Here is a 55424-nt window from a genome sequence, read left to right as displayed (position 1 = left end):
GATCGGGTCGCGGCCCTGGTCGGCCAGGTGCTCGACGATGATGAAGGTGAACAACGCCAGGCGCTGGGCGGTTTTGTTGACCTGCGCGGCAGCCACGGCCGAGTCCGGTACGAAGTAGTAGAAACCCCGGGTGTCGCACACCAGCTCAAAGCCCAGGGCCTTGAACAGCGTGCGGTACTGGTCCTGGAAGTTCGACAGTTGGGCGTACAGCTCCGGGTCGCGGCGGCTGACGTGGTAACCCTTGAACAGCTCGCGAAAGATCGGCGCCAGTTGGGACAGTTCGGATAGATCAAGATGCATGAGGGGTGCTCGCAGAATTCCCGGCCGTATCAATACTGGCTGGAAGCAGGGCGAATGAGCGCAGGCTGACCTGGTGCTCGTGAGTGTGGTAATCCCGTCGTTCCAGACGTTCGCGCTTGAAGCGTTTCTCCCGCGACAGGCGTGAGAACCAGTACAGCAACTCGTCGGTTGCGCCGTCCGGTTCCTGCTCCAGCAGCCAGGTCATCAGGTCGGGCATCGGCAGCGCGTCTTCACAGCGCTCGAGCATTTCCTTGACCGTGCGCGGTGCGCGAGGGGCTTCGCCCTTGTGGGATTTGTGCGCCTTGGGGAAACGCGCCGGCTTCGGTTCGAAGTTGGCCAAGGCGTACACGTAGGCTTCAACCTGGCTGGCACTGCCCAGAAAGGTGCTTTGCGGCCGGGTGAACATCGGCATCGCCGCTTGCGGCACCGCGTCCAGGCCCTTACGACGAATCGCCGACAAGGCCAGTGCCGCGCCACGGGTCACGGCGTTGTGCCGGCGCGCTTCTTCCCGCAACGGCAGCAGCAGTTCCCGGGCGTGACGCAAGGTCAGTTGAGCGCTGGTCTGCATTTCGAGGATGCGCGCATGGGTGCGCAGCAGCATGTCGTCGTCCACCAGGTGGCCGAGGCGCTGTTGTTCGGTGAGCATGCGCAACAGCACGTTCTCGACCTTGCGCACGCCTTGTTCGAAGGCGCCGTCGGCATTCACCAACTGAATCATCGGTTCGACGTATTCGTCCCAGGTCGCCAGGACTTCGGCGTATCGCTGGCGCAACGGGATCTGCCGGTCGCTGGTCTTGGCGCGGTCGGCTACGGCCGCGAGGGCCTGTTCGTCGTTGGCGAGTTTTTTCAGCACGTCCCGCACGCGCATGTCCAGCAGGCGCAGTTGGCGCGCCAGGTCATGGCCGTCACGGATGTCGAAGGCGTCCTGGATATAACCCGCCAGGCGCTCAAGGTGGCGCAGGTAGGCTTCGATCTCCAGGCACAGGCCGAGCCGGTGCTCCTTGCGAAGATACGCCAGGAAGTCGTGGATCTGTGCGTTGAGCTCGAAGCGGTTCGGGCTCTTGGCGACAGGCACCAGGATATCCAGGCGAATCCACACGTCCAGCAGGCTGGTGATGTCCTGTGGCGTGCTGTCCAGTTGTTGGGCAGCCAGTTGGGCGCGCAGTTCGCTGAGGCTCAGGGTGCCTTGGTCGAAGTGTTCGCACAGTGGCTCAAGCAGGGCCCAGTGTTCGGCGAGGGCGCGCAAGACGCGCTTGGGTTCGATCATCGGAATGGCCGGCTGGTTAGCGATTAAAAGCAGCGATTGTACTGCATCGGGGGTGGGATTTATCCACAGCCGGTCGTGAGGCGCTCACCGGAACGATCAACTGCGGGCGATCTTCGTCGAAGGGCGGTAGAATCCCCGTTCTTTAGTTATCCACAAGTGGCCGACCTTTGCTTATCGAGTCCCGACGTCGCGCTTACTTGACCGCCATGCAGGTGGTCAACTGGCTGCCGCGCACTGAATTACCGTTCGCCGCCCCCTCGCGGCCCGAGTTGCTGGAGGCCCCGGAACCGTTCGAGGCTTTCGAGCCTTCGGGTGAGGAGGCGGCTGCGCCGGTGCCGCTGGTCAAGCCCGTGGCAGAAACCCCGGTGGTCCGGCCAAAGGTCGAAGTGCCGCGCCCGTCGCCGGTGGCCAAGCCGGTTGTCGCCGAAGAGGCGCCTGCCGTGGTCAAGGCTCCAGTCGTGCCGCCGCCGCGCTTTGCCCTGCAACTGCTGCGGGCCGGGCGATGCCTGCTGCTGGTGGAGTTGCCCACCGGCGAGCGCTTCCAGACCCGCGACCCGGCCTATCTGCTGCTCAAGGACATGTTGCGCGCCGCCGGCCTGCCCGACAGCCCGCAAATCGTCGGCGAACCGGTGCGCTGGCCGCTGCTGGCCCGGGGCACCATGGACCAGGGGCCGGAAGCCGCGCGGGATTTTGTGCAAGGTTTTGTCTCGGCGCGCCTGGAAGACGAACCCTGCGTGTGCCTGTGGCTGATCGGGCTGCCCGCCGTGCGTTTTGCCGGTGAAGCGAATGCCGAGGCCTGGTACCGCGAACTGCAGGTCGAAGGCCTGGGCTCTGTCTGGGCCCTGCCGGGCCTGGAACTATTAATGGAAGAGCCACAGCGTAAGGCTGATGTCTGGCAAGCCATGCGCCGGCTGATGGCGCGCTGGAAAAGTACCGATGAGTGAAGCTTTATCTTTCCGCCCGATGACCGAGGCGGACCTCGACGCTGTACTGAAGATCGAATACGCAGCGTTCAGCCACCCCTGGACCCGCGGGATTTTTCTCGACGGGCTGGGCAAATACCAGATCTGGCTGATGTTCGAAGGCGAGCAGCAGGTGGGCCACGGGGTGGTGCAGATCATCCTCGATGAAGCGCATTTGCTGAACATCACCGTCAAGCCGGAAAACCAGGGCCGTGGCCTGGGTTTGAGCCTGCTGGAGCACCTGATGTCCCGGGCCTACGAGGCCAAGGCGCGGGAATGTTTCCTGGAAGTGCGCGACAGCAATACCGGCGCGTTCCGGCTGTATGAGCGTTACGGTTTCAACGAAATTGGCCGTCGGCGGGATTATTACCCCGCCGTCGGTGGTCGTGAAGATGCGGTCGTGATGGCCTGCACCCTGGTCGACTAAACGCAGTGCCCAATGTGGGAGCGGGCTTGCCCGCGAAGGCGGTGGTCCAGTCGCCAGATGTAATGACTGACACACCGTATTCGCGAGCAAGCCCGCTCCCATATTCAGTTCGGCAGCGTGTCAGCGGTTGCCGTCTACTGGATCGATATCGGCCAGTTCGGCCTCATCCAGGCCATTGCCGCCGCCTATCTCGTTTTCATCGACGATGCTCAGGTCCCAATCGGCCTGTCCATCTTCACCTTCTTCCCGCGCATCCCGCGCACCATCTTCGCGGATCAGGGTTTCCGGGCTCATATCATCATCGGTTGATTCGTGATCAGCGGTGGACGCCCCGGTCATTCCGGCTTCGCGCACCCGCTCGTCGGGCATCAGATGCTCGCGTTCGCGAGGTGGAATCTCGTCGCCGATCTCCGCCGTCGGCTCTTCCTCGTCAAAATCCAGTTCCCGCATGGAGCCCATGCGGTCTTCGTTGTCATCAATCGGCTCCGGTTGGGTGGCGCCGAATGGACGTCGTGAATCAGTCATGGCGATTCCTCATACTGTGGGGCTTATAGTGTGTGGACAGGCATGGCTCCCCAAGATTCAAGAAATTACCGGCCGGCTATCTTTAATTATCGGCGTGACCCGGATGGGCGGTCGTCTGTCAAAGCTGCGCATCATTCCTGAGGCTTTCCCTGATGAACGAACTACAAGACCTGCTTGATAACAACGAACGCTGGGCAGATGCGATCAAACAGGAAGATCCCGAATTCTTCGCCAAGCTTGCCCGCCAGCAAACCCCGGAATACCTGTGGATCGGCTGTTCCGATGCCCGCGTACCGGCCAACGAGATCGTCGGCATGCTGCCGGGCGACCTGTTTGTGCACCGCAACGTGGCTAACGTGGTGCTGCACACCGACCTCAATTGCCTGTCGGTGATCCAGTACGCGGTCGACGTGCTCAAGGTCAAACACATCCTGGTGACCGGCCACTATGGTTGCGGCGGTGTACGCGCCTCGATGCAGGACAACCAGTTGGGCCTGATCGACGGCTGGCTGCGCACGATCCGTGACCTGTACTACGAAAACCGCGATGTGCTGGCCCAGTTGCCCACGGAAGAGGAACGCGTCGACCGCCTGTGCGAGTTGAACGTGATCCAGCAAGTGGCCAACGTCGGCCATACCAGCATTGTGCAAAACGCCTGGCACCGTGGGCAGAGCCTGTCGGTTCACGGCTGTATCTACGGAATCAAGGATGGCCGCTGGAAAAGCCTGAACACCACCATCAGTGGCTTCGAGCAGTTGCCGCCGCAATACCGCCTGCGCCCGTTGGGAGCGGTCTAAGGGCTTTTGCGTTTGCGCCACTGCTCCATGAACTGTTGACCTTCGGCATTCAACGGTTCCTTCATGCCGGTGATCCAGCCCCGACAGTTGAGCTCGCCACACTGGCAGCGAAACTGTCGGAACAGTACGTCCTCGGTGTGGGCGTAATCCATGGTCAACAGGGTGCCAGCGGGCACTGGCTGAACGGACCAGAGTTCCAGGTACGTCATGTCGAGAAATACGTTCGGGTTGCACGAGTGCGAAAGCAAGCCGCAGAACCACGGGTCGTACAAGTGGATACGCGAGGACATCTGCACCGTATGCAGGCGCCGCTCGCTCAGCGCGTAGCCGGACACCTTGGCGATGCGCAGGCGGCTATCAAAGGCGACGCGCGTCCTGATCCCTTCGCCCGAACCCTCCCGGGTACGCACCACTTCATAGTCGCAAGCGCGGGGGTAGCCGTGTTCGGTGAGTACGGTCGCGAAGGGGTAAAGACAGTCACTCACGGCGGGTTTAGCCTGATCCATGGCTTGAGTTTTCATAACTCTCCAGGAGGGGGCTGCATCGACCTGCCGGTGGTGTCTGGGCTGCCAGTCTTGCAGCGGATGGGCGCGGCTCAAGACTCGCTGAAGTGAGCGCCAATTTCTACTGTCAAATCTGACAGTAGAAATTGGCTATTTTTTCTGTAGGAAAACGCCCCCCCATGCAGCTTGTGTCAAAGCGCCGGTGCATCAACCGCCGGTGTTGGCACTGCGCTTTTCAATTGCCTTAGCTGAGTCTTGATTGCGGGCTGGGCGCACTTGGCGTTCGCTTGTTCGGGCGTCAGTTCGCGGATCGAGGTGTAGAACAGTTCGCAGGTCTGCTCCTTGCGTGTTACCTGCCAGGTGTTCATGCAGCCTTTGAGCTGCACATTCGGATCGCTGGCGGGCTTCTGGCCCATCGAGGCCTGCCAGCACGCGGCGCTCAAGTCCTGGCCCATCACCTTCAAGCCGGCCTCGTCGGCCTTTTGCTCGTCACCGTCATACGTGTCGGGGTTGGCGGCATACCAGATGTAACTCGGGTGGTTGGCCCCCAGCACGGCGACCTGGCTGCCATCGGCCGGACTGATCTGCGCCAGGCCCAACACACCGACGGTTTGCCCGTATTGCTGCTTGATCCAGCTGCGCACTGGCGCCCCAAAAGCCACCATCGGCAATGCGCCGCCCGCGTGCAGGCTCAGCTCCTTGACCATGCGTGTCTGGTAGTCGGTGAAGTAACCGTACACACCTTCCAGGTCCTTGCCCGCCGTGGCGGGGGCGGCGATCGGTGCGATATCGATGATGGTCTGGTATTCCGGCGTCTGGGTCGCCGGGATGCCGTTGGCCGTGAGCAAGGTCGCCCAGCGGTCGGTGGTGGCCGACTCCAGGTAGTCCTGGAAGTGGGTCAGGGAGTAATCCGGCGGGAAGTGCAGCAGCTCGATGCTCTTGCGGTTTTCCAGGGCCATGCCCAGCGGCAGGAACAGGTACCAGTTGAACTGCCACTTGCCATCGCCATTGAGCTTGCTGGCGCCCTGGTAAGCCAGGTCGGCGGTGTCGAGCAAGGTGGTCAGCGGCTGGCCGTAACCGTCCGGCACGCCGCTGAAGGTGGCAAGCACCTGGTCATGCTCGGTTTTTACACTGACCTTGCCCCGGCTGTAACCGTCTCGTTGCAGGCTTTGGTTCAGGTAGTGCTCGACGGTCTGCTCCAGCGTCCAGGGACGAAAGCAGATGACGCTGCAATTGTTCGGGTACGCGAACAACTGGGTGACCCGTTGCGGGGTACCCAGCGGTACGGTGATGTCAGCGTGTACGACCGCACTCAAGGTCAGTGCGGCCAGGGTGAAGGACAACCTGGAGAGTTTAAACATGGATGATTCCCTGTCAGCGAAAGCCCGTCTGCGCGGGGTGAATGCCCACCCTCACACAGTAGCGGTTGACCGGGGAAAGCGCGTAGAAAAACTGCGCGCTTGTCGCTTTTGAGCAAGTGCGTCTACACCTTGAAGTGCAACGCATTGGTCAGGTCACCCATGGGTTTCTGGCCACGGGCGACCATCGACTCGTCCCGCAGCTTGATGCCGTCGAGTTTCTCCAGTTGGAACACCCGGGTGATCAGGCGCAGGATCGACGCCGTGTCATACACCGTATGGTCCACCGTGCCCTTGCGTGCGAATGGAGAAATGACCAGCGCCGGAATACGTGTGCCCGGGCCCCAGCGGTCGCCTTTTGGCGGTGCCACGTGGTCCCACCAGCCGCCGTTCTCGTCGACCGTGATGATCACCACCATGTTTTTCCACTGCGGGCTTTCCTGCAGCATCTTCAACGTACGGGTGATATGCCGGTCGCCCGAAGCCACGTCGGCGTAACCGGCGTGCATGTTCAGGTTGCCCTGGGGCTTGTAGAAACTCACCGCCGGCAGCGTGCCGGCCTGGGCATCGGCCATGAAGTGGTTGGTGCTCGGGTCGTCGCCCAGGCCGCCATCGCGCAGGCGCTTCTTGCGCTCTACCGGGTTTTCCGGGCCTTGCTGCTTGAAGTAGTTGAACGGCTGGTGGTGGTACTGAAAGCTAGGGATCTTCGGAATCGCTGCCGAATCCTTGTGCTCATCAATCGTTGCCTGCCAGGCGCCGCCGTACCAGGCCCAGTCGACGTTCTTCTTCGACAGCTTGTCGCCGATATGCTCGTGAGACTGTGGGACCAATACGCTGGGCAGGTCCGGCTTGGCGTAGTCCGGGCGTTCCGGGTCGCGGATCCAGGTGGGCCAGTAGGGCGGGGCCATGGTGTTTACTGCGTAGCCGTCCGGGGTCAGTGCGCTCGGGCCGAATTGCGGCGGGCCGGTCATGGCGCTGGCCGGGGATTTGTCCAGCGGCTTGAGGCGCGTGTCGGTCGGGTCGTCGCTCTGCAACGTGGCGATCTGCGACTTGGCCACCGAGTTGGCGGCATCCGGGTAGAACGGCACCTGGGCGCTGATCAGGTATTGGTGGTTGAGGTACGAACCGCCAAAGGCGCCCTGGAAGAAGTTGTCGCACAGCACAAATTCCTTGGCCACGTCCCACAGGCGCAGGGAATAGCGCGTTTGCGGGTAATAGCCAAAGGTCAGTGCGCCCGAGTCGGCCCAGGCGACAAAACGGTCGTTCTTGCCGCCGTTGATCTGCATCTGGTTTTGATAGAACACGTGCCACAGGTCACGGGTGATCAAGGCCAGCGGCAGGTCTTCACCGTCCGGGCCTTTCAACGCGAAGGGGGCGTTGGGCAAGTGTTGCTGATATTGGGTGGCGCTGGGGTAGATCACCCCGTCGATGGTCTGCGGGCCCAATTGGGTCACGCCGCCCCACACCTCAGGCAAGGTATCCAGCAGGCTGCCGTCGCGGTCGTGTTGCTGGTAGTCGGCGGGCTTGAGCGCGGAGAGCGGGCTCTCCACGCCGGGGAAATCGGCAAACAGATTGTTGAAGCTGCGGTTCTCGCCGTAGATCACCACCACGGTTTTCACGTTGTCGTGCAGGGCCTTGTCCAGTTCTGCAGGCGTCAGTTCGCGGTCGACCGGCGGGCTTGGCTGGTCGGTTGTGCCGCCGCAGGCGCTCAGGGTGGCTCCGGCCCCGAGTACAGCGACCCCACCCAAAAAGCGCCGACGGCTGGAGTCGGGGAGGGTGTCGGAGGCATTTTGGGAGGCATTCTGGTCTTCTGTTTCGTCAGTCATCCGAGGCTTCTCACTGCTGTTTTTGGTTTATTTTATTTCTGGATGTTTCATTGAAATGGCGTGAAATATGGCAAAGCTTAAACGCTTCAGTCTATAAGGCGAGGCCTTAGGGCGTAAGGGAACTGTTTGTGACTGACGGGTTTTGTAACGCGACCGCGCTGCGACGCACTGATTTTCCCCTTGATCGGCGAGGTGCCGATCAAGGGGCAAGAGGCGTTGCCGGGCCTGGGTGAGAAGCTTAAGCAGGCAATATGACAGAAGCGTTTACGGCATCACCGGCGGCAAATATTTAAGCGTCGTGCCCAACGCCCACAGCAGGAACAACACCAGCGGCGTATGCACCAGCAACTGCACAAACGAAAAGCCGATCAAGTCCCGCGCCTTCAGCCCCAGCACGCCCAGCAGCGGCAGCATATAGAACGGGTTGATCAGGTTCGGCAGCGCTTCGGCGGCGTTGTAGATCTGCACCGCCCAGCCCAGGTGATATTCCAGGTCATTGGCAACCTGCATCACGTACGGCGCCTCGATGATCCACTTGCCGCCACCCGACGGTATAAAGAAGCCCAGCACCGCCGAGTACACGCCCATCAACAGCGCGTAGGTGTCGTGGGACGCGATCGAGGTGAAGAAGGTCGAGATATGGTGCGCCAGGGTCGCGCCGTCACTGCCTTTGACCACGGTCATCAACGCCGCAATCGAGCCATACAGCGGGAACTGGATCAGCACCCCGGTGGTGGTCGGCACCGCACGGGCCACCGCATCGAGGAAGCTGCGCGGGCGCCAGTGCAGCAACGCACCGACCATCAGGAACAGGAAGTTATAGGTGTTGAGCCCGGAGATCGCGCTGATCGCCGGCTTGGTCGAAAACTCGTGGAACAGCCACCCGGCTGCCAGCAACGCCAGCAGGATGGTCAGCAACGGGCTGTGTTCCAGCCACTCGCCCGGGCGCGTCGGCGGTTGCGGCTTGGGCAGGTTGAAGGCCGGATCGACCCCGCAAGCCTTGGCGTCACGGGCGGAGTTCGGCCCGGGCGCGGTGGCGTAGGCGATGATCAGCGAGACCACGATCAGTGCCAGCAACAGCACCCCGGATTGCCACAGGAAGATGGTGTCGGTGAACGGGATCATCCCGGTGATCGACAGGATCGACGGCGGCAAACTGGCCGGGTTGGCCTGCAACTGCGCCGCCGACGACGACAGCCCCAGCGCCCAAACGGCACCCAGGCCGAGGTACGCCGCCGCACCGGCCGCGCGATAGTCCATGCGCAAATCCGTACGACGGGCCAGTGCCCGCACCAGCAAACCGCCAAACACCAACGACAGGCCCCAGTTGAGCAACGAGGCGACCATCGAAATCAGCGCCACCCACGCCACGGCAGAGCGGCCGTTCTTCGGGATGCGCGCCAGGCGGTCGATCAGTTTCACGGCGGGTGGGGAGCTGGCGACCACATAACCGCCAATCACCACAAAAGCCATTTGCATGGTGAACGGGATCAAGCTCCAGAAACCGTCACCAAACGCCTTGGCGGCCTCGGTCGGGGCGGCGCCCATGCCCAGGGTCGCCACGGCGACAATGATCACGGCGAGGGCGGCAAACACCCAGGAGTCCGGGAACCAGCGCTCGGCGAAGTTTGAACAACGCAGGGCAAATCGGGCGTAGCGGCTGTCTTCGATAGCATCGGCCACGTTCAGTACCTCTATTTGTATTTATTATGGGGGGCGGCAGTTTTGCTGCATGTTCCTCTACGGCTATTCATTTGGGAATGTAGTTATCTTCATTGATCAATGAGTAAAGCAAATATATCCAGCGTGATTGCCATCACTCGGCCCAGCTCATAACCTGCATTCCATTTTGTTTGCCTGCCGAGCTTTTCCATGACTGCCACCTCTTATCCACAGGCACAGCGTTTCTCCCGCTCCGACTACAAAACCCTGGGCCTGGCCGCTCTGGGCGGGGCCCTGGAAATCTACGACTTCATCATCTTCGTATTTTTCGCGCTGACCCTCAGCCAGCTGTTTTTCCCGCCGGAAATGCCCGAGTGGCTGCGCCTGCTGCAAAGCTTCGGTATCTTCGTCACCGGCTACCTCGCACGCCCGCTGGGCGGGATCCTGATGGCGCACTTCGCCGATCACCTGGGACGCAAGCGGGTGTTCAGCCTGAGCATTCTGATGATGGCGCTGCCATGTCTGCTGATCGGGATCATGCCCACCTACGCACAAATCGGTTATTTCGCGCCCTTGATCCTGTTGGCGCTGCGCATCCTCCAGGGCGCGGCGGTGGGCGGAGAAGTGCCCAGTGCCTGGGTATTTGTCGCCGAGCACGCCCCGGACAACCACCGTGGTTATGCCCTGGGCTTCCTGCAAGCCGGGCTGACGTTCGGCTACCTGCTCGGCGCGCTGACCGCGACCCTGCTGGCGCAGGTTTTCACCCCGACCGAAATCCTCGACTACGCCTGGCGCTTCCCGTTCCTGCTGGGCGGCGTATTCGGCGTGATCGGCGTCTGGCTGCGGCGCTGGCTCAGTGAAACCCCGGTATTCCTGCAGATGCAGGCCCGCCGCCAAGCTGGCGCCGAACTGCCCCTGCGCACCGTCTTGCGGGAGCACCGCAGCGCGCTGCTGCCGGCGATGATCCTCACCTGCGTACTCACCTCGGCGGTCGTCGTGCTGGTGGTCATCACCCCGACCATGATGCAGAAAACCTTCGGCATGAGCCCCAGCCACACCTTCGCCCTGAGCGCGCTGGGCATCGTGTTCCTGAACATCGGTTGTGTGCTGGCCGGGCTGCTGGTGGACCGTATCGGCGCCTGGCGTGCGGTGTTGGTCTATAGCCTGCTGCTGCCGGTGGGGATTGCCGTGCTCTATGCCAGCCTGATTGCCGGCGGTGTGTGGTTGGGCGCGGCGTATGCGATTGCCGGTTTGAGTTGCGGGGTGGTGGGCGCGGTGCCGTCGGTGATGGTCAGCCTGTTCCCGGCGCAGGTGCGGGTGTCGGGGATTTCCTTCACCTACAACATTGCCTATGCACTGTGGGCGAGTACCACACCGCTGATGTTGATCGCATTGATGCCCACCAGCCCGTGGATCTGCGTGGTTTATTGCGTGGTGATGGGCGCGGTGGGCGCAGTGAGTGCGGCGCATTTTGGCAAGCGCCACCCCACCTGATCGTTCCCACGCTCTGCGTGGGAACGCCTCCCTGGACGCTCCGCGTCCGCTCATTACGTCAGGAAGTGCCACATCAGCAATGTGCCCACCAGGCCCACCACCGACACAATGGTCTGCAACACCGACCACACCCAGATCGTCTGCTTCAACTGCAAGCCGAAGTACTCCCGCACCATCCAGAAGCCGGCGTCGTTGACGTGGCAGAAGAACACCGAGCCGGCACCAATCGCCAGGGCCACCAGTGAGCTTTGCGTCGCCGCCAACCCCGCCATCATCGGCGCCAGGATGCCCGCCGTTGTCGTGGTGGCGACGGTCGCCGAACCCGTCGCCTGACGCAGCGCCACTGCAATCAACCAGGCCAGCAACAGGTACGGCATGTGCGCGCCTTCGGCCACCTTGCTGATGGTCTGGCTCACGCCGGCATCCAGCAGAGTTTGCTTCAACCCGCCGCCCGCGCCGATGGTCAGCAACAGCACCGCGATCGGCGCCAGTGCCTTGCGCAAGGTATTGCCCACATCGGCCCGCGGCATGCCACTGGCCCAGCCCAGGCAAATCACTGCGGCAATCACCGCCAGGCCCAGCGCGATCAACGGCTCACCGAGGAACTTCAAGGTCAGTGCCACCGGGCTTTCCGGCGACATGGCGACCTTGGCCAAAGTGCTGCCAAGCATCAGGATCACCGGCAACAGGATAATCAGCAGCGACACACCAAAACTCGGCTGGCGCGGCGCCTTGGGCGGTGCGCTGAACAGCGCGCCAATGTCGGCCGGCTCATCCACGTGCATGCGCTTGGACAGCCAGTTGCCGTACAGCGGGCCCGCCAGAATCACGGCCGGTACCGCCAGGCAGAAGCCCAGCAACATGGTCAGGCCCAGGTCGGCGTGCAATGCGCCCACCGCAATCAGCGGCCCCGGATGCGGCGGCATCAAAGCGTGCAGGGTGGTCATCCCCGCCAGCGCCGGGATTGCGATTTTCAGCAGCGGCTGGTTCGAACGCTTGGCCATCACGAAGATGATCGGCACCATCATCACCAGGCCCACTTCGAAGAACAGCGGCAAGCCAATCACCATCGCCACCAGCGCCATCACCCAGGGCAACGACTTGCCCTTGCCCAGCCCGAGCAGGGTGGTGGCGATACGGTCGGCAGCGCCGGACTCGGCCATCAACGCGCCGAGCATCGAGCCCAGGGCAATGATGATCCCGGCTTCACCGAGGATCGCCCCGGCGCCTTTGCTGAACGCCTTGGCCACTTCTTCCGGCGGCAAGCCGGCGCCGACACCGGCGATAAAGGTGCCGATCAGGATCGACAGGAAGGGCGGCAGCTTGGTCGCACTGATCAACACAATGATGCTGGCGATGGCCAGTAATACGCAGAACATGAGGCGGGTGTCGTGAACCATCCACGCGGCAGTCGATAACTCCAAAACGGGACTCCTTATCGAACAGGTTGGCTAATATGTTTCTTTTTGTTTCCTGCTCGAAAAGCATACCTGATACAACGGTTCCAGAGCGCTCATGTTCAATTTTGGTGCGCATGGCATATCGCCCACCTGACCGCAGGATGACAATTTTGCAACCTATGGCGGTGGTTTTAACCTATAGCTCTATGATCAACCGGACCACAACCCACGAGGACATGTCATGAGTGCAGGACACAGCCACGCCCAAGTACGCGCCGGCCACGAACGCAAGTTATGGATCGCCCTCGGGCTGACGGGCAGTTTCATGATTGCCGAGGTGATCGGCGCCTTTGTCACCGGCAGCCTGGCGCTTTTGTCTGACGCCGCGCACATGATGACCGACGCCTTGGCCCTTGCGATTTCCCTGGTGGCGATCCAGGTGGCCAAGCGCGCCGCCGACCGCAAGCGCACGTTCGGCTATGCGCGGTTCGAGATATTGGCCGCGGCGTTTAATGCGCTGCTGCTGTTCGGCGTGGCGTTCTACATCCTGTATGAGGCGTATCAACGCTTGCAGGCGCCCGCCGAGATCCAGTCCACCGGCATGTTGGTGATCGCGGTGCTGGGGCTGATCGTCAATCTGATTTCCATGCGATTACTGAGTGCGGCCAGCGGCGAAAGCCTGAATGTGAAGGGCGCTTACCTGGAGGTCTGGAGCGACATGCTCGGCTCCGTCGGCGTGATCATCGCGGCGGTGGTGATCATGTACACCGGCTGGGGCTGGGTGGATTCGGTGGTGGCGGCGGCGATTGGCTTCTGGGTGTTGCCACGCACCTGGACGCTGCTCAAGGAAAGCATGAATGTGCTGCTGCAAGGCGTGCCGGACGGCATTGATATCGACAAGGTGGAGCAGGCGATTCGCGGCGTACCCGGGGTCAAGGAGGTGCACGACCTGCATATCTGGGCCCTCACCAGCGGCAAGAGCGTGCTGAGTACTCATCTGGTGGCGGATTCGGCGCAAGGCAGCGAGCAACAGATCCTCAGCCAGGTGACGGAGTTACTGCATGAGCAATTCGATATTTCCCACGCCACGATCCAGATCGAAGGCGCTGGTTTTCAGCATGACGAGCACGACGAGGTGCACGCCTGACCGTCATTCACGGTCTTCCAGCACATAACCCACGCCGCGCAAGGTATGGATCAACTTGCGCTCGAACGGGTCATCGATCTTCGCCCGCAGACGGCGGATCGACACTTCCACCACGTTGGTGTCGCAATCAAAGTTCATGTCCCACACGAATGAGATGATCTGCGTGCGGGACAGCACCACGCCGCTCTGACGCATCAGCAAATGCAGCAGGGCGAACTCCTTGGTGGTCAGGTCGATGCGCTGCAAGCCGCGAAACGCCCGGTGGCGGCCTTGATCCAGTTCCAGGTCAGCCACCCGCAACACATCCGGCACCGGCGAGTGCACGCTGCGGCGCATCAAGGTGCGCACGCGCGCGAGCAGTTCGGGGAATTCAAACGGCTTGACCAGGTAATCATCGGCGCCCAGGTCCAGGCCCTTGATCCGGTCGGCGAGGCGGCCCTGGGCGGTCAGCATCATGATGCGCGTGCTGCTGTTCTGGCGGATGCGTTGCAACACATCCCAGCCATCCATCAGCGGCAAATTGACGTCGAGCATCACCAGGTCATAGGCGTGCTGGCGAGACAAATGCAAGCCATCGGCGCCGGTGGCGGCACAGTCAACGATATAGCCACTTTCGCTCAATCCCTGATGTAAATAATCGGCGGTTTTAGGTTCGTCTTCGATAACCAGAATACGCATGTCGAGGATCCCGCTGGGCAGTGGAAAAGTTGCCGGGAGCTTAAAGCAAAAGCCCGTGCCAGAGCCGTTGCTAACGGATTTGTAATGTTCTGGCCACTCCTCTGATAAGTACTGAAAGTTACATTGCCCACCTGTTAATTCATGGGCATGGAACTCTGGTTATGCCAACTTTTATAAGCACGTTCATTGGGTCCGCCGTTCTATTACTGATGACGGTTCAGGGCGTCAATGCGCAAACCCTGACCCTCGAATCGGCCCTGCAAACTGCCTTCGCCAACAACCCGGATATGGCCGCCGCACAGTGGGAAATCGACATTGCCCAGGGCGGTCGCCAACAGGCCGGATTGATCCCGAACCCGGTGGCCTCCTGGGATGCCGAAGACACCCGCCGCAACTCACGCACCACCACCGTCAAACTGAGCCAGACCCTGGAACTGGGTGGCAAGCGCGGCGCCCGGATTGATGTCGCCACCCGCGCCCAGGAAGCCGCCGCACTGACCCTGGAGCAGCGTCGCAACGGGCTGCGTGCGGAGGTCATCGACGGTTACTACGGCGCACTTCGCGCCCAGGAACGCCTCGACCTGGCCCAGCGCTCACTGGCATTGGCCGAGCGCGGCCTGGTGGTTGCCAACGGTCGCGTCACTGCCGGCAAATCGTCCCCGGTGGAAGCCACCCGCGCCCAGGTTCAGCTCTCGGAAATCCGCCTTGAATTCAACCGCGCGCAGATGGGCCTGACCGACGCCTATCGCCGACTCGCCGCCAGTACCGGCGCGGCCAATACCGACTTCCAGGCGGTCGCCACCCAAGCCCAGGCGGCACCGGCGCTACCGTCGACATCACAGTTGCTGGCACGCCTGGAACAAACCGCCGAACTGCGCCTGGCCGAGCTGCAAATCGTCCAGGGCGAAGCAGCCCTGGGCCTGGAAAAGGCCCAGCGCATTCCCGACCTCGACGTGTCCATCGGCAGCCAATACGACGCCAGCGTGCGTGAGCGGGTCAACGTGGTGGGGGTGTCAATGCCAATCCCACTGTTCAACCGCAACCAGGGCAATGTGCTCGCCGCCAGTCGTCGTGCCGACCAGGCCCGCGACCTGCGCAACGCCGCCGAACTGCGCCTGCGCACCGAAACCCGCCAGGCCCTGGACCTCTGGCAAACCGCGAATACCGAAGTGCGCTCGTTCAACCAACAGATCCTGCCCGCCGCCCAAAGCGCGGTGGACAGCGCCACCCGTGGCTTCGAGATGGGCAAGTTCAACTTCCTCGACGTGCTCGACGCCCAGCGCACCTTGATTGCGGCTCGCACCCAATACCTCGCGGCGACCGCCCAGGCCACTGAAGCCTGGGTGCGTATCGAACGGATTTACGGCGACCTCGCCCGGTTTTGAATTTCCAGGAGCATTCCATGAACAACACACAAAGTAGGGCGCTGGCCATCGCGCTGGGGCTGATGCTGGCGTGGCCGGCTACCAGCATGGCGGCTGAGGCGGAAGAAGAAGGCAAGCTCGAGCTGACCGAACAGCAGATCCAGGCCGCCGGCATTCAGCTCGCCCCGGCGCAGTCCCGGCAGATCAGCACCGTGCTGTCATTGCCGGGCGAGGTGCGTTTCGACGAAGACCGCACTTCCCACATCGTTCCGCGTGCCGCTGGTGTAGTGGAGTCGGTGAAGGTCGATCTCGGCCAATCGGTAAAGAAGGGCGAGCTGTTGGCGGTGATCGCCAGCCAGCAGATTTCCGATCAGCGCAGTGAACTGGCCGCCAGCGAACGCCGGGTAGTCCTGGCCCGCACCACCTTCCAGCGCGAGCGCCAGTTGTGGCAGGACAAGATCTCCGCCGAACAGGATTACCTGCTGGCGCGCCAGGCGCTGCAAGAGGCCGAAATCGCTCTGAACAATGCCCGGCAAAAGATGAGCGCCCTGAGCGGCAGCGCCGTATTGGTCGGCGGCAATCGCTACGAATTGCGTGCGCCGTTTGATGGTGTGGTGGTGGAAAAACACCTGGGTGTCGGCGAAGTGGTGAGCGAGACCAGCAACGCCTTCACCCTCTCGGACCTGTCCCAGGTGTGGGTCACCTTCGGCGTGTTCCCCAAGGATTTGAACAAGGTCCGGGTCGGCAAACCGGTGAAGGTCACCTCCTCGGAAATGGGCACCGAAGTGCTCGGCACCGTGGCCTATGTCGGCAACTTGCTGGGCGAGCAGACCCGCACGGCCACCGTGCGCGTCACGGTGCCGAACCCCGACGCCTCGTGGCGCCCTGGGCTGTTCGTCTCTGTGCAAGTTGCCACCGACACTTACCAGGCCAAGGTCACGGTCCCGCAGGAAGCCATCCAGACCGTCGAAGACAAACCCTCGGTGTTCGTGCGCACCGGCGACGGCTTCATGACCCGGCATATCGAACTGGGCGTCAGCGAAAACGGTTTCGTCGAAGTCCGCCAGGGCCTCGACGCCGGCGCGCAGGTGGCCACCGTCGGCAGCTTCATCCTCAAGTCCGAGTTGGGCAAGGCCTCGGCCGAGCACGCCCATTGACCCTGCGAGTGATTTCCCATGTTTGAGCGCCTTATCCAATTCGCCATCGAGCAGCGCATCATCGTGTTGCTGGCGGTGCTGTTGATGGCCGGTGTCGGCATCGCCAGCTATCAGAAGTTGCCCATCGACGCGGTGCCGGATATCACCAACGTCCAGGTGCAGATCAACTCGGCGGCGGCGGGGTTTTCGCCGCTGGAAACCGAACAGCGCATCACCTTTCCCATCGAGACCGCCATGGCCGGGCTGCCGGGCTTGCAGCAGACCCGCTCGCTGTCGCGCTCGGGCTTGTCCCAGGTCACGGTGATTTTCAAGGATGGCACTGATCTGTTCTTCGCCCGCCAACTGGTCAACGAACGCTTGCAGGTGGCTCGCGAGCAATTGCCCGATGGCATCGAAACCATGATGGGGCCGATTTCCACCGGGCTCGGTGAGATTTTTCTGTGGACCGTGGAGGCGAAAGACGGCGCGCGCAAGGAGGACGGCTCAGCCTATACGCCGACCGACCTGCGGGTGATCCAGGACTGGATCATCAAGCCGCAACTGCGCAACGTGCCGGGCGTGGCCGAGATCAATACCATCGGCGGCTTTGCCAAGGAGTACCAGATCGCCCCGGACCCCAAGCGCCTGGCGGCCTACAACCTGACCTTGGGCGACCTGGTCACGGCGCTGGAGCGCAACAACGCCAACGTCGGCGCCGGTTACATCGAGCGCAGCGGCGAGCAATTGCTGATCCGTGCGCCGGGGCAAGTCGCGTCCATCGACGACATCGCCAACATCGTGATCACCACCTCCGACGGTACGCCGATTCGGGTGCGCAACGTCGCTCAGGTCGACATTGGTCGCGAGCTGCGTACCGGTGCCGCCACGGAAAATGGCCGCGAAGTGGTGCTGGGCACGGTGTTCATGTTGATCGGCGAAAACAGCCGCACCGTGTCCCAGGCCGTCGCGAAAAAACTCGAAGAGATCAACCGTTCGCTGCCTGAAGGTGTGGTCGCCGTCACCGTCTACGACCGTACCAACCTGGTGGAAAAAGCCATCAGCACCGTGAAGAAAAACCTCTTCGAAGGCGCGCTGCTGGTGGTGGCGGTGCTGTTCCTGTTCCTCGGTAATATCCGCGCCGCGCTGATCACCGCGATGGTGATTCCGCTTGCAATGTTGTTCACCTTTACCGGGATGTTCACCAACAAGGTCAGTGCCAACCTGATGAGCCTCGGCGCCCTGGATTTCGGGATTATCGTCGATGGCGCGGTGGTGATCGTCGAGAACGCCATCCGCCGCCTGGCCCATGCCCAGCAGCGCCACGGGCGATTGTTGACCCGCAGCGAGCGCCTGCATGAAGTGTTCGCGGCGGCCAAGGAAGCACGGCGCGCGCTGATCTTCGGGCAACTGATCATCATGGTGGTGTACCTGCCGATCTTTGCCCTTACCGGGGTGGCCGGGAAGATGTTCCACCCGATGGCGTTCACCGTGGTGATCGCGCTGCTGGGGGCGATGATTCTGTCGGTGACCTTCGTGCCGGCGGCCATTGCGCTGTTCGTCACCGGCAAGGTCAAGGAAGAGGAAAACCTGGTGATGCGCAGCGCACGCCGCGTCTACGCGCCGGTACTCGATTGGGTGATGGCGCGCCGCCCGTTGGTGTTCGGCCTCGCGGTGCTGACCATCGTGGTGTCGGGTGCGGTGGCCAGTCGCATGGGCAGTGAATTTATCCCCAGCCTCAGCGAGGGCGATTTCGCCCAACAAGCGTTGCGGGTGCCGGGCACCAGCCTGACACAGTCGGTACAGATGCAGCAGCAACTGGAAAAGACCTTGATGGCCGAGGTGCCGGAAATCGAGCGGGTATTCGCCCGCACCGGCACCGCGGAAATCGCCTCCGACCCGATGCCGCCGAACATCTCCGACAGCTACGTGATGCTCAAGCCCAAGGACCAGTGGCCCGACCCGAAGAAGTCCCGCGAGGCGATCATCGCCGACATCCAGCGCGCCAGTGCGATTGTGCCGGGCAGCGTGTATGAACTGTCGCAACCGATCCAGCTGCGCTTCAACGAGCTGATTTCCGGGGTGCGCAGCGACGTGGCGGTGAAGGTGTTTGGTGACGACATGGCGGTGCTCAACCAGACCGCCGGGGAAATCGCCGAGACCTTGCAAACCCTCAAGGGCGCCTCGGAAGTGAAGGTGGAGCAGACCTCCGGCCTGCCGGTGCTGACCATCAATATCGACCGCGACAAGGCCGCGCGTTTTGGCCTGAACGTGGGTGATGTGCAAGACACGATTGCCGTCGCCGTGGGTGGGCGCCAGGCCGGGACGATGTACGAAGGCGACCGGCGTTTCGACATGGTCGTGCGTTTGTCCGATGCACTGCGTACCGATATCGAAGGCCTGTCGCGGTTGCTGATCCCGATTCCGGCGCTGGCGAATAACGCGGCAGGGCAGTTGGGGTTTATCGCGCTGTCGGAAGTCGCCAGCCTGGACCTGGTGCTCGGCCCCAACCAGATCAGCCGCGAAAACGGCAAGCGCCTGGTGATCGTCAGCGCCAACGTGCGTGGGCGGGATATCGGTTCTTTTGTTGAAGAAGCCGGCGCCGCCATCGACACCCAGGTGAAAATCCCCGCAGGTTACTGGACCACCTGGGGCGGTCAGTTCGAGCAGTTGAAGGAAGCCTCCGAGCGACTGCGCATCGTGGTGCCGGTGGCGTTGCTGCTGGTGTTCGGGCTGTTGTTCATGATGTTCAACAACCTCAAGGACGGGCTGCTGGTGTTCACCGGGATTCCCTTCGCGTTGACCGGCGGGATCATGGCGCTGTGGCTGCGGGATATTCCGCTGTCGATCTCGGCGGGCGTGGGCTTTATCGCGCTGTCGGGGGTGGCGGTGCTGAACGGGCTGGTGATGATCGCGTTCATCCGTAGCCTGCGGGAGGAGGGCCGTTCACTGTCGGTGGCCATCAACGAAGGCGCCCTGACGCGCTTGCGCCCGGTGTTGATGACGGCGCTGGTGGCCTCCCTCGGGTTTATCCCCATGGCCCTCGCCACCGGCACCGGCGCCGAGGTGCAGCGCCCGTTGGCGACGGTGGTGATTGGCGGGATTATCTCGTCGACACTGCTGACCCTGCTGGTATTGCCGGCACTGTATCACTGGGCGCATCGGCGTGAAGAACAGGAAGACCGCCTGATGCCTGACCAATAACCTGTGGCGAGGGAGCTTGCTCCCGCTGGGCTGCGCAGCAGCCCCAACACCGGCGACCCACTTTCAGCTGAAAGAATGCGGCGGGCTTTTTAGGGTTGCTGCGCAACCCAGCGGGAGCAAGCTCCCTCGCCACAATGGTTTATTGGCAGAGAGCGTTGGTATGAAGGGGAAACACCAACCGAAACACCGTGAAATCTCCGGGCTCGCTGCTGACTTCAGCCCGCCCCTGATGCAGCACCATGATCGACCGCACAATCGCCAGCCCCAGCCCGGTGCCCCCTTCGGAGCGGGCGCGGCTGCTGTCGACGCGGTAGAAGCGTTCGAACAGGTTCGGCAGGTGTTGCGCTTCAATCCCGGGGCCGGGGTTGCCCACCGACAGCGACACTTGCCGCCCGTGGGTTTCCACCCGCACCGAAACCGTGGAGGCGTGGGGTGTATGACGGATGGCATTGGACAGCAAATTGGAAATCGCCCGCTGAATCATCAAGCGGTCGCCATGCACGGACGCATCGCCGTCGAGGCTCAGGGTCAATTGCTTGTCTTCGGCACTCAAGGCAAACAGCTCCATCACCCGGCGCGCTTCCGCGGCCAGGGACACCGGCGCAAACGAAACCCGCGCCGTGGGGTGGCTGACCTGCGCCAGGAACAGCATGTCGGAGACGATCCGCGCCAGGCGTTCCATCTCTTCAGTGCTGGATTCCAGCACCGCTTTGTACTCCTGCGGCGGGCGCTCCCGGGACAACGTCACCTGGGCCTTGCCCATCAAGTTGGTCAGCGGCGCGCGCAGCTCATGGGCCAAGTCATCGGAGAACTGCGACAGCTGCTGCACGCCGCCGTCCAGGCGCTGCAACATGAAGTTGATGCCTTGGGCCAACTCGCCCAGCTCCTGGGGCAAGTTATCCACAGCCAAGCGGTGGGTCAGGTCCTGAGTGGTGACCTTGGCGGCGACCCGGCTGAACTGTTGCAGCGGCGCCAGCCCGCGTTGCACCACCCACCAGGCGCCGATGCCGATCAGCAGCAACAGCAACGGCAGGGCGATCACGGTGGAGCGCAGGTAGGCACTGAGCAGCGCTTGATCGTCCCGGCGATCCAGCGATAACAGGACCCGCACGCGTTCGCCGCTGGCCAGGCGCATCAGGCTGGAGGCACTGAGCACTTGATTGCCATTGCTGTCATCCCAGTTCAGGTAACCGAGGTTTTGGGACGGGGCGAAGTCGGTCAGCAACGGTTCCTGTGGCTTGGCGCCGACACTGAGCAGCACCACTTCATTGGGCGCGGTGCCAACGATGGTCAGGTAGAAGTTATCGTGCCCCATCACCAGGTCCATCAGCGAGTGCGGGCGGGCCCGGATGTCGCGGGTGTCCAGGCCGAGGGCGAGGCTGTGCTGGATCTGTTCCATCTTGCTTTCCAGGCCCTTGCGCGCCAGCTTCTCGAGCTCGTGAGTCAGCGCCAGGTACGCCAAGGTCGCGAGCAACACCACCAGGCCGGCGCCCATCAGGCTCACCGTCAGCCCCAGACGCATCGACAGGCTGCTGGCTTTCATTGACGGGCCTCCAGCACATAACCCACGCCGCGAATGGTATGGATCAGCTTGACGTCACTCTGGTCATCGACCTTGGCCCGCAAGCGGCTGATGGAGACTTCCACCACGTTGGTGTCGCAGTCGAAATTCATGTCCCAGACCAGGGAAATAATCTGCGTGCGGGTCAGCACTTCGCCGGACTGACGCATCAGCACATGCAGCAGCGCGAATTCCTTGGTGGTCAGGTCGATGCGTCGGTTGCCGCGGTATGCGCGGTGGCGGCGTGGGTCCAGTTCCAGGTCTGACACGCGGAAAACTTCCGGCACCGCGATGTGCTCGCTGCGCCGCAGCAGCGTGCGCACGCGAGCCAGTAGCTCGGGAAACTCGAAGGGCTTGACCAGGTAATCATCGGCGCCCATGTCCAGGCCCTTGATCTTGTCGGTGAGCCGGCCACGGGCCGTCAGCATCATCACCCGTTGGGTTCCGTCACGGCGCAGCTGTTCAAGTACTTCCCAGCCATCCTTGCCCGGCAGGTTCACATCGAGAATCACCAGTTCGTAGCCGTGTTGCCCGGCCAGGTGCAGGCCGTCCACGCCGCTGGCGGCACAGTCGACCACGTAACCACTTTCGCTCAAGCCCTGCTGCAGATAGGCAGCGGTTTTTTGCTCGTCCTCAACCACAAGGATACGCATGGGGATTTACCTTTTATTGATAGAGAGAGACTGCGATTCAGATTTTCCGAAGCCTGAAGGCTGAAGTAGCTACAGGGTCAATCAGCCAGTTTGTGACTGCTTGTTGCGCTGCAAAACCGGCAGACAAAAAAACGCCCCATGCGGGGCGTAAAAAATTCATCTCTTTCCAAAGGAGCTACACAAAAGCTTCAGAGATGAATGTGCTCGGTGTGCGCCGTTCAGATCGACTGCTTCTGTGCGTCGGCGGGCGCGGCTTCGGCCACGGACTGTTCGCCGTGGACCTGCTGCTGTTGCTGGCGGAACTCGGCGAGGAACTGCCGGGAACGGTCGGCACCGTCGTCGGCCAAGGCGAGGCTGGAAGTGGCGCCGAGAAAACTGATCAATAACAAGTGAGAGGGCTTCATGGCTATTCTCCAAATAAGGCGTGTGCCGTTAGTTGTAGCCAGTATAAGAAGCGCAACTTAACGAGAAGGTGAGGCGCATATTACAGTTCTGACAGGCTTCAAATTGTGAACAGATGTTATTCAATTGTAGGAGCGAGCTTGCTCGCGAAAGTTGTTAACGATAACGCGGGGCTTCTGGTTTAACGCAGCGCTCTCAGGTGCTTCGCGAGCAAGCTCGCTCCTACAACGGGCAGGGTTTAGAGAATCGCCAATGGATATTCGATAATCAGCCGAACTTCTTCCAGGTCCGACTCAAAGGCACTTGAACGAACCGTCGCCTGGCGCAAGCGCAGCGACAGGTCTTTCAAGTTGCCGCCCTGTACCACGTACTTGGCCTCGATATCCCGCTCCCAGCGGCGTTGGTCGGTCAACGGGTCGCCGGCCGCGTCACGGCGCATGTACACCGCGTTGGCGTTGCTGTAGTCGGCGCCGGTGCCTTTGCCGTAGCGGGTCATGAAGGTCAGCCCGGGAATGCCGAAGGCCTGCATGTCGAGGTTATAGGCGAGCATCCACGAGCGTTCCTTGGGCGAGTTGAAGTCGCTGTACTGGATCGAATTGTTGAGGAAGATCGAGTCGGACATGCGCAGGTAGTCAAAGTCGTCATCACCGTTGTTGCGCTGGTGGGACAGGGCCAGGCTGTGAGCCCCCACCTTGACCCCGAGCCTGGCGCTCCAGATGTTGTTATCGAACTCGCCCAGGCGTTTCTTGCCCTCGTCCACCGCCTTGTAATAGTTGAAGTCGCCAAACAGCGAAACGTCATCGTTCAGCGGGTAGCTGGCGGCGCTGCCGAAGTAGTACTGGTCCCAGGCATCCTTCAGGCGGCTGGTGTACAGGCTGACGCTGAGGTGTTTGTTCACCTGATAGTCACCACCGGCATAGCCGATCCAGGGTGAATCCACCTTGCCCGCATAAAACGTCGCAAAGCCTTTATCCAGGCCGCTTTGGGTGGGCTGGCTCATGCCGCTCAGGTGTCCGCCTTGCAGGCTCAGGCCTTCAATGCTGGTGTTTTGTGCGGTGACGCCACGAAAGCTTTCCGGCAGTACCCGCGAGTCACCGTAGGCCACCACCGGGGTCAGCGGGAACACATCACCGGCCTTGATCACGGTATCCAGCAGGCGCATTTTTACCGCGCCGCCGAGCTTGCTGTAGCCGTCCTCGGGGTGGTTGTCGCTGTCTACCGGCAGCACGCCGAACGAGCCCTTGCCGCCGCTGCGGCCGGTGCCGGAGTCGAGTTTCAGGCCATACATCGCAAACGCGTCCAGGCCGAAGCCCACCGAACCCTGAGTGAATCCGGACTCGAACTTGCCGATAAAACCCTGGGCCCAGGCTTCGGAGTAGCCATTGCCGGTGGGGCTCGACTGGCCCTTGCGATCGTCACGGTTGAAGTAGAAGTTGCGGGCCAGCACGTTCAAGGTGCTGCCTTCGATAAACCCTTCGGGTTTGTCTTCCACGGCCATGCCTGAAAGCGGGGTGAACCCCGCCAGGGCGGCAATCATGGAAAGTGAAAGTGTGCGGTGAGTATTCATGTAGCGCTCCTCGGTAGTGGCAGCTATTAGCTTCTTATCGATGGGGCATTCTTGTTTTAGGGGTGCCCGCGCAGATAGTTGCAAACACGAGATAACGACGAGGTGGCGCACAGATTACAATTTTGGAATTTCAACAAGACATAACGGATAAGTAATCTTTCGGTGAACTTTGCGACAGGCTTGGTTAGTTACGCTTGCTCTGAACTTTCATTCAATGAAATCAGACGAGGACGCCCTCATGAAGACCCTGAAAACCACTGTCGCTGCATTGGCCCTGATCGTTTCCGTCGGCGCGATGGCTGAAGGCGGCGGTGACCGCACCTTCGCCCAGATGATGCAAAACAACGAGCAAGCCATGGCCGCCTATGCCGCGAAAAAAGGCAAGGCGACGCCCGTGGTCCAGGACTATCGCTACGGCATGAAGCTGGACATTGCCAAGGTGGTCAACGTCACACCGCCGATCCGTTCGTGCAACGCGGTACCGTCGCGCATGACCTATGAAGATTCCACCGGCAAGCTCAATACCCTCCAATACCAGGTCATGGGTATCTGCCGTAACAATGGCAGTTGAGGGGTAGCAAAAATATAGTTGAGCAACGCGCTAACGCTCTCTTCAGAAAATGCCGGCAGCGCCGATGCAGGTCAGACCCACGTCCTTACTTGCCCATCGGTGCCTCCATGTTCAACACCCGTCTCAAGCAGGAGCTGTCTGCTCTTCGCGAAGAATTGTCCAGCCTGCACCAAGTGAGAGAGAGCCTGGAAAGCGAAATGATGACCCTGACCCTGGACCCCGAAGGGCGTATCGAGTCGGTCAATGCCATCTTTCTTCAAGAGATGGCTTACCAGGGCAGCCAGCTGGAAGGCCGCTTGATCGAAGACCTGGTGCCGGCGCACGTCAAGCAGGACGCGTTTCAACTGCGCTTCAAAAACGCACTGGTGCGAGGCGAACATTTCGCCGGTACGGTGCGCCTGACGCGGGGCAACGGCAACGAGGCGTGGTTGCGCTCCATCGTGCAACCGGTGCGCAGCAGCGACGGACGTATCAAGCATATTTCGATGTTTTCCAGCGACCTGACCCGCACCATCGAGGCCTCCCGCGAGCACGAAAACCTGATCACCGCGCTGGTGCGCTCCACAGCGGTGATCGAGTTTGACCTCAACGGTAATGTGCTGACGGCCAACGACCGTTTCCTCAACGGCATGGGCTACAGCCTGGCGCAGATCCAGGGCAAACATCACCGGATATTTTGCGAGCCGCAGGACGCCAACAGCGTCGAGTACCAGCAGTTCTGGAAACGCCTGAACGCCGGGGAATTCGTCGCCGGCCGCTTCAAGCGTGTGGACAGCCACGGGCGCGTGGTGTGGCTGGAGGCCTCATATAACCCGGTGCTCGACGCCAATGAGCGGCTGTACAAAGTGGTCAAGTTCGCCACCGTGATCACCGACCAGGTCAACCAGGAACAGGCCGTGGCCGACGCGGCCAGCATCGCCTACAGCACCTCGCTGCACACCGACAGCAGCGCCCAGCGCGGCACCACCGTGGTCACCCAGGCGGTGGACGTGATGCGCGATCTGGCCAAGCATATGCAGCAAGCGGGCGACGGCATTGAAGCGCTGAACGCCCAGTCCCAGGTGATCGGCAGCATCGTCAAGACCATCAGCGGCATCGCCGAACAGACCAACCTGCTGGCGCTCAACGCCGCCATCGAAGCCGCCCGCGCCGGTGAGCAAGGCCGTGGTTTTGCGGTGGTGGCCGATGAGGTTCGGCAACTGGCGTCGCGTACCAGCAAGGCCACCGAAGAAATCGTCGGCGTGGTGCGCCAGAACCAGGACATGGCCCGCGACGCGGTGGCGCTGATGACCGATGGCCGCCTGCAGGCCGAACAAGGCCTGGCGTTGGCGGCCGAGGCGGGCACGGTGATCGTGGAGATCCAGGACGGTGCCCAGAAGGTGGTCAGCGCCGTTGGGCAATTCGCCAATCAGCTGAGCAGCTAGTCACCGGGGCTCAAGCTTGAGGTATCGTAGGTTTTTTTTCCGAGCCTTTCGTCCATGAGCCCTAACCATCGCCGTCCCGTCCCACTGTCCAAGGCCTACCGTTTGCTCAACCACGGCCCGACCGTGCTGGTCAGCGCTGCGCACGACGGCCAGCGCAACATCATGGCGGCGGCCTGGGCCATGCCGCTGGATTTCGAACCGCCCAAAGTCGCCGTCGTACTCGACAAGGCCACCTGGACCCGGCACCTGCTGGAAGGCGCCGGCACCTTCGTGCTCAACGTACCGTGTGCGGCCCAGGCCGATATCGTGCAGACCGTGGGCAACACCACCGGCAGCGAGACGGACAAGTTCGCCGCGTACGGCTTGCAGACCTTCAGCGGCGAACACACCGAAGCGCCGATGCTCGAAGGCTGCGTGGCGTGGCTGGAGTGCCGGTTGCTGCCGGAGCCGCATAACCAGCAGACCTACGACTTGTTCCTCGCCGAAGTGGTGGCGGCCGAAGCGGATGAGCGGGTGTTCAGCGACGGTCGCTGGCATTTTGAAGGGCACGATGGGCTGCGTACCTTGCACCATGTGGCGGGCGGGCATTTCCTGACGATTGGTGAGCCCATTGATGGGCGGCAGCTTTAAGCCCAGTGCCGAACTCTCCCGGTAGAGCCTGGTTTTGTGGCCAGGGAGCTTGCTGTGGCGAGGGAGCTTGCTCCCGCTGGTGCGCGAAGCGGTCCCATTGCTTTCCTGCCAATACACTTGGTCGATAGATATACGACTGCTGCGCAGCCAAGCGGGAGCAAGCTCCCTCGCCACATAAGGTAGTGTTACCACTGGGTTTTGCTGAGTGCCTGCGGGGATTTTCATCTTGAGCATCGGCCAGGGCATGACATGGACGGCGATGGGGGTGGGCCGCCGCTTGGTCGACGGGCGCGGCGCAGGCGAGCGGGATTGAGCTGGTGTTAGCGCGTAAAGAGCGAGCTCTAGAGTCGAATGCGATTTCAGCAGCGACATAGATCAACTGTGGGAGCTGGCTTGCCTGCGATGGCGGAGTGTCAGTCAATCATTTATCAGCTGATTCACCGCTATCGCAGGCAAGCCAGTTCCCACAGGTTGATCGCATTTCAAGGCGGGGTTTCAGCGCCCGAGCATCTTCACCCAGCGCGACGGCGGCATGCCGAAGGTGCTGCGGAATTGCCGGGTCATGTGGCTCTGGTCGGTAAAGCCGGCGGTCAGTGCCGCATCCACCAGTGACTGGCCCTGGCCCAGCAAACTACGCACCAGGTCCAGGCGGCGCATGGTCAGGTAGCGATAGGGACTGGTCCCGAACAACAACCGAAAATCCCGCGACAACGCCCAGCGGTCGCGGTTGGCGTATTCCGCCATTTCATCGAGGGTGATCGGCCGGCCCAGGGCGCTGTGGATAAATTCCCGCGCGCGTTCGGCGGCGCGGTAGTCGAAGGTCTTGCGACTCACCGTGATGCCCGACGCATTGTTCAGCGCCTGGGCCAGGTCAAACATCGCGTCCTGTTCCTGCAACGGATCAATCGGGCAATCCAGGCTTTGCAGCAACACTTCACTGGCGCGGTACAGCCACGGGTCGCTGGACAGCCCGCCGGGAATAAACGGCAGCGGCTTGCCGCCCAGCACCTGTTGGATGAGCGCCGGCTCCACGTAAATCATCCGGTATTTGAAGCCTTCCTCGCTGCCGGCCCACCCGTCATGCACTTCATCGGGATGGATCACCATGGTCCGCCCCGGCAGGCTGTGGGTCATGCCGCCGCGATAGTGAAAACTCTGCACGCCGAACAAGGTGCGGCCGATGGCGTAGGTGTCGTGGCGATGAGGGTCGAAGCCAAACCCGGCAAAATACGCCTCGATACGCTCCAGGCCACTGGCGTGGGGCGCGCGGTGCAGCCAGTCGATATTGGTCGCCATGATGAGTTGTCGTGCAAAGAGGTGGAAATACGTTAACCCAGTCTGAATCCGCTGTCTGCCGGGGTCTTGTACGATTGTGCGCGGTTCGGGCCCGGCCTATGATCAGTATTCCTGCACTGCCCTCGGCAGAATCCCACATGGAATTGTTCAATCCGGCCTACGCGGCCCCTCTGGTCTCCCTGGCCTTGCTCTGGACCGTCGCGGTCGTGACGCCAGGCCCTAACTCTTTCAATGCCGCGCAAGTGGCTGGACCGATTCGCCGGTGGTTGTTATGTGCTGTTCGGGGCCACGCTGGTAGCGAATCGCTGACGGCTCATGGTAAGAAGCCTTACTTTCAATCGTGAGGCCGATCATGAGCAAGCTGCGGGTAGGGATTATTTTTGGTGGCCGTTCGGCCGAGCACGAAGTGTCGCTGCAATCGGCGCGCAACATCGTCGATGCACTGGACCGCTCGCGCTTCGAGCCGATCCTGATCGGCATCGACAAGGCCGGCCACTGGCACCTCAACGACACCTCGGGCTTTCTGCTCAACGAAGAAAACCCGGCGCTGATCGCCCTCAATCAATCCAATCGTGAACTGGCCGTGGTGCCGGGCAAGGCCAGCCAGCAACTGGTAGAAACCTCGAGCCAGGCCTCATTGGAACACGTCGACGTGATTTTCCCGATCGTCCACGGCACCCTCGGCGAAGACGGCTGCCTGCAAGGCCTGCTGCGCATGGCGGACCTGCCGTTTGTCGGCTCCGACGTGCTGGGCTCGGCGGTGTGCATGGACAAGGACATCAGCAAACGCCTGCTGCGGGATGCCGGGATTGCCGTGACGCCGTTCATTACCCTCAACCGCAGGAATGCGGCGCGTACCCCCTTCGACCAAGCCCAACAGAAACTCGGATTGCCGATGTTCGTGAAACCGGCGAACCAGGGTTCGTCCGTTGGGGTGAGCAAGGTGGGCAGCGAGGCTGAATATCATGCAGCCATTGAACTGGCGCTTGGGTTTGATGAAAAGGTGCTGGTGGAGTCGGCGGTAAAAGGCCGGGAAATTGAATGCGCCGTGCTGGGTAACGAGCATCCCATCGCCAGCGGTTGTGGCGAGATCGTGGTGCGGGACGGGTTCTATTCCTACGACAGCAAATACATCGATGACCAGGCGGCCCAAGTGGTGGTGCCGGCGGATATCAGTGTCGAGGCCAGCGAGCGCATTCGTGCGTTGGCCATCGAAGCGTTTGAAACCCTGGGCTGTGCCGGGCTGGCGCGGGTGGATGTGTTTCTGACGGATGAGGGTGAGGTGCTGATCAACGAGATCAACTCGTTGCCCGGGTTCACCCGCATCAGCATGTACCCGAAGCTGTGGCAGGCGGCTGGCATGAGCTACAGCGAGCTGGTGAGCCGGTTGATCGAGCTGGCGCTGGAGCGGCATGCGGGGCGCAAGGGGTTGAAGATTAGCCGGTAGACCAGTAACGCCATCAGGCGTTACTGAGGACTTCTCGAAAAACGTCTGGCCTGATGGCTGCTATGTGCAGCAAGGAACGTGCTGCGCCGGAAGGAGAACGGCGCCCTTGCTCCCATTCTTGAAGCGTTCGTACAGAAACCCCCAGCAGTTCGGCAAACTTGGGCTGTGACAACCCGGTCTTGCTGCGCGCCTCAGCCGCTTGGGTAATTTCGACGTGATGGACGTGACCATGACGCCCTTCCTTGACGTCGATAACGGCAGCCAGCAATTCCTCGCCGATGTTGCGCTTGGCGTCACGTTCCTTCAGCTGTTTCTCAGTGAGTGGCATGGTTCATCTCCTTGGCGATTTTGTAGAGGACATGCGCGGGAATATTCTCGGTGGCACCTTTGCCATAAATCAGCAAGGCAACTAGTGCGCCGCACGCCAATTGCGTTGTGTAAATGATCCGTACTGAGCTGCTCTTGCCCCGGCCTTCCAAGCTCCAGCGTACTTTTCGGCAACCACCAGAACCTGGAATGACAGTACCTGAATCGGGGTGGTTGGCTAGAAAAGCCATAAAAATACCCCGTTCTTCTTCGGTCCAGTAATCGGGCCATAGCTTGCTGAATAATGGTGACTCGATGATCGTTAACACGCAAAAATTCTACGTCTTTGACGTAGCCTCTGGCAAGAAGGGGCGGGGCCAGAAAATGTCAGCGGATGGAGAGGGATTCAAGAAACGTTGTTTCGCAAAAAATGACAGCCCACAGATTTTCTAAGGCTAATAGCTAAGAGAGCTGTGGGCGTCGTCCCATTACACTGCGCGAGCAACCCACGAGTACAACAACGTCTTCCTCTCCGTACTGTCATGGGTCCTTCTGCGATAACTCGCAAACGCCGGCGAGGTGCAATACGTACACACTTCGCTCACCTCAACCTGCTCACGTTTTATCCCTGCCGCCTCCAGCAAGATCAGTGCGTACCGGCTCAAATCAAACCACGCACTCAAATCCTGCCTCGGCCCCGGCGGCGCAATCTGCGGCGTCAACAACGGCCCTGGCTGCTCGAACGCCCACGGTGCAGTTCCGTCCCGCCACAAATGCCCCTGACTCGCCTGCAACTGCGCCACAAACTCCCCGCTTACCTCATAACAACAAGGCTTGATCGAAGGCCCAATCGCAATCCGCAGCTGATCCAACGCGACACCCTCGGCGGTAAACCGTTGCATGGCATTGGCGATGATCCCGCCTTGCAGTCCCTTCCAGCCGCCATGAATCGCCGCGACAAGATCCCCGTTCTCCGAGGCCATCAGCAGCGGCAGGCAATCGGCGGTGATCACCGCAATCGGCTGCATATCCCGGCTGAAAACCCCATCGGCTTCAACCGTATTGGCTGCCAGCTCCGGGCGCCATTCAAGGGTCGTGGCGCTGTGCACCTGCTTGCAGATGAACACCTCGTCAGGCCGCAACGGATCGTCAATCGAACAAAACCCATGATCGACGCCCACCAGGGCGCCGAGGTTATTTGCCTTGTGCACGCGCAGCTCTCCAATGAGTCAACTCAATCCCCCAGCGCTTCGCCTTCACGGCGTGGATCAGCCCCGCCGATCAACGACGCCTTGCCCTGCGCATCGCGCACCCGGACGATCGCCTGGGCGCCGCTGGTCATGTCGATTTCGCTCAGGGCGTGGCCCTTGTCCTTCAGCGCCTGTTTCAACGGTGCACTGAACAACCCGGCTTCCAACTCGGTCGCGCCGTTGCGGCTGCCGAAGTTGGGCAGGCCGACGGCGGCTTGCGGGTCGAGGTTCCAGTCGAGCATGGCCACCAGCGACTTGCTCACATATTCGATGATCTGCGAACCGCCCGGGGAACCCACCGTGGCCACCAACTCGCCGCTCTGGCGATCAAACACCAGCGTCGGTGCCATCGACGAACGCGGGCGCTTGCCCGGCTCGATCCGGTTGGCCACCGGCTGGCCGTTCTCTTCGGGAATGAAGGAGAAGTCGGTCATCTGGTTGTTCAGCAAAAAGCCCTGGACCATCACATGGGAACCGAATGCGGCCTCCACCGTAGTGGTCATCGACACCGCGCCACCCACGTCATCCACCGCCACCACTTGCGAGGTGGAAATGCGCAGCGGCGAGCGATCCGGCGCATAGGCCACTTCAATCCCGGCCGGCTTGCCCGGCTTGGCGACGCCCATGCTGCGCTCACCAATCAACGCGGCGCGGCTGGCCAGGTAATTCGGGGCGATCAGCCCGGCAACCGGCACCGGCACGTAGTCCGAATCGGCCACGTATTGCGCGCGGTCGGCGTAGGCCAGGCGGTCGGCCTCGGCGATCAGGTGCACCGCTTCGGGCACCGGCTCCAGGCCTGCTGGTGAGTCGCTCTTCACCGGCTTCAACGGCGCGAGCGCCATGCGCGGGTCGCGGGCTTCCAGGGCCTGCAATGTGCCGAGGATCTGCGCAATGGCGATCCCGCCCGACGACGGCGGCGGCATGCCGCAGACTTTCCAGCGCTTGTACTCGGTGCACAACGGCGCCCGCTCAACCGCGCTGTAGCCTTTGAGGTCAGTCAGCGTCAGGCTGCCGGCGTTGCTGTTGCCCTGTACCTTGCGGGTGATTTCTTCAGCAATCGGGCCGTAGTACAGCGCGTCCGGCCCTTCCTTGGCGATGCGTTTGAAGACGTTGGCCAGCGCTGGGTTTTTCAGCAGCGTACCGGTGGCCTTGGGGCTGCCATCGGCGTTCAGGAAGTACGCGGTCATTTCCGGCGAGCGGGTTATATAGCGGTCGGCGGCGATCAGGCTGTGCAGGCGTGCCGAGATCGGGAAGCCCTGTTCCGCCAGGAGAATGGCCGGCTCGAATAAGGTTGCCCATTGCAGGTGACCGGTCTTTTTGTGGGCCATCTCCAAGGCACGCAACACACCCGGAGTTGCCACGGACCGCCCGCCAATCTGTGCCTCGGGGAAGGCCATCGGCGTACCGTCGGCCTTCAGGAACAACCGCTCGGTAGCGCCCGCCGGTGCGGTTTCGCGACCGTCGTAGGCGTGCACCTGCTTGCCGTCCCACAGCATGATGAACGCGCCGCCGCCGATCCCGGAGGACTGCGGTTCCACCAGCGTCAGTACGGCCTGCATGGCAATCGCCGCATCGATGGCCGAGCCGCCCTTGCGCAATATTTCGCGCCCGGCTTCGGCGGCCAGCGGGTTGGCGGCGGCGGCCATATGGCGCTCGGCGTGGCGGGTGCTCATGTCGGTGCGATAGCCCGAACCGAGTTCCGGGGCGGGCGGCAATTCAGGCGCGGTGGCGCTGTGGCAGGCGGCGAGGGTGAGGGCGGCGGTAATCAGCGAGAAGGTGGTAAGGCGTTGGCGGTGGAAAATCGAAAGCACGCGATGACTCCGTTCATTTGAGAATGATCTGTTGTCCGTGTAGGGAATGTACCTCAGCGCTTTGGGAGAAGGGAGATTGATCTGTATTTGGTTGTGCGGTACAACTATGTCCCCCTTCATTCAGGCAAGAGGTTTCCCCGTGAACCGTTCCAGGCCAGACCTTATCGATCAGATCCGCTGTGCCTCGCGCCTTATGGTGCGGGAGTTGGGCTTCATGCAGCCGAAGTTGGCAGCCAGCCGTTATCCACCGTCATCGGTGCACACGATTGTTGAAATCGGCGAGCGTGGCGCACTGACAGCGGCTGAACTGGTCACCTTGCTGGGCCTGGAAAAATCATCGGTGAGCCGCATGGTGCGCAAGCTGATCGAGGCGGGCGAGCTGGAAGAGTTTGCCAACGAGGACGATGCCCGCTCGAAAAAGCTGCGGCTCACCGTGCGAGGCCAAAAGACGTTAGGTGACATCGAAACGTTTGCCCGGCGCCAGGTGGGCGAGGCCATTGGTGACTTGTCCAGCGAACAGCAGCAGGCCGTCAGCCGTGGGCTTGATCAGTACGCCGCAGCCCTGCAAACCCAACGCACCGGCGCCCGGCAGCCAAGGCACTACAGCATTGCCCGTGGTTACCGGCCTGGGGTGATTGGGCGCATCGCGCAAATGCACGCCGAGTACTACGCCAAGCATGCGAATTTTGGCCAACCATTTGAAAGTCTGGTGGCGGCGGACATGGCCGAGTTGATGGGGCGCCTGGCCAACCCGCGCAACGAAGTGTGGGCGGTACTGGATGGGACGCAGATTGTGGGTTCGATCGCCATTGATGGCGAGGGCGAAAACGGCGAGGCGATCTTGCGCTGCTTCATCCTGGACCCGTCGGCCCACGGCCAAGGCTTGGGCAAACGGCTGTTGCAAGAGGCGCTGGATTTCTGTGATGAGCACCGGTTCCCGGCGGTGCGGCTGTGGACGTTCAAGGGCCTGGATGTGGCGCGCAAGCTCTATGAAAACGCGGGCTTTGTGCTGGCGTCCGAGCAGGAGGGGCAGCAGTGGGGCAAGTCGGTGGTGGAGCAGTGTTTTGTGCGGCAAGGAGTTTGACGTAACGGCGCTCCAGTCAACGGAGCGCCGTTACGGCCTGAAGATCACTCGTCGAGATTGCCCATGGCGGTGGTGTTGAAACCGCCGTCCACGTACATGATTTCCCCGCTGATACCCGACGCCAGGTCCGAGCACAGGAAGGCGCCGGCGTTGCCGACCTCTTCAATGGTGACGTTACGCCGCAGCGGCGTTTGCGCCTCGTTGGCCGCCAGCATCTTGCGGAAATTCTTGATGCCGGAAGCGGCGAGGGTGCGAATCGGACCGGCGGACACCGCGTTAACCCGCGTGCCTTCCGGGCCGAGGGAGCCGGCCAGATACCGCACGCCAGCCTCCAGCGACGCCTTCGCCATGCCCATCACGTTGTAGTTGGGCATGGTGCGTTCCGCGCCCAGGTAAGAAAGGGTCAACAGGCTGCCATTGCGACCTTTCATCAACGCCCGACCGGCCTTGGCCAGGGCCACGAAGCTATAGGCGCTGATGTCATGGGCGATGCGGAACCCCTCACGGGTGGTGGCATCGGTGAAGTCACCCTCCAACTGATCACCCGGTGCGAAACCCACGGAGTGCACGATGCAGTCCAGGCCATCCCACTGCTTGCCCAGCTCGGCAAACACCTGGGCGATCTGCTCGTCACTGGCCACGTCACACGGGAAACACAGCGCCGGGCTGGACCCCCAACCGGCGGCGAACTCTTCCACGCGGCCTTTCAATTTCTCGTTCTGATAGGTGAAGGCCAACTCGGCGCCTTCACGGTGCATGGCGGCGGCAATACCCGAAGCGATGGATAGCTTGCTTGCGACGCCCACGATCAAAACGCGCTTTCCGGCGAGAAAACCCATGTGTAGCTCCTTTTTTCAGGTTGTTCGGCAGTAGTGGAATTTCGACGGCGGGGAAATATTGCGAGGCACATGGGCGGTAGCGATACTTTGCGGGGTGATGGCATTAAGCTATCCAGTACTTAACCCTCATGGCATTTAACAGAGTCTGAATTTATCTATGGGTCGTTCCTTTGCTTGGGTCATTCCGTTGTGCCTGGTGGCTGCTGTTGGAGCGGGGTGTTCTTCTCATAAAGGCCCGCCCCCGGCCAAACCCAAGCCGGTCGTACTAACGGCAGACGACCACCATGCGAAGGTGATTTTCAGAATGCTCAGCACTGAATCACAGGTGCATTTCAGCGTTGGCCCGGCGGGAAACCTGAGCAGCGTGGGGAGTGTTTACAACGATGCCCAAGAGCAACAAATGCCGGCGTTTGCCCGCGGGTTGTACAAGGGGCTGGCCCACGGGCTCTATCAGGTCCGGCCGTTCCGGGAGATACTGGTGCCGGCGGATCAGGTGACCGTGGTAGAGGGCGTTGCGAACTGGCGCAACGATCGCGGCACGTCCTATACCTTGGAAAAGTGCGGAGCGTTATCCCGCAGCTTCCTGCCGAAGGCTAACAAAACCTATCTGGTGGAGTTTGATTTGCAAGGATTCTCGGTGTGCAGCGAGAAGATGTATGACGTGACAGTGGAAGGGCAAAAGGACCTGGTTTTACCGATAGCGATTTAATGGATTGACACCTTCTCATCCCGTTTTCTGGAGTTTTCATGCGCACTTTACCGCTGGTTTTCGTCGTTGCTGCGCTGCTGCTCAGTGGCTGCAGCATCCCGTACCAAACCCCTGAAGCCCGCGCCCAGATAGTGCAAGACCTGGGCGTTTCCGGCAGTGACATCATCGACATCTCCTACACCAACTTCTGCAAACTGAAGTACGGCGATGAAGCAATCTGCCATGCCGAGCAAGGCTTGGCGGTGCTGACCCGCAAAGGCTTGATTCTGAGCAAGTACCAAAGCAGCCGGTACGTGCCGGCCTACACCTTGAAAACCGCCGAAGTGCTCTGCGGCCATACCGCCACCTCGCGGGAAGCGGCGGAAGCGCTGAACATGTTTACCGCGGACTCCAACTTCGTGTTGTTGCCGCTCAATGCTGACAAGCACTGGAATGGCGCGATGCACCGGGAGATGGTGGATTACTTGTTGGCGGATGGTCAGCCATTGTTGATTGGTGCGGGCGCGAAGGCGGTGAGGCCGAGTGGGAAGAAGAAATACGGGGGAGGGATGATTCCGGGGACAACGATTCCGTACTTCACGGAGTTTGAGTATTCGGAGTTGGTGAATCCTTGTCCGGGTACTCCAAGTGATGCCGCCCACAGCGACTGAGTTGTTTAAATATCGTTGGGGTTGATCAGGGCGGTCAGTACATGGTCCGTCCAAACCCCGTTGATCTTGAGATACGCCCGCGCTTCACCTTCTCTTTCAAACCCCAGCCGCGCCAGCAGGCGCGCACTGCGCTCATTCTCCGGACGGTAGTTGGCCATGATTCGGTGTAGCTGCATTTCATCGAACACATGAGCAATCGCCGCCGTCAGCGCTTCATGCATCAGCCCCTTGCCTTGGGCGGATTCAGCCAGCGCGTAACCGAGGTGACAGGCCTGAAACGCACCACGCACGATGTAGCTGAAGTTGCAGGCGCCGATGATTGTGCCGTGGCTGAATATCAGCAGGTGCAATGCTTCACCGCTGGCGGTTTTGTCGGCCAGGGTTTTGAGGCGTTCGGTGATGGCTGTCAGTTCGAAAAAGGCTTCATCACGCGACGGTTCCCAAGGCTTGAGGAAATCGCGATTTTCCAGCAGGTACGCTTGCAGGGCACATGCGTGGGAAGGGTGGGCGGGGAGCAGTAAAAGCCGGTCGGTGTGGATGCCGGTGGCGGGGAATGTCATGCGTCACCTCCATGTGGTGGGGCAGTGTACTTTTCTTCAGGCATAAAAAAACGGCCTACCTTTCGGTAAGCCGTTTTTAGTACTTGGTGGCTACACAGGGACTTGAACCCCGGACCCCAGCATTATGAATGCTATGCTCTAACCAACTGAGCTATGTAGCCAAGTGGCGCGCATTATTCGCGGAGAACGGGAATGCGTCAAGCGCTTTTTTTGAAAATTTATCTACGCTATCAACTGTTTAACGGGAAACACCGGGTTTGGTGACGAGCGGTTGGGGTTGATCGTTCCCACGCTCTGCGTGGGAATGCCGCTTCGGACGCTCCGCGTCCCGCGGTCGACGCTATGTACCAGGGTGACGCGGAGCGTCACGGGATGCATTCCCACGCAGAGCGTGGGAACGATCAGCCGTCAGGTTTTGCGCGGGTGCAGGCACTCTATCGAGCGGTCGACCATGGCTTTGGCCATTTCCAGCAGGTGCCACACGGCAAGCACTTTGGCGCGCTCGGGGCTTTGCAGTTGTTCGCCACAATCGAGCGCGGTGGCCGAGGCGCCGTGCAGCAGGTCGGCGGTGTAGAGTAGGGAGTATTCGAAGCTGATTTCGTCGCTGATGGCGTAGAAGTTGGTCGAGGGTTGCGGCGGGTCGGTGGGTAGGTAGTGGTCGAGCGCGCGGTTGAAGGCGGCGCGGTCTTTGGCTTGGTCACGGGGTGGGTCGCGGACGATCTTGAACATGGTGTAGCTCCTATTGACCTGAAGAAGCTGCCACCGTCGCTGCTAAACGAGAAGGGTGGCGGCTGTACGCGGGTTAGCAGACCAGTCAATAGGAAAACCGGCGCACCCGAAGGTGCCCCACGCACAGCCACCATAAACTGGGGCGTAAAGCGTGTGCCTATTGAGTTCAGGCTGCTAAACCCGATCACTGAAAACCAGCGACGGACCGAAGACTAGTCACCGACTCCCCCAGGCACAAGGCCGAAAGATTCTCTAGGAAACGTCCCGCAAATTAAAGGGATTCATCTTGCTGGCCCTTTACAAGCCATGACCGCTGCATCGATTCACCTACTCGTTAGCCTGCTAACGGGATAGCCTTCCCGCACCCAAAAGTGGCACATTGTCGCACCTGCACCTGTGCATCCATCTGCTGTACGGAAAACCTCCCATGGCTCTGAGCAATTCCCAGCCCTCCGTGGCTACGGCGCCTGCCGCCGGGCAAACCAGCCCGTTGGTGATGCGTGTAATCGGCGCGGTGGCGCTGGCGCATTTGATCAATGACTTGATCCAGTCGGTACTGCCTTCGATCTACCCGATGCTCAAGGCCAATTACGGCCTGACGTTCACCCAGGTCGGCCTGATCACTCTTACGTTCCAGCTCACCGCGTCCCTGCTGCAACCGTGGGTGGGGTATTACACCGACCGCCATCCCAAGCCCTATCTGCTGCCCTGCGGGATGATTTGTACACTGGTGGGCATTTTGATGATGTCCCAGGTGGGCAGCTTCCCGCTGATTCTGCTGGCGGCGGGCTTGATCGGGATCGGCTCGTCCACCTTCCACCCGGAAGCGTCCCGCGTGGCGCGCCTGGCTTCCGGCGGGCGTTATGGCCTGGCGCAGTCGACCTTCCAGGTGGGCGGTAACGCAGGCTCGGCGTTCGGCCCGTTGCTGGCAGCGGCGATCATCATTCCGTTCGGCCAGGGCAATGTGGCCTGGTTCGGTCTGTTCGCGGTGTTTGCGTTGTTTGTGCTGTATGCCATCAGCCGCTGGTACGCGCACCACTTGAACCTGTTCAAGCTCAAGCAAGGCCAGGCGGCCACCCATGGCCTGTCCAAGGGCCGGGTGCTGAGTGCGTTGGTGGTGCTGGGGCTGCTGGTATTTTCCAAGTACTTCTACATGGCCAGTTTCACCAGTTACTTCACCTTCTACCTGATCGAGAAGTTCGACTTGTCGGTGGCCAGCTCCCAGTTGCATCTGTTCCTGTTCCTCGGCGCGGTGGCGGCGGGTACGTTCTTTGGCGGGCCGATTGGCGACAAGATTGGCCGTAAGGCGGTGATCTGGTTTTCGATCCTTGGCGTTGCACCGTTCACCTTGCTGCTGCCTCATGTGGACCTGTTCTGGACCAGCATTCTGAGCGTGGTAATCGGCTTTATCCTGGCCTCGGCGTTCTCGGCGATTGTGGTGTATGCGCAAGAGTTGGTGCCGGGCAATGTGGGGATGATCGCCGGGGTGTTCTTCGGGTTGATGTTCGGTTTTGGCGGGATTGGTGCGGCGTTGCTGGGGCACCTGGCTGACATCCACGGCATCGAGTACGTGTACACGCTGTGCTCGTTCCTGCCGTTGTTCGGGGTGTTGGCGATTCTGTTGCCGCGTACCAAAAAAGTCTGATTCCAAGTCAATCGAGTCGGGCAGATATCCCTGCTGCCCAACGCTTGCGTCAAACGGGTAAATCAACTGCTCCTGCAAAGGGGGGCGGCGTCATGCCGGTGCCCTGATTTACGGTTGTAGCGGGTTGTAGGTGGCTCGCTTCAACTGTTCCCGCGCCCGGGACAAGCGTGAGCGCACGGTGCCAATGGGGATGTCCATGGCGTCGGCGGTGTCCTGGTAGCTGCCGTCGGTTTCCAGCGAGGCGTACAGGGTTTTACGCATTTCCGGTGGCAAGTGGTTAATCGCCCGCAGGGTTCTTTCGAGCCTGCGGTTGATCTCGAACTGCCAGTCCAGGTTGTTGCTGTTGTCTTCCTGCCCATGCCACAGCGCTTCATCGAACTCGCAATGCACCGGTTTGGCATACAGGCGCCGGAAGTGGTTGCGGATCAGGTTTTGGGCAATCCCGCACATCCACGTGCTGAGGGTGGCCTGGCCGCCGAAGCGGTCCCGGTTACGCCAGGCCTCCAGGTACGTCAGTTGCAGAATATCGTCTGCATCTTCCGGGTTCAGTACGCGTTTATGAATGAAGCGGCGGAGTTTCTTGTGGTGGTCTTCCGACAGGTTCTGGATGGCGCGGTGCGGGTCAGGTGTAAGGTGAACTAGAACATCGGCTGGGATATCCATGAATTTTTCCTCAGGGTAGACACGATCGAAATAATTTCGACGGGAACCCCCTTAGCACTGCCTGTGCCAAGCGATAAATATTTATAACTTGTTGATATGCATGATGAAATATCTTGTTTTGATGCCTTTTCATGCAAGGTTTTGCACAAACCCCCACAGGTTTGTGCCGGTTTTTTCATAAGCCTCTGAATCGCTGGCAAGATGGAACCATAATGGGTTTGCCCTCCACACAAGGATACGAATCTCCCTGTCCTGGCATTCCCCATGAAAGTCGATCCCCACATTGATGTGCAAAAGCCCCAGAGCCTGGATCAGCCTGTGCCTGCAAGGGTTGATAACCAGCCACCTTCCCAGACGAACACCCCGCTGATCGGCGATGACCTCGGTTCGATGTTCAACCAAGAGGTCGAGCTCAACAGCCGCGCGCTTGGCCGGCGGCAGCTAGGGTTGCGCGTCATGCCAGTGGAGCAACTGGCGCTGATCTATGATCACTTGGGGCATCCGGCTCAGGCATCCCTGGCGACCATTGCGCGCAGTGTCAGGGTTCAATTGTTGATAAACGCCAGCGTCGATAAGCTTGTGGAGGTCACCGGCAATGACCCGGCCCGGGCCTACGTGGTGCTCCAGCACGTCGTCACGCAGGCCGATGCCGAAGGGCGCAGCAACGAGGCGAAACTGGCTCGCGAGGCGCTGATGAAACTGGAGTTGCGCTTCAAGCCGCAGATCCAGGCGGGCCTGAACATTGCGCTGGCGTTGCAGGCCAACAGTGATGACCCTCAACTGCGCCAGGCGGTGCGCAGCGTGTATTACGCCAGCGTGGTCACCCGACAATCCCTGGCAACGATGCTGCAGGCGCTGTTGGGGCTGTTCGGCGGCGAAGACCTTGGCCAGGGGCTGAAGCTGATGCGTCGCGCCCTGGCCGACGACATTGCGGCGCTGACGCCGTCGATCGCCTCGGCCAAATTGCTCACGCTACTGGTGGGGTTGCGTGGCTGCGACCAACTGGGTGGCATCTTGTGCAATTGCCGGGACCTGATTGAGCGCCTGGCTCTCACCTACCCCGAGGTGACACGGGACGCAGTGGCCCTGCTCCAACGCTTGCTGGGGTACTCGAACACCGGGATTGCGCCTGCCGAGATCCAGCGCCTGGCCGTTGAATTGGGCGGTGTCGATGTACTCAATCAGTTGATTTCACTCAACAGCGTTTATCCGATGCTCAAGAGCCTGCCGCTCGCCGTGTGGCGTGATAACAAGGGGCGTGAGGACTGCCTGAACAGCTTTTTGCTGGTGATGGACGAATACGCGCGCACCGAGCGCGGGACCCGGCAGGGTATGGCCCCGCAGGGCCTCGATGCATGAGCGCGTTACGGGCCATCAATGGCGTGCTGCTGAAGGTTGCACAACGTGCCGAAGTCATGGGCGCGGTGGTCATCATGGCCATTGTGTTTATCTTTATTGTGCCGCTGCCCACCTGGCTGGTGGATATCCTGATTGCCCTGAATATCTGTATCTCGTGCCTGTTGATCGTACTGGCGTTGTACCTGCCGGGGCCGCTGGCGTTTTCTTCGTTTCCGTCGATCCTGTTGCTGACCACCATGTTTCGCCTGGCCCTCTCGATTGCCACCACGCGATTGATCCTGCTGGAGCAGGATGCCGGCGATATCGTCGAGGCTTTCGGCAACTTCGTGGTGGGCGGCAATCTGGCGGTAGGGTTGGTGATCTTCATGATCCTGACCATCGTCAACTTCCTGGTGATTACCAAAGGTTCGGAGCGTGTCGCTGAAGTGGCGGCGCGGTTCAGCCTGGATGCCATGCCTGGCAAGCAAATGTCCATCGACAGTGATTTGCGTGCCGGCCTGATCGATGGCGAGCAGGCCCGGGACAAACGCGAGCAATTATCCCGCGAGAGCCAGCTGTTCGGGGCGATGGACGGGGCCATGAAGTTCGTCAAGGGCGACGCCATCGCCGGGCTGATTATCGTGGTGATCAACTTGCTGGGCGGTTTCTCCACCGGCATGTTCCAGCACGGCATGAGCGCCGGCGACTCCATGGCGCTGTACTCGGTACTGACCATCGGTGATGGCCTGATTGCGCAGATTCCCGCGCTGCTGATTTCCTTGACTGCGGGCATGATCATCACCCGCGTGGCGCCGTCCGGGCGTAACAAGGGCGCCAACAACATGGGCGCCGAGATCGCCCGGCAAATGACCAGCGAACCCAAGAGCTGGGTCATCGCCTCGGTCGGCATGCTCGCCTTTGCGGCGCTTCCGGGGATGCCGACGGTGGTGTTTATCCTCATCTCGCTGATCACCGGTTCCCTGGGTTACTTCCTGGTGCGCCAGCGCCAGAAGCTCGAGCAGCCGGAGCAAGCGGGCGCCGATGCGGTCGCCCCGCATGACAACGGTGAAGAAGACCTGCGGAGCTTTGATCCGTCGCGGCCTTATCTGTTGCAGTTCCCGGCAGCCTTGCACGGCAGTGCACAGGTGGCGCAGGTCATCCACAGTATTCGCCAGGCGCGCAATGGCCTGGTCACGTACATCGGCTTGACGCTGCCGCCGTTTGAAGTCGAGTTTGCACCTGCACTGGCCGAGGATGAGTTCCGCTTCTGCGTGCATGAAGTGCCGATGATCAAGGCCACCCTGGGACATCGGGTAGCGGTGGCCCTCGGCACCTTGGCCGCCGAGCCTGAAGAGGGTGCCAAGGGACTGCCTGAGCGCGACGAACAGGACTGGGTGTGGCTGGCGCCCGACGATCCACTGCTCGACGACGAGCAACGGGAGCGCTTCACCGCAGAGGGCTTGATCATCGAACGCATGACCCGGGCGATGATGCTGAGCGGGCCGCAGTTCCTCGGGATTCAGGAGAGCAAGTCGATCCTCACCTGGCTTGAATCCAACCAGCCGGAACTGGTGCAGGAACTGCAACGCATCATGCCGCTTTCACGGTTTTCGGCGGTGTTGCAGCGCCTGGCCAGCGAGGGCGTCCCCCTGCGGGCCGTGCGGCTGATCGTGGAGGCCTTGATCGAATACGGCCAGCATGAGCGTGAGCCGGATGCCTTGGCCGACTACGCGCGCATTGCCCTTAAGTCGCAGATTTTCCATCAGTACAGCGAAGCCGACGGCCTGCATGCCTGGCTGTTGACGCCCCACAGCGAAAGCGTGCTGCGTGATGCGTTGCGCCAGACCCAGACCGGGGTGTTCTTTTCCCTCGACAACGACAGCAGTGCGGTGTTGGTCAACCTGCTCAAACAAGCCTTTCCCGTACGGGCCAAGAGCAAGAGCGTGTTGTTGGTCGCGCAGGATCTGCGCAGCCCTTTGCGGACATTGCTGTTGGAAGAGTTCAACCATGTACCGGTGCTGTCGTTTGCCGAGCTGGGGAGTTCATCGAAGGTCAAAGTGCTGGGGCGGTTTGACCTGAGTCAGGATGATCTGGTGCGTGGAGCCGTGGCATGAGCACTGTTTTGGCGATTGTACAGGGCCTTGAAACGGACGGTGTTGCGTGGAGCCGGTTGTCCCTTGCGGCAATGGTGGCCTGATAATGTTTGAGCTACGAGTACTCGATGGTTTGCACCAGGGGGCCGCGCTGCCGTTGTTCGGCGAGCAGTGGAGCATTGGTGCGCACCCTGACGCTGACCTTGCGCTATACGCCCCGGGCATTGCCGAGCGCCATGTGCGGTTGCAGTATGTTGACCAGCGCTGGTCGGTGCAGGCCGAGGGAGGGGTGATGCAGGACGCCTCCGGCCTGATCCTGGCACAGATTGCCGACCTGCCACTCAACACGACATTTTCGATTGGCGACGTTCGGCTCTGCGTCGCCCGCGCCGACCAGCCCTGGCCCCAGCCGACGGTGACTGACGAGCAGGCGGCCCCGCCTGCGGCCGAGACTCCCGCCCCGCTGAAGCTTTCTTCCATTTCGAGCACGCAACAGAAACGCTTGATCAGCCTGGTCGTCGTCGTTGCGGTCATCATCACCGCGCTGGGCATGACCACTAGCGGTGATCGCGAAGCCCAGGCGTCGTTGATGCCACCTGTGATCCGCAAGAACGAACTGGCCTCACCTTTCGAGGTGCGCCAGCAGTTACTCAAGATGCTCCGCGAGCGCGAATTGATCAACCGTATAAGCATCCAGTTGGTCAATGACCAGGTGCTGCTCGACGGCGATGTACTCCAGGAAGACGTGGAGTTGGTATCGCGCATGCTCAGCCGGTTTGGCGAACAGTTCGATACCGCAGTGCCGGTGATGAGCCGGGTCAGGACGCGCGACGGAACGTTTCCTTTCAAGATTTTGCAGATTGTCGGCGGCCCCAACGGTCACGTGGTTCTGGAACACGGGAACCGACTGTTTGTGGGGGATGAGGTGGACGGCTTGCGCCTGGTGCTGATCGATAACACCAAAGTGGTGTTCGACGGTAAGCAACGCTTCGAGGTGCGCTGGTGAGCCAGGACCTGCAAGCCCGTCTTGAGGCCTGGGAGCAACGCCAGTCGAGTGCGCTGGCCAGCTTCGCACCGGTGTCGGTGCGCGGTCGTATCCAGCGGGTGAACGGCATGTTGTTGCAATGCCGGCTGCCCCAGGCGCGCATCGGTGATTTGTGCCAGGTCGAAAAGTCCATCGGCGAATATATGCTGGCCGAAATCATCGGTTTCGACCAGCAGGATGCCGTGCTCAGTGCGTTGGGCAATCTTGAAGGCGTACGCGTGGGCGCCAGTGTGCAACGCCTGGGGGTGCCACACCGGGTACGGGTCGGTGATGATTTGCTCGGCCAGGTGCTCGATGGGTTTGGCCGGCCGATTGCGGGCGATGGCCCAAGCGCATTTGTGGAGGCCGACATCGCAGAGGCGAGCACGGTGTTGTGCGAGGCGCCGTTGCCTACCGAACGCCCGAGGATCAGCCGGGCGTTGTCCACCGGCGTACGCTCGATTGATGGGTTGATCACGCTGGGAGAAGGGCAGCGCGTCGGCCTGTTCGCCGGGGCCGGCTGCGGCAAGACCACCTTGTTGGCCGAGATCGCCCGAAACGTCGAATGTGATGTGATCGTGTTCGGGTTGATTGGCGAGCGCGGCCGCGAGCTGCGGGAATTTCTCGACCATGAACTGGATGATCAGTTGCGCGCCAAAGCGGTGCTGGTGTGTGCAACCTCCGATCGCTCAAGCATGGAACGCGCCCGCGCGGCCTTCACTGCGACAGCGCTGGCCGAAGGGTTCCGGCGCAAGGGCAAGCGGGTACTGCTGCTGATTGACTCCCTGACCCGATTTGCCCGGGCCCAGCGTGAAATCGGCCTGGCCGCGGGTGAGCCGCTGGGCCGCGGCGGCTTGCCACCGTCGGTATACAGCTTGATGCCGCGCCTGGTGGAGCGGGCCGGGCTGACCCGTGACGGAGTGATTACCGCTATCTACACCGTGCTGATCGAGCAGGACTCGATGAACGACCCGGTAGCGGATGAAGTGCGCTCCCTGCTCGACGGCCACATCGTGTTGTCACGCAAGCTGGCCGAGCGTGGCCACTACCCGGCGGTGGATGTGCTGGGCAGCCTTTCGCGGATCTTGAGTAATGTCGCCACGCCCGAGCATATAAGGGCGGGCACCGCCTTGCGCCGCTTGTTGTCGGCGTACCAGCAGATCGAACTGATGCTCAAGTTGGGCGAGTACCAACCCGGCAGTGATGCCCTGACCGACCTGGCGGTGGACAGCCGCCAGGCCGTCGATGGCTTTCTGCGCCAGGACCTGCGTGAGCCGGCCGCGATGGCGATGACGCTGGAACAATTGATGGAGTTGACCACCGATGTCCCTTTCTGAGATCGATACCTTGCGGCGTTTGCGCAAGCATCGGGCTGAGCGGGCGGAGCGCGCGTTGCGTGCCGCCAAAAGGCAGCAGCAAGCGCTGCTGTTGCAGATCCGGCAGGCGGCGGATGCCCTTGAACAGACCCGGCTGGAGGAAGCCCGGAAAACCGCTGAGCTGCTGGGTAAGCATCAAGGGCAAGTGATCTCGTTCCAGGACATCAAGTCCTGGAATGCCCAGGAGCGCATGTTGTCCGCCGACACCCGCCGCGAAGAAGGGCAGTTACATGAGCTGCACGGCCAGCGCGATGAGCAGTTGATCCACATCGACAGCGCGCAGAAGCAGGTTACCCAGCGCTTGCGCGAGGTTGAAAAACTCCAGGAGCTGTCCCTTTTGCTGGGGCAGGAAGAAGCCGTGCAGGAAGAAACATGACGCAAGTTCCAGTGAACAGACCTGAGCGCCCGCGTCTGGGTGAGCCTCGGGATGAACGTGAGCCCGGCCCGGGGGCGATAGTGCCATGGGAGCACGGACGGTTATTTGCCCAGCTGTTTGGCAACGATGACGAAGGGGGCGGTTTCGGTTCCGCCCTACCGGGAACCCCTGCATCAAGTCATGCCGCGATGATCGCGGCCATGACCGAGCAGTTGGTCCCGCGGATCCACGCCGCTGTTCAGTGGCCTTTGCACGCTGTGCTTTACCTGCCGAGCCTGGGGCGGATCAACGCCAGCGTGCGCCGCGAGCAAGGTGCCTGGAATGTTGAACTGGAGGCGGAGGAAGAGCGCACCGCACGCTGGCTGCTTGGGGTGCGCCAGCCCCTTGAGAACGGGCTGGCCGGCGCGTTGGGCCAGCCAGTCAACGTCCACCTGGCACATGTGGACCCGGCATGATCCTACCGTTTTTAACCTTGCCGGCGGTCAGCGGCGCCAACGTCGCGGCGCGGCGCAGGCTGGGTCGCGGCTTGCGCATGGCGTTTCAGGTCGCGGGGCAGAACGGTGAACTGTTGATGGAACCGGGCCGTGCCCCCACAGGCGTCAAGCCGCTGTTTTTCGAGAGCGCCTGCGGGGTGCTGGCTTTCGCCGAGCCAGGGCCGCTGTTCAGCCTGTTGGGGGAGTGCCCGGTGACGCTGGCAGAGGCCGGCAACGATCCAGACTCGTGGTTCTGGGAACTGTTCCAGCACCACCTGAGCCCGCAGGTGCGGGGGCTGTTTGGCTTCCTGCGGTTGCTGCCGGCGCCCAGGAAATTGAACTTCGGTTGTCGCTTCACGGTGACGCTGGGGAAGTCCAGGGTCGTGGGTTACCTGTGGCTGACGCCAGAACGCTTGCTGGCACTGTGCGAGGCCGGCCCGTGGCAGCCGATAGCGGGGCCCTTGCCGGCTTCGTTCCAGTTGTCAGTGGCGATGACCCTGGGCCGCTTGAAGCTCTCCATCGCGCAATTGAACGGTGTCCGTGCCGGTGACGTGGTGATGCTTGAACAGCCCTTTTTCGATGTGCAGGGCAATGGTCACCTGTATGTCGGCAAGCACCGGCTGCAAGGGTGCATTGATGATGAATCCGGGCCGTTGTGCCTGACACTTGTTTCGATCGAGGAAACGTCCGTGGACGAGGATTTTGCAACATCGCAGTACCCGGGGGATGAGCTGGATGAACCGGTAGTGAATGTCTTTGGCCACGAGCCTTTCGATGAGTTGAGCATGGCCCTGACAGTTCGTTGTGGCACCCTGAACCTGACCCTGGGCGAACTGCGCAATCTCGCCCCCGGTGCAGTGTTGGGCATTGCCGGATACGCGCCGGGCATGGCCGGGCTTTATTACGGCGACAGGCCGATCGGGCAAGGGCAGTTGGTGGAAGTAGACGGGCGCCTTGGTTTGCAGTTGTCCCGCGTGATTTTTTCGCGATGACATTTCAGGGGGTCGACCCCCTTATCCTGGCACTGTTTTTAGGTTCGCTGTCGCTGATGCCAATGCTGCTGATCATCTGCACATCGTTCTTGAAGATCGTGATTGTGCTGATGATCACCCGTAACGCCATCGGTGTGCAGCAGGTGCCTCCGAGCATGGCCATCAATGGAATAGCGCTGGCCGCGACGCTGTTCATCATGGCGCCCGTGGGCTACCAGATTGCCGAGAACGTCAAGGCTTCGCCCGTGGACATGAGTAGCGTGCAGGCGCTTCTGGAAACAGGCAAGGAGGCCATACAGCCGTTGCGCGCGTTCATGCTGCGCAACACCGACCCGGATGTGTTGACCCACCTGCTGGAAAACAGCGCGCGCATGTGGCCGCCTGAAATGGCGCAGAGCACTCAGCGCGAAGACTTCATCCTGTTGGTCCCGGCGTTTGTATTGTCGCAGTTGCAGGCGGGGTTCGAGATCGGCTTCCTGATCTACATTCCGTTCATCGTCATCGACCTGATCGTGTCCAACCTGCTGCTGGCCCTGGGGATGCAGATGGTCTCGCCCATGACCATTTCCCTGCCGCTCAAGCTGCTGTTGTTCGTGATGGTTTCCGGGTGGTCGCGATTGCTCGACAGCCTGTTCCTTTCTTACCTCTGAGTGCCCTATGGAACCGATTGTGCTGTTCAAGCAGGGTATGTTGCTGGTGGTGGTGCTGTCGGCGCCGCCGCTGATCGTGGCGGTGATCGTCGGCGTGCTGACCTCCCTGGTGCAGGCCCTGATGCAGATCCAGGACCAGACGCTGCCCTTCGGCATTAAGCTGGTCGCGGTGGGCATTACGCTGGTATTGACCGGCCGCTGGATCGGCCTGGAGTTGATCCAGTTGATCAACCTGATGTTCGACATGATCGCCCGTTCGGCATTGAACTGAGGGAACACGCGTGCAGATCTATCTAGAATATTTGCCAAGCCTGGTGGTGGCCATGGCGCGCATTTATCCTGTCGCGATTCTGGTGCCGGCGTTTTGTTTCCAGCACATAAGAGGCAGGTTTCGGAACGTGATCGTGATGGTCATGGCGTTGATTCCGACACCCGGTATTCATGCCGCCATGAGTGGCCAGGATTACTCCGTGTTGATGCTCATCGGCCTGGTACTCAAGGAAGCTGCCCTGGGGTTTTTACTGGGGACCCTGTTGGCCATGCCGTTCTGGATGTTCGAGTCGGTGGGCGCGCTGCTGGATAACCAGCGCGGAGCCTTGGCGGGTGGCCAACTCAACCCATCGCTGGGGCCGGATGCCACCCCCATCGGGCACCTGTTCAAACAGTTGGTGATTTATCTGCTGATCGTCATGCTGGGGCTGAGCGTGTTGACCCAGGTGATCTGGGACAGCTACCTGATCTGGCCGGCCACCGCCTGGCTGCCGCTGCCGGCCGTCAATGGCTTCAGCGTGTTCCTCGGCGTACTCGGCGACACCTTTACCTACATGATGCTGTACGCCGCGCCGTTTATTGCGGTGCTGCTGTTTCTCGAGTTCGGCTTCGCGGTGCTGGGGCTGTACAGCCCGCAGTTGCAGGTTTCAACCCTGGCAACGCCGGTCAAGTGCCTTGCCGGGCTTGTGGTTCTGCTGCTGTATTTTCCATTGCTGCAGGATTTGATCGTCACCCGCATGGCGCAGTTGGCAGACCTCAAGCATTCCATCGGCCTGATGTTTCAGGGGGTTGCACCATGAGTGATTCGGGGGAGAAAAAACACGCCGCCACCCCCAAGAAGCTCAAGGATCAGCGTAAGAAAGGCCAGGTCGCCCAAAGCCAGGACGTCGGCAAGTTACTGGTGCTGACGGCCTTGAGTGAAATCGCGTTGTTCACCGCTGAAACCAGCATGCAGCGCTTCCAGCAATTGCTGGTGCTGGCGATGTCGGGCATCGGCCGGCCCTTTGTGCGGGCCCTGGAAGAAGTGCTGATGGAAGGCCTGCTGATGTTTTTTTCGTTCGCCCTGTTGATGGCCGGGGTGGCGATTGCGGTGAAGCTGATCAGCAGTTGGTTGCAGTTCGGCTTCCTGTTCGCGCCGGAAAGCCTGACCCCGGACTTCAGCCGCCTCAACCCGGTCAGCCAAATCAAGCAGATGTTCTCCGCCCAGTCGGTGATGAACCTGTTGATGGGATTGGTTAAGGCGCTGTTGCTGACCCTGGTGCTGTACGTGGTGATCGAACCGTCGTTGTCGGCGTTGATCAACCTGGCCACCAGCGATTTGCAGAGCTATATCCTGGCGCTCATCACCTTGTTCCGTCACTTGCTGCACGCCACCCTGGGGTTGTTGCTGGTGCTGGCACTGATCGACATGGCGATGCAGAAACACTTCTTCGCCAAGCGCATGCGCATGACCCAGGTGGAGGTGATGAAGGAATACAAGGACATGGAAGGCGACCCCCACGTCAAGGGGCAGCGGCGTCAGTTGGCCTATCAACTGGCCCAGGAAGAGCCGAAGGTCAAGCTGCCCAAGCTGGAAGAGTCCGACATGCTGGTGGTCAACCCGACGCACTTTGCTGTCGCGCTGTACTACCGGCCGGGCAAAACCCCGCTGCCGCTGCTGGTGGATAAAGGCACGGATGCCGAGGCCCGGAAACTGATAGACCGGGCCAAGGCGGCCGACGTGCCGGTGATCCAGTGTGTGTGGCTCGCGCGCACGCTGTACGAGAAGAAGCTTGGGGCGAACATCCCCCGGGAGACGTTGCAGGCGGTAGCGTTCCTCTACCGCACCCTGCGTGAGCTCAACGACGAGGCCAAGCGTGAAACGCTGGAGTTTCCGGAGCTTATGCAACGTTAACGGTAGCGGTGCACGTCCAGCATACCGAGGCAGCCCAGTGAAAGCAGCTTGCCGATGATGTCATCTGCCTCCTCTGCACCTGCCGGCAGCGCGTGCCAGATCACCAGGGCATCCTTGGCATCGAGACAGGCATAGTAGCCGTCAAACGCCACCGCCTGTTCAAAAATCCGCTCCAGTACCCGTTCCAACTGTCCGGCTTCCAGCGCTCCACGGTCGACCCGCAACGCAAGCCCAGGTTTACCACCGGCCTTTATTGGGTACACGCTTATGCCCGGGCTGAGGGGCAGGTGGGCGTCCTTGCCGCCCACCAGGTTATCCAGGAATACCTGGCGAGACGACGTATCGTTCGGCCCCATGGAGCTTACCGTTCCAGTGAGATCGTTTGATAGTCGGAGCGCTCGCCGTCAGGGCCCGATTCGACGCGCATCTGCGGCGGCCACCAGACCACCAGCTTATCGGCGCCCGATTGCGGGCGTGAACAGGAGTCGCCCTTGCACGTCGGCGTACAACCAACGATAAGCAGGGCCAGGCCGAGGAGGGTGAGCAGGCGTTTCATGGCGCGTTCTTCCGGGTGGGGGTGATCAGGGAGGGGCGGGGCACACCGATGTGTTCATCTTTGACCACGGGCCGCATGGCGATAAACACCTCCGCCTCTTCCCCCGGCTTGAGCCAGGCACGTGGCCAGACGCTGACAGCCAGGGTCTGGGAGTTGCTGCATTCTTTCTCATCGATGCGCACGTTGCGGTTGAACTGATTGCGCACCACCACCACGGCCACATTGAACTGCGGGCCTGCATACCATTGGCTGCGTTCGGTGTTCAGTGACAGCAGGTCGCGGGTGCTGCATAAGGTGTTCAGCCCCAGAGGCATCGGTGCCGCCTTGAAAGCCTTGGGGACTTCCCCACTGACCAGATGCGCCAGGGCGGCCGTAATGTCACTGCGTTTTATGACGGGCTGATGGGGGGAGTAGCGTCTGGCCAGCGGAGTCAGGGCCGCCTGCAACTCGGCCTGATCGGCTTGCGGTAAGTAGCGCGACGGATCGTCCTGGTCGCCGATGACGCGCGGAGTGAGGATGAACAGGCGTTCACGGCGATTATTCTGGCGCTCGGTCGAGGAAAACAATGCCTTGCCCAACAGCGGAATATCGCCCAGTAGGGGAATCTTTCTTTGTTTGTCGGCACTTTCAGTGACATGGAAACCGCCAACCACCAGCGAGCGCTTTTCTGCCATTACGGCCTGGGTGCTGACTTTGCCCCGGCGTACATCAAGGTTGTCGGGATTAGTGTTGTCCTCGGCGAAATTTCCATCTTCAATGTCCACCGCCAAATGGATCTGGTGACCGCCGCGACTGGTGGTAACCCGGGGGACCACCTGGAAACTGGTGCCCACGGTGACAGGCAAAATGGTTGCGTATTCACTGCCGCGAGAGAGGTACTGGGTGCGGTTGAAGTCGATTACCGCGGGTTGGTTCTCCAGGGTGAGCACCGAAGGGTTCGAGACCAGGGTTGCCAGTCCCTTTTCTTCGAGCGCACGGATATCGGCGTAGAAACGATCGCGGTTATTAATCGACACCTGCGACGAGGTGCCGGGTGCCATGTTGACCCTGAAGCGGCTGTTCTGGAAGCCCCAGTTCACCCCGAATTCGCGCAGCTGCGTACGCTCGATATCGAGAATGATCGCATCGATTTCGATCAGCTTGCGCGCGACGTCGAGCTGGTTGATCAGCTCGCGGTACATGGCGTGGCGTTCAGGCAAGTCATAAATCAGCACGGCGTTGTTGCGCACATCGGCTTCGACGCGTATTCGGCCGCCGGATACCGGCGCTCGTGGGGTCAGTGCAGGCCCGGCGTCCACTTGCCCTGTGTTGCCATTGGCACCGAACATCTGGCCCAGCAGCGGGTTTCCCAACCGCGGCACATTTGGCGTAAGAGGGGCTGGCTGGGATGTTGGGCGTTGGGTCAGCCCTGTGAGCGTCGAGGTGGAGCGCGGTTCCAGCAGCCCGCGTAAAATGCTGGCGACCCCGGGCACATTGAGTTTTTCGCCACGGTAATCCACCTGGCGGTCCGCCGCATTGGCGAACTTCAGTGGGTAACTGAGCACGCTCTGTTTCTCGTCCGGTGAGCGGCGCTGGCTGCTGAAGTGCTTGATCTGTTCGATATAACGCTTGGGGCCGGAGACGAGTACCACACCGTCTTCCGGCAACTCGCCCCACCCGAAACGGCTGTCGAGCAGGCCAATATCGGTGAGGGCCTGCTTGAGGTCTGCGATGGTCTCTGAAGAGACCTCCAGGCGCGCTGACTCCTGCTGGTCCAGCGTGCTGACGAATAGGGTGTTGTTGTAGAGATACCATTGAAAACGATGCTCAACGGCCAATCTGTCCAGCATGGACTGCGGGGTGTTCGCGCGGATCTTACCGTTGACGTTGCCTTCCAGCAGGCCTTCGATTTGCAACTGTGTGCCGAAGGCCTGGGCGAAGTCTTCAAGCACTTCCCTTAGCGGTTTGTGCTCTGCCTCGTAGGCATAGGCGGTGTTTTTCCACTCGGCGGGAATGGCAGCAAAACTGGTGTGCGCCGGAGCGAGCAAACAAGCCAGTGCGATCAGGCATCGCCAATCCGCACGTCGAAATGAAATTTCAGGCGGGTTTATGCGCAAGCTGCTGCGCTTGTAGGTTTTGTTATACATGGAAGGTTCTCTATTTCAGTGCAGCGGCTTACGTAACACGGTGGCCTGGCACTTGCGCGCAGGTTTCGCCTGGCGAGCAACGACGCTGCGCCAGGTGTCGCGCTGGTTGAGGAGTGCTTCGAGAGCGTTCAACAGTTGGTCCTGACTGCAACCCCGTGGCAGGCCTTGCACCAGCCAGAGATGGCCGGTTCTGGGACAAAGGGCCAGTGCGCCCTCGAAATGTGCCAGGCTGGCCCCTCCGAGACGTAGCCAGGCCTGCAACGGATAGGTTGTGAGACCAGGGCGAGTCAGTTGAATACGCAGCAGCAGGTGATTTTCATAGCACTGCAGGCTCAGCTCGTCGTCGTTTTCATACACCCGGGCCTGTGGTTGATGGCCATTCAAACAATCAATCAAGGTTGAGTGCCAATCATCAGGAACTGTTTGCGAGAACATAGTTTTTAGTCTCGTTTTTGAGGGTCTGCAAGGCTGACGCCATCGACACTTTCTTCGCTATGTTGAGTGATTGCTCGGTCATCTGGGTGAACAGCATCTTCAGCTCTTCTATGTCTTGCATTTCATCAACATCCTTTGTGATGTCCCCGAAGTTCTTTTCGTCCCGGGCCAGTTCCCGGTATAGCTTTGAAAGCCTGTGGTCGTCACTAATCATGGGTTGTCTCCGTGGTTGCTACCTCATGTGTGGCCGCTGATGTGTTACAGGTTCCATCGGTCTAGGAAATTTGTTGAAAAACAGCGCTCATCGATGCCGTGAATCACTTGAGGGGGCGGGTATCAGATGGTCCAGAGCATCGGCCCAATTGATATGAAAGACGCCGTCTTTTGTCTCAAGCAGCAATGACTGGGCGCTGACAGCGTTATCGACTCGAAGTGTCCACGGCACATCGACCAGGCGAGCGAGCCACTGTTCGACGGCTTCTCTGTCCTGTGGATGGCACAGCAGGTTCGCGTTGACGGGAGGCAGTTGAGCCGCCAGCAGTTGGTTGAGTAGAGCCCTGATGCGCTGGGGGGGCGGGGTCTCATCCAGGAAACCCCGAATGGCGGTGCTGATCACTGAGGTTGCGACCTGTTCCAGGCTCTCATGCATCGCCTGACGTTCCGACTCCCAGCGTTGCAGAATGGGGTTGGCGCGTTGCCAGAAGTTTTCGCCTGCCTCTTCCAATACGCGCTCACACTGGGCTTGAGCCTGTTCTATGAGCGAAAGTGCCTGGGCTTGGGCGCGCTCGATCAACTTGCTGGCCTGGGTGAAGTCGACAAGCATTTCCCTAGGAATCAGAGCTGGCGGCAACTGTGTGTTAACGGTATGCAGCTCGATTTTTTTGGGGCAAAACATACTGGTTTTTCTCACGAGGGCAGGTGCTGGGTTTCGTTGAGGATGTTTGACGTTGCCCGCCAGAGGGCGGCTTGCCACAGGGTGTCCAAGCGGCCGTGGGTGCTGAGCAACCTGGGGTGCGATTCCAGTTCAAGTACTCGCTGGCGGGCAAAGCTCAGGCGCAACCGCTGCCAGATGGCCGGTGATACCCAGGCGCGCAGGTAATGCAGAGGGTCGTCAACGGTCGCTGGCAACAGCACTTCGGGTGTCATTGCCTTGGTCAGGCGCTGGCACCAGAGGTGCTGTTCTCGGCTCAAGCGGCTGTCGCGGCTGGGGTTGTCTATTTCTTTGACCAACAACAGGGCAAGGTCTTGTTGTGGCGGACTACAGGTCAGTACCAGTTGGAATATAGGCGCGGAAGGGCGGGGAGGAAGTTCAGGCTCGATCTCGAACAAAAGGCTCACCCGTTGATGAAAAGCGCGTGAGAGCGTCTCTGTTTCCGCAAAGCGGTTCTGCGTGTACCAGTCGCGGTGCGCGTTTTCCCAAGGGGAAACCCACCATCGAACCCACATGAGGTCCTTATTCATGGGCAGGTACGGTCGCAGACTCTTTCGGTTGGTTGTCCTTAGTCCGTCGGCGCCAGAGTAACCCTGCAGCGCCTCCCAGCAGTAAGGCGATCAAGGAGGCTATGATACTGGTGCGCCAGAACACGAGGTCTTGCTCCGGTACCAGGAAGGGCCCGAGATAGTTGAGTTGTTGCTTCTCCTGATAGGCGGTAGCCGGCACGAAAACGACGGTCAGTTTTTGCGTGTTTTCTATCGCTGAGGCCATACCGGGGATGCTGCTGGCAACCATCCTTCGCACGCGGGGTTGAATGTTGTCGGGGTCCAGTCGCGGATCATGCTTGATGAACACCGAGGCGGACGCCGGTTGTACCGGTTCTCCAGGTGCCACCCGCTCCGGCAGCACAACATGGACGCGCGCAACGATCACGCCATCGATATTCGACAGTGTGGCTTCCAATTCTTGTGACAGTGCATAGATATAGCGCGCCCGTTCTTCCAGCGGCGTGGAAATGACCCCCTCCTTGCGAAAGATATCTC

At 61.0% G+C, this 55424-nt stretch carries 57 protein-coding genes, 1 tRNA gene and 1 pseudogene (2 of these 59 cut by a window edge); 28 read left to right on the top strand and 31 right to left on the bottom strand.

Translation table 11 applies throughout. From position 1 onward, the window contains the following. Positions 1-300, bottom strand: partial view of an Mks condensin complex protein MksE gene (mksE, locus tag LIY45_RS20305; protein WP_017478598.1) — the 5' end (the start) only. Its footprint begins 408 nt before the window's first position; 300 of the gene's 708 nt are visible here — the first part of the coding sequence; it begins with the start codon at positions 298-300; its stop codon lies beyond the left edge, outside the window. Beyond that, positions 290-1567 carry an Mks condensin complex protein MksB gene (gene mksB, locus LIY45_RS20300; protein WP_003214377.1) on the bottom strand — a complete coding sequence of 426 codons (1278 nt, stop codon included), beginning with the start codon at positions 1565-1567 and terminating at the stop codon, positions 290-292. The genes mksE and mksB overlap by 11 nt, the downstream gene beginning before the upstream one ends. Positions 1568-1773: 206 nt before the next feature. Between mksB and LIY45_RS20295 the strand changes: the two genes are divergently transcribed. Further along, a complete protein-coding gene (locus tag LIY45_RS20295) occupies positions 1774-2511 on the top strand; it encodes a hypothetical protein (RefSeq protein ID WP_017478599.1) in 738 nt (245 codons plus the stop codon). Continuing rightward, positions 2504-2956, top strand: coding sequence for a ribosomal protein S18-alanine N-acetyltransferase (rimI, locus tag LIY45_RS20290; protein ID WP_003214382.1), 453 nt, complete (start codon positions 2504-2506; stop codon positions 2954-2956). Before LIY45_RS20295 ends, rimI begins: the two co-directional genes overlap by 8 nt. A gap of 120 nt (positions 2957-3076) precedes the next feature. Here rimI and LIY45_RS20285 read toward each other — a convergent pair whose 3' ends face one another. After that, the gene (locus tag LIY45_RS20285) at positions 3077-3481 is read right to left on the bottom strand and encodes a serine kinase/phosphatase (protein ID WP_226477387.1); all 405 of its coding nucleotides are present in this window, start codon (positions 3479-3481) and stop codon (positions 3077-3079) included. A 152-nt stretch (positions 3482-3633) separates the two neighbouring features. On the opposite strand from LIY45_RS20285, the gene can reads away from it, so the two are divergent. Next, a complete protein-coding gene (can, locus tag LIY45_RS20280) occupies positions 3634-4278 on the top strand; it encodes a carbonate dehydratase (RefSeq protein WP_003214385.1) in 645 nt (214 codons plus the stop codon). Here can and LIY45_RS20275 read toward each other — a convergent pair. The 4 genes from LIY45_RS20275 to LIY45_RS20260 form a co-directional block, all read right to left on the bottom strand. Continuing rightward, positions 4275-4799, bottom strand: coding sequence for an SET domain-containing protein-lysine N-methyltransferase (locus tag LIY45_RS20275; RefSeq protein WP_226477386.1), 525 nt, complete (start codon positions 4797-4799; stop codon positions 4275-4277). The two genes, can and LIY45_RS20275, sit on opposite strands and share 4 nt — an antisense overlap. A gap of 173 nt (positions 4800-4972) precedes the next feature. Then, on the bottom strand, positions 4973-6142 hold the full coding sequence (locus LIY45_RS20270; RefSeq protein WP_226477385.1) for a hypothetical protein: 1170 nt from the start codon (positions 6140-6142) through the stop codon (positions 4973-4975). Positions 6143-6264: 122 nt separating this feature from the next. Continuing rightward, positions 6265-7965, bottom strand: coding sequence for an acid phosphatase (gene acpA / locus LIY45_RS20265; RefSeq protein WP_226477384.1), 1701 nt, complete (start codon positions 7963-7965; stop codon positions 6265-6267). Positions 7966-8229: 264 nt separating this feature from the next. Then, positions 8230-9648 carry a TIGR00366 family protein gene (locus LIY45_RS20260; RefSeq protein ID WP_226477383.1) on the bottom strand — a complete coding sequence of 473 codons (1419 nt, stop codon included), beginning with the start codon at positions 9646-9648 and terminating at the stop codon, positions 8230-8232. 189 nt (positions 9649-9837) lie between these two features. Between LIY45_RS20260 and LIY45_RS20255 the strand changes: the two genes are divergently transcribed. Beyond that, on the top strand, positions 9838-11121 hold the full coding sequence (locus LIY45_RS20255; protein ID WP_226477382.1) for an MFS transporter: 1284 nt from the start codon (positions 9838-9840) through the stop codon (positions 11119-11121). Positions 11122-11174: 53 nt separating this feature from the next. Here LIY45_RS20255 and LIY45_RS20250 read toward each other — a convergent pair whose 3' ends face one another. Further along, a complete protein-coding gene (locus tag LIY45_RS20250; RefSeq protein WP_023659163.1) occupies positions 11175-12545 on the bottom strand; it encodes a gluconate:H+ symporter in 1371 nt (456 codons plus the stop codon). A 217-nt stretch (positions 12546-12762) separates the two neighbouring features. On the opposite strand from LIY45_RS20250, the gene LIY45_RS20245 reads away from it, so the two are divergent. Further along, positions 12763-13668, top strand: a complete 906-nt coding sequence (locus tag LIY45_RS20245; RefSeq protein WP_226477381.1) for a cation diffusion facilitator family transporter — start codon at positions 12763-12765, stop codon at positions 13666-13668. 3 nt (positions 13669-13671) lie between these two features. On the opposite strand, the gene LIY45_RS20240 is transcribed toward LIY45_RS20245, so the two are convergent. Next, positions 13672-14346: a heavy metal response regulator transcription factor gene (locus LIY45_RS20240; protein WP_008437506.1), complete on the bottom strand. Its 675-nt coding sequence runs from the start codon at positions 14344-14346 to the stop codon at positions 13672-13674. Between the two features lie 161 nt (positions 14347-14507). Here LIY45_RS20240 and LIY45_RS20235 point away from each other — a divergent pair, with 161 nt between their 5' ends. From LIY45_RS20235 to LIY45_RS20225, 3 genes are read left to right on the top strand one after another with little or no spacing between them, the layout of a single operon-like run. Beyond that, entirely contained in the window at positions 14508-15731 is a 1224-nt protein-coding gene (locus LIY45_RS20235) for a TolC family protein (RefSeq protein WP_226477380.1), read from the top strand. 17 nt (positions 15732-15748) lie between these two features. Further along, a complete protein-coding gene (locus tag LIY45_RS20230; protein ID WP_017478609.1) occupies positions 15749-16867 on the top strand; it encodes an efflux RND transporter periplasmic adaptor subunit in 1119 nt (372 codons plus the stop codon). An 18-nt stretch (positions 16868-16885) separates the two neighbouring features. Further along, on the top strand, positions 16886-20047 hold the full coding sequence (locus LIY45_RS20225; RefSeq protein WP_226477379.1) for a CusA/CzcA family heavy metal efflux RND transporter: 3162 nt from the start codon (positions 16886-16888) through the stop codon (positions 20045-20047). Between the two features lie 139 nt (positions 20048-20186). On the opposite strand, the gene LIY45_RS20220 is transcribed toward LIY45_RS20225, so the two are convergent. From LIY45_RS20220 to LIY45_RS20205, 4 genes are all read right to left on the bottom strand, one after another. Then, positions 20187-21590, bottom strand: coding sequence for a heavy metal sensor histidine kinase (locus tag LIY45_RS20220; protein ID WP_226477378.1), 1404 nt, complete (start codon positions 21588-21590; stop codon positions 20187-20189). Then, a complete protein-coding gene (locus LIY45_RS20215; RefSeq protein ID WP_226477377.1) occupies positions 21587-22261 on the bottom strand; it encodes a heavy metal response regulator transcription factor in 675 nt (224 codons plus the stop codon). Before LIY45_RS20215 ends, LIY45_RS20220 begins: the two co-directional genes overlap by 4 nt. 218 nt (positions 22262-22479) lie before the next feature. Then, complete coding sequence (locus tag LIY45_RS20210) at positions 22480-22665, bottom strand: hypothetical protein (protein ID WP_017478613.1); 186 nt, start codon at positions 22663-22665, stop codon at positions 22480-22482. 236 nt (positions 22666-22901) lie between these two features. Continuing rightward, entirely contained in the window at positions 22902-24230 is a 1329-nt protein-coding gene (locus LIY45_RS20205; protein WP_226477376.1) for an OprD family porin, read from the bottom strand. Between the two features lie 238 nt (positions 24231-24468). Here LIY45_RS20205 and LIY45_RS20200 point away from each other — a divergent pair, with 238 nt between their 5' ends. The 3 genes from LIY45_RS20200 to LIY45_RS20190 all read left to right on the top strand — a co-directional run bounded on the left by LIY45_RS20200 (position 24469) and on the right by LIY45_RS20190 (position 26855). After that, positions 24469-24801, top strand: coding sequence for a DUF2790 domain-containing protein (locus tag LIY45_RS20200; protein WP_226477375.1), 333 nt, complete (start codon positions 24469-24471; stop codon positions 24799-24801). A 107-nt stretch (positions 24802-24908) separates the two neighbouring features. After that, a complete protein-coding gene (locus LIY45_RS20195; RefSeq protein WP_226477374.1) occupies positions 24909-26225 on the top strand; it encodes a PAS domain-containing methyl-accepting chemotaxis protein in 1317 nt (438 codons plus the stop codon). 54 nt (positions 26226-26279) lie between these two features. Continuing rightward, positions 26280-26855 carry a flavin reductase family protein gene (locus LIY45_RS20190; RefSeq protein ID WP_226477373.1) on the top strand — a complete coding sequence of 192 codons (576 nt, stop codon included), beginning with the start codon at positions 26280-26282 and terminating at the stop codon, positions 26853-26855. A 495-nt stretch (positions 26856-27350) separates the two neighbouring features. Here LIY45_RS20190 and LIY45_RS20185 read toward each other — a convergent pair whose 3' ends face one another. Further along, the gene (locus LIY45_RS20185) at positions 27351-28151 is read right to left on the bottom strand and encodes an AraC family transcriptional regulator (RefSeq protein ID WP_017478618.1); all 801 of its coding nucleotides are present in this window, start codon (positions 28149-28151) and stop codon (positions 27351-27353) included. A 137-nt stretch (positions 28152-28288) separates the two neighbouring features. On the opposite strand from LIY45_RS20185, the pseudogene LIY45_RS20180 reads away from it, so the two are divergent. Both LIY45_RS20180 and ddlA read left to right on the top strand, forming a co-directional pair. Next, positions 28289-28399, top strand: a pseudogene (locus tag LIY45_RS20180) (lysine transporter LysE); the annotation flags it as partial. A 104-nt stretch (positions 28400-28503) separates the two neighbouring features. Next, positions 28504-29598, top strand: coding sequence for a D-alanine--D-alanine ligase (gene ddlA / locus LIY45_RS20175; RefSeq protein ID WP_226477372.1), 1095 nt, complete (start codon positions 28504-28506; stop codon positions 29596-29598). Between the two features lie 13 nt (positions 29599-29611). Here the strand turns inward: ddlA and LIY45_RS20170 are convergent, their stop codons facing one another. The 4 genes from LIY45_RS20170 to ggt form a co-directional block, all read right to left on the bottom strand. Further along, positions 29612-29926, bottom strand: coding sequence for a helix-turn-helix domain-containing protein (locus LIY45_RS20170; protein WP_017478621.1), 315 nt, complete (start codon positions 29924-29926; stop codon positions 29612-29614). Further along, the gene (locus LIY45_RS20165) at positions 29913-30233 is read right to left on the bottom strand and encodes a transcriptional regulator (RefSeq protein WP_087693782.1); all 321 of its coding nucleotides are present in this window, start codon (positions 30231-30233) and stop codon (positions 29913-29915) included. Before LIY45_RS20165 ends, LIY45_RS20170 begins: the two co-directional genes overlap by 14 nt. Before the next feature lie 159 nt (positions 30234-30392). Further along, complete coding sequence (locus LIY45_RS20160; protein ID WP_226477371.1) at positions 30393-31115, bottom strand: polyphenol oxidase family protein; 723 nt, start codon at positions 31113-31115, stop codon at positions 30393-30395. A gap of 23 nt (positions 31116-31138) precedes the next feature. After that, the gene (ggt, locus tag LIY45_RS20155) at positions 31139-32965 is read right to left on the bottom strand and encodes a gamma-glutamyltransferase (protein WP_226477370.1); all 1827 of its coding nucleotides are present in this window, start codon (positions 32963-32965) and stop codon (positions 31139-31141) included. A gap of 193 nt (positions 32966-33158) precedes the next feature. Here ggt and LIY45_RS20150 point away from each other — a divergent pair, with 193 nt between their 5' ends. Then, complete coding sequence (locus tag LIY45_RS20150) at positions 33159-34049, top strand: bifunctional helix-turn-helix transcriptional regulator/GNAT family N-acetyltransferase (protein WP_226477391.1); 891 nt, start codon at positions 33159-33161, stop codon at positions 34047-34049. A gap of 44 nt (positions 34050-34093) precedes the next feature. Here the strand turns inward: LIY45_RS20150 and fabI are convergent, their stop codons facing one another. Further along, the gene (gene fabI, locus LIY45_RS20145) at positions 34094-34888 is read right to left on the bottom strand and encodes an enoyl-ACP reductase FabI (protein WP_226477369.1); all 795 of its coding nucleotides are present in this window, start codon (positions 34886-34888) and stop codon (positions 34094-34096) included. 304 nt (positions 34889-35192) lie between these two features. On the opposite strand from fabI, the gene LIY45_RS20140 reads away from it, so the two are divergent. Together LIY45_RS20140 and LIY45_RS20135 are read left to right on the top strand one after the other, a co-directional pair. Continuing rightward, entirely contained in the window at positions 35193-35597 is a 405-nt protein-coding gene (locus LIY45_RS20140) for a hypothetical protein (RefSeq protein WP_226477368.1), read from the top strand. Positions 35598-35635: 38 nt separating this feature from the next. Further along, positions 35636-36247 carry a hypothetical protein gene (locus LIY45_RS20135; RefSeq protein ID WP_226477367.1) on the top strand — a complete coding sequence of 204 codons (612 nt, stop codon included), beginning with the start codon at positions 35636-35638 and terminating at the stop codon, positions 36245-36247. A gap of 5 nt (positions 36248-36252) precedes the next feature. On the opposite strand, the gene rimJ is transcribed toward LIY45_RS20135, so the two are convergent. The 3 genes from rimJ to LIY45_RS20120 all read right to left on the bottom strand — a co-directional run bounded on the left by rimJ (position 36253) and on the right by LIY45_RS20120 (position 37536). Next, positions 36253-36807 carry a ribosomal protein S5-alanine N-acetyltransferase gene (gene rimJ, locus LIY45_RS20130; RefSeq protein ID WP_226477366.1) on the bottom strand — a complete coding sequence of 185 codons (555 nt, stop codon included), beginning with the start codon at positions 36805-36807 and terminating at the stop codon, positions 36253-36255. Between the two features lie 84 nt (positions 36808-36891). Beyond that, positions 36892-36968 (bottom strand) — tRNA-Met (locus LIY45_RS20125). 247 nt (positions 36969-37215) lie between these two features. Beyond that, positions 37216-37536: a hypothetical protein gene (locus LIY45_RS20120; RefSeq protein WP_226477365.1), complete on the bottom strand. Its 321-nt coding sequence runs from the start codon at positions 37534-37536 to the stop codon at positions 37216-37218. 427 nt (positions 37537-37963) lie between these two features. Between LIY45_RS20120 and LIY45_RS20115 the strand changes: the two genes are divergently transcribed. Continuing rightward, positions 37964-39181 carry an MFS transporter gene (locus LIY45_RS20115; protein ID WP_017475968.1) on the top strand — a complete coding sequence of 406 codons (1218 nt, stop codon included), beginning with the start codon at positions 37964-37966 and terminating at the stop codon, positions 39179-39181. Positions 39182-39289: 108 nt separating this feature from the next. Here the strand turns inward: LIY45_RS20115 and LIY45_RS20110 are convergent, their stop codons facing one another. Further along, on the bottom strand, positions 39290-39844 hold the full coding sequence (locus LIY45_RS20110) for an RNA polymerase sigma factor (protein ID WP_226477364.1): 555 nt from the start codon (positions 39842-39844) through the stop codon (positions 39290-39292). 264 nt (positions 39845-40108) lie between these two features. On the opposite strand from LIY45_RS20110, the gene sctW reads away from it, so the two are divergent. The 11 genes from sctW (at position 40109) to sctU (ending at position 50330) form a co-directional block, all read left to right on the top strand. Continuing rightward, a complete protein-coding gene (gene sctW / locus LIY45_RS20105) occupies positions 40109-41203 on the top strand; it encodes a type III secretion system gatekeeper subunit SctW (protein ID WP_226477363.1) in 1095 nt (364 codons plus the stop codon). Continuing rightward, the gene (gene sctV, locus LIY45_RS20100; RefSeq protein WP_226477362.1) at positions 41200-43296 is read left to right on the top strand and encodes a type III secretion system export apparatus subunit SctV; all 2097 of its coding nucleotides are present in this window, start codon (positions 41200-41202) and stop codon (positions 43294-43296) included. The genes sctW and sctV overlap by 4 nt, the downstream gene beginning before the upstream one ends. 85 nt (positions 43297-43381) lie before the next feature. Further along, entirely contained in the window at positions 43382-44281 is a 900-nt protein-coding gene (locus tag LIY45_RS20095; protein ID WP_226477361.1) for an FHA domain-containing protein, read from the top strand. Continuing rightward, positions 44278-45636 (top strand): FliI/YscN family ATPase, encoded by a 1359-nt coding sequence (locus LIY45_RS20090; protein ID WP_226477360.1) that lies wholly within the window; start codon positions 44278-44280, stop codon positions 45634-45636. The genes LIY45_RS20095 and LIY45_RS20090 overlap by 4 nt, the downstream gene beginning before the upstream one ends. Then, positions 45623-46051 (top strand): YscO family type III secretion system apparatus protein, encoded by a 429-nt coding sequence (locus tag LIY45_RS20085; protein WP_226477359.1) that lies wholly within the window; start codon positions 45623-45625, stop codon positions 46049-46051. The genes LIY45_RS20090 and LIY45_RS20085 overlap by 14 nt, the downstream gene beginning before the upstream one ends. Continuing rightward, entirely contained in the window at positions 46048-46506 is a 459-nt protein-coding gene (locus LIY45_RS20080; protein ID WP_226477358.1) for a type III secretion system HrpP C-terminal domain-containing protein, read from the top strand. The genes LIY45_RS20085 and LIY45_RS20080 overlap by 4 nt, the downstream gene beginning before the upstream one ends. Beyond that, entirely contained in the window at positions 46503-47516 is a 1014-nt protein-coding gene (locus LIY45_RS20075; protein ID WP_226477357.1) for a FliM/FliN family flagellar motor switch protein, read from the top strand. The genes LIY45_RS20080 and LIY45_RS20075 overlap by 4 nt, the downstream gene beginning before the upstream one ends. Then, the gene (gene sctR / locus LIY45_RS20070) at positions 47513-48166 is read left to right on the top strand and encodes a type III secretion system export apparatus subunit SctR (protein ID WP_226477356.1); all 654 of its coding nucleotides are present in this window, start codon (positions 47513-47515) and stop codon (positions 48164-48166) included. Before LIY45_RS20075 ends, sctR begins: the two co-directional genes overlap by 4 nt. A gap of 7 nt (positions 48167-48173) precedes the next feature. Next, positions 48174-48437: a type III secretion system export apparatus subunit SctS gene (sctS, locus tag LIY45_RS20065; RefSeq protein WP_010177045.1), complete on the top strand. Its 264-nt coding sequence runs from the start codon at positions 48174-48176 to the stop codon at positions 48435-48437. Between the two features lie 10 nt (positions 48438-48447). Then, positions 48448-49236 carry a type III secretion system export apparatus subunit SctT gene (gene sctT / locus LIY45_RS20060; protein ID WP_226477355.1) on the top strand — a complete coding sequence of 263 codons (789 nt, stop codon included), beginning with the start codon at positions 48448-48450 and terminating at the stop codon, positions 49234-49236. Beyond that, complete coding sequence (sctU, locus tag LIY45_RS20055) at positions 49233-50330, top strand: type III secretion system export apparatus subunit SctU (RefSeq protein ID WP_226477354.1); 1098 nt, start codon at positions 49233-49235, stop codon at positions 50328-50330. Before sctT ends, sctU begins: the two co-directional genes overlap by 4 nt. Here sctU and LIY45_RS20050 read toward each other — a convergent pair. The 8 genes from LIY45_RS20050 to sctJ form a co-directional block, all read right to left on the bottom strand. Then, positions 50327-50686, bottom strand: a complete 360-nt coding sequence (locus LIY45_RS20050; RefSeq protein ID WP_226477353.1) for a transcriptional regulator — start codon at positions 50684-50686, stop codon at positions 50327-50329. The genes sctU and LIY45_RS20050 overlap by 4 nt on opposite strands. A gap of 5 nt (positions 50687-50691) precedes the next feature. Next, positions 50692-50886: an HrpT family type III secretion system protein gene (hrpT, locus tag LIY45_RS20045; protein ID WP_226477352.1), complete on the bottom strand. Its 195-nt coding sequence runs from the start codon at positions 50884-50886 to the stop codon at positions 50692-50694. Then, the gene (gene sctC, locus LIY45_RS20040) at positions 50883-53012 is read right to left on the bottom strand and encodes a type III secretion system outer membrane ring subunit SctC (protein ID WP_226477351.1); all 2130 of its coding nucleotides are present in this window, start codon (positions 53010-53012) and stop codon (positions 50883-50885) included. Before sctC ends, hrpT begins: the two co-directional genes overlap by 4 nt. A 15-nt stretch (positions 53013-53027) precedes the next feature. Next, on the bottom strand, positions 53028-53447 hold the full coding sequence (locus tag LIY45_RS20035; RefSeq protein WP_226477350.1) for a type III secretion protein: 420 nt from the start codon (positions 53445-53447) through the stop codon (positions 53028-53030). Next, the gene (locus tag LIY45_RS20030; RefSeq protein WP_226477349.1) at positions 53425-53661 is read right to left on the bottom strand and encodes a hypothetical protein; all 237 of its coding nucleotides are present in this window, start codon (positions 53659-53661) and stop codon (positions 53425-53427) included. Before LIY45_RS20030 ends, LIY45_RS20035 begins: the two co-directional genes overlap by 23 nt. A gap of 87 nt (positions 53662-53748) precedes the next feature. Beyond that, positions 53749-54342 (bottom strand): type III secretion system stator protein SctL, encoded by a 594-nt coding sequence (gene sctL, locus LIY45_RS20025; protein ID WP_226477348.1) that lies wholly within the window; start codon positions 54340-54342, stop codon positions 53749-53751. An 11-nt stretch (positions 54343-54353) separates the two neighbouring features. Then, entirely contained in the window at positions 54354-54680 is a 327-nt protein-coding gene (locus LIY45_RS20020; RefSeq protein ID WP_226477347.1) for a type III secretion protein, read from the bottom strand. Positions 54681-54900: 220 nt separating this feature from the next. Further along, positions 54901-55424, bottom strand: partial view of a type III secretion inner membrane ring lipoprotein SctJ gene (gene sctJ / locus LIY45_RS20015; protein ID WP_226477346.1) — the 3' portion only. Its footprint extends 262 nt past the window's final position; only the last 524 of its 786 coding nucleotides appear in the window; its start codon lies beyond the right edge, outside the window; the stop codon is at positions 54901-54903.

This window comes from Pseudomonas sp. MWU16-30323 (assembly GCF_020515595.1).
Classification (GTDB): domain Bacteria; phylum Pseudomonadota; class Gammaproteobacteria; order Pseudomonadales; family Pseudomonadaceae; genus Aquipseudomonas; species Aquipseudomonas yamanorum.
This window is presented reverse-complemented; position numbering and strand designations above follow the sequence as displayed.

Coding starts and splice junctions, on each gene's coding strand:
- LIY45_RS20135 (WP_226477367.1), top strand. CDS start 35,636: ATGCGCACTTTACCGCTGGTTTTCGTCGTTGCTGCGCTGCTGCTCAGT.
- LIY45_RS20085 (WP_226477359.1), top strand. CDS start 45,623: ATGTCCCTTTCTGAGATCGATACCTTGCGGCGTTTGCGCAAGCATCGG.
- LIY45_RS20195 (WP_226477374.1), top strand. CDS start 24,909: ATGTTCAACACCCGTCTCAAGCAGGAGCTGTCTGCTCTTCGCGAAGAA.
- LIY45_RS20140 (WP_226477368.1), top strand. CDS start 35,193: ATGCTCAGCACTGAATCACAGGTGCATTTCAGCGTTGGCCCGGCGGGA.
- LIY45_RS20225 (WP_226477379.1), top strand. CDS start 16,886: ATGTTTGAGCGCCTTATCCAATTCGCCATCGAGCAGCGCATCATCGTG.
- LIY45_RS20270 (WP_226477385.1), bottom strand. CDS start 6,142: ATGTTTAAACTCTCCAGGTTGTCCTTCACCCTGGCCGCACTGACCTTG.
- LIY45_RS20245 (WP_226477381.1), top strand. CDS start 12,763: ATGAGTGCAGGACACAGCCACGCCCAAGTACGCGCCGGCCACGAACGC.
- ddlA (WP_226477372.1), top strand. CDS start 28,504: ATGAGCAAGCTGCGGGTAGGGATTATTTTTGGTGGCCGTTCGGCCGAG.
- hrpT (WP_226477352.1), bottom strand. CDS start 50,886: ATGAAACGCCTGCTCACCCTCCTCGGCCTGGCCCTGCTTATCGTTGGT.
- LIY45_RS20240 (WP_008437506.1), bottom strand. CDS start 14,346: ATGCGTATTCTGGTTATCGAAGACGAACCTAAAACCGCCGATTATTTA.
- LIY45_RS20035 (WP_226477350.1), bottom strand. CDS start 53,447: ATGTTCTCGCAAACAGTTCCTGATGATTGGCACTCAACCTTGATTGAT.
- LIY45_RS20190 (WP_226477373.1), top strand. CDS start 26,280: ATGAGCCCTAACCATCGCCGTCCCGTCCCACTGTCCAAGGCCTACCGT.
- sctC (WP_226477351.1), bottom strand. CDS start 53,012: ATGTATAACAAAACCTACAAGCGCAGCAGCTTGCGCATAAACCCGCCT.
- can (WP_003214385.1), top strand. CDS start 3,634: ATGAACGAACTACAAGACCTGCTTGATAACAACGAACGCTGGGCAGAT.
- sctU (WP_226477354.1), top strand. CDS start 49,233: ATGAGTGATTCGGGGGAGAAAAAACACGCCGCCACCCCCAAGAAGCTC.
- sctW (WP_226477363.1), top strand. CDS start 40,109: ATGAAAGTCGATCCCCACATTGATGTGCAAAAGCCCCAGAGCCTGGAT.
- LIY45_RS20080 (WP_226477358.1), top strand. CDS start 46,048: ATGACGCAAGTTCCAGTGAACAGACCTGAGCGCCCGCGTCTGGGTGAG.
- LIY45_RS20220 (WP_226477378.1), bottom strand. CDS start 21,590: ATGAAAGCCAGCAGCCTGTCGATGCGTCTGGGGCTGACGGTGAGCCTG.
- rimI (WP_003214382.1), top strand. CDS start 2,504: ATGAGTGAAGCTTTATCTTTCCGCCCGATGACCGAGGCGGACCTCGAC.
- LIY45_RS20185 (WP_017478618.1), bottom strand. CDS start 28,151: ATGGCGACCAATATCGACTGGCTGCACCGCGCGCCCCACGCCAGTGGC.
- LIY45_RS20235 (WP_226477380.1), top strand. CDS start 14,508: ATGCCAACTTTTATAAGCACGTTCATTGGGTCCGCCGTTCTATTACTG.
- LIY45_RS20150 (WP_226477391.1), top strand. CDS start 33,159: ATGGTGCGGGAGTTGGGCTTCATGCAGCCGAAGTTGGCAGCCAGCCGT.
- fabI (WP_226477369.1), bottom strand. CDS start 34,888: ATGGGTTTTCTCGCCGGAAAGCGCGTTTTGATCGTGGGCGTCGCAAGC.
- LIY45_RS20120 (WP_226477365.1), bottom strand. CDS start 37,536: ATGTTCAAGATCGTCCGCGACCCACCCCGTGACCAAGCCAAAGACCGC.
- LIY45_RS20210 (WP_017478613.1), bottom strand. CDS start 22,665: ATGAAGCCCTCTCACTTGTTATTGATCAGTTTTCTCGGCGCCACTTCC.
- sctV (WP_226477362.1), top strand. CDS start 41,200: ATGAGCGCGTTACGGGCCATCAATGGCGTGCTGCTGAAGGTTGCACAA.
- LIY45_RS20115 (WP_017475968.1), top strand. CDS start 37,964: ATGGCTCTGAGCAATTCCCAGCCCTCCGTGGCTACGGCGCCTGCCGCC.
- LIY45_RS20075 (WP_226477357.1), top strand. CDS start 46,503: ATGATCCTACCGTTTTTAACCTTGCCGGCGGTCAGCGGCGCCAACGTC.
- LIY45_RS20200 (WP_226477375.1), top strand. CDS start 24,469: ATGAAGACCCTGAAAACCACTGTCGCTGCATTGGCCCTGATCGTTTCC.
- sctS (WP_010177045.1), top strand. CDS start 48,174: ATGGAACCGATTGTGCTGTTCAAGCAGGGTATGTTGCTGGTGGTGGTG.
- LIY45_RS20215 (WP_226477377.1), bottom strand. CDS start 22,261: ATGCGTATCCTTGTGGTTGAGGACGAGCAAAAAACCGCTGCCTATCTG.
- LIY45_RS20230 (WP_017478609.1), top strand. CDS start 15,749: ATGAACAACACACAAAGTAGGGCGCTGGCCATCGCGCTGGGGCTGATG.
- sctR (WP_226477356.1), top strand. CDS start 47,513: ATGACATTTCAGGGGGTCGACCCCCTTATCCTGGCACTGTTTTTAGGT.
- mksB (WP_003214377.1), bottom strand. CDS start 1,567: ATGATCGAACCCAAGCGCGTCTTGCGCGCCCTCGCCGAACACTGGGCC.
- LIY45_RS20030 (WP_226477349.1), bottom strand. CDS start 53,661: ATGATTAGTGACGACCACAGGCTTTCAAAGCTATACCGGGAACTGGCC.
- LIY45_RS20295 (WP_017478599.1), top strand. CDS start 1,774: ATGCAGGTGGTCAACTGGCTGCCGCGCACTGAATTACCGTTCGCCGCC.
- rimJ (WP_226477366.1), bottom strand. CDS start 36,807: ATGACATTCCCCGCCACCGGCATCCACACCGACCGGCTTTTACTGCTC.
- LIY45_RS20110 (WP_226477364.1), bottom strand. CDS start 39,844: ATGGATATCCCAGCCGATGTTCTAGTTCACCTTACACCTGACCCGCAC.
- sctL (WP_226477348.1), bottom strand. CDS start 54,342: ATGTTTTGCCCCAAAAAAATCGAGCTGCATACCGTTAACACACAGTTG.
- LIY45_RS20170 (WP_017478621.1), bottom strand. CDS start 29,926: ATGCCACTCACTGAGAAACAGCTGAAGGAACGTGACGCCAAGCGCAAC.
- LIY45_RS20255 (WP_226477382.1), top strand. CDS start 9,838: ATGACTGCCACCTCTTATCCACAGGCACAGCGTTTCTCCCGCTCCGAC.
- acpA (WP_226477384.1), bottom strand. CDS start 7,965: ATGACTGACGAAACAGAAGACCAGAATGCCTCCCAAAATGCCTCCGAC.
- LIY45_RS20205 (WP_226477376.1), bottom strand. CDS start 24,230: ATGAATACTCACCGCACACTTTCACTTTCCATGATTGCCGCCCTGGCG.
- LIY45_RS20095 (WP_226477361.1), top strand. CDS start 43,382: ATGTTTGAGCTACGAGTACTCGATGGTTTGCACCAGGGGGCCGCGCTG.
- LIY45_RS20050 (WP_226477353.1), bottom strand. CDS start 50,686: ATGGGGCCGAACGATACGTCGTCTCGCCAGGTATTCCTGGATAACCTG.
- LIY45_RS20275 (WP_226477386.1), bottom strand. CDS start 4,799: ATGAAAACTCAAGCCATGGATCAGGCTAAACCCGCCGTGAGTGACTGT.
- LIY45_RS20285 (WP_226477387.1), bottom strand. CDS start 3,481: ATGACTGATTCACGACGTCCATTCGGCGCCACCCAACCGGAGCCGATT.